This window comes from Streptomyces sp. bgisy100 (assembly GCF_057709105.1).
The window spans coordinates 1-44,465 of the sequence record NZ_JBYITE010000056.1 but is presented as its reverse complement, the minus strand read 5'-3'; the positions used below and the strand labels follow the sequence as shown (position 1 = coordinate 44,465).

42 protein-coding genes, 3 pseudogenes and 1 riboswitch are annotated in these 44,465 nt (G+C 70.5%); of the genes and pseudogenes, 18 read left to right on the top strand and 27 right to left on the bottom strand.

Going from position 1 to position 44,465, the window contains the following annotated elements:
- Positions 1-250: 250 nt before the first annotated feature.
- Both gad and AC3EQ1_RS27430 read right to left on the bottom strand, forming a co-directional pair.
- Positions 251-1,615 (bottom strand): glutamate decarboxylase, encoded by a 1,365-nt coding sequence (gene gad, locus AC3EQ1_RS27435; protein WP_432097020.1) that lies wholly within the window; start codon positions 1,613-1,615, stop codon positions 251-253.
- A 376-nt stretch (positions 1,616-1,991) separates the two neighbouring features.
- The gene (locus tag AC3EQ1_RS27430) at positions 1,992-2,252 is read right to left on the bottom strand and encodes a DUF4235 domain-containing protein (RefSeq protein WP_432097019.1); all 261 of its coding nucleotides are present in this window, start codon (positions 2,250-2,252) and stop codon (positions 1,992-1,994) included.
- A gap of 434 nt (positions 2,253-2,686) precedes the next feature.
- Between AC3EQ1_RS27430 and AC3EQ1_RS27425 the strand changes: the two genes are divergently transcribed.
- The gene (locus AC3EQ1_RS27425) at positions 2,687-3,331 is read left to right on the top strand and encodes a LysE family translocator (RefSeq protein WP_432097018.1); all 645 of its coding nucleotides are present in this window, start codon (positions 2,687-2,689) and stop codon (positions 3,329-3,331) included.
- A gap of 65 nt (positions 3,332-3,396) precedes the next feature.
- On the opposite strand, the gene AC3EQ1_RS27420 is transcribed toward AC3EQ1_RS27425, so the two are convergent.
- Entirely contained in the window at positions 3,397-3,630 is a 234-nt protein-coding gene (locus tag AC3EQ1_RS27420) for a hypothetical protein (protein WP_432097017.1), read from the bottom strand.
- A 169-nt stretch (positions 3,631-3,799) separates the two neighbouring features.
- Between AC3EQ1_RS27420 and AC3EQ1_RS27415 the strand changes: the two genes are divergently transcribed.
- Positions 3,800-4,363, top strand: a complete 564-nt coding sequence (locus AC3EQ1_RS27415) for a hypothetical protein (RefSeq protein ID WP_432097016.1) — start codon at positions 3,800-3,802, stop codon at positions 4,361-4,363.
- Positions 4,364-4,461: 98 nt separating this feature from the next.
- On the opposite strand, the gene AC3EQ1_RS27410 is transcribed toward AC3EQ1_RS27415, so the two are convergent.
- The 6 genes from AC3EQ1_RS27410 to kdpF all read right to left on the bottom strand — a co-directional run bounded on the left by AC3EQ1_RS27410 (position 4,462) and on the right by kdpF (position 12,727).
- Positions 4,462-6,402 carry an APC family permease gene (locus tag AC3EQ1_RS27410; RefSeq protein ID WP_432097015.1) on the bottom strand — a complete coding sequence of 647 codons (1,941 nt, stop codon included), beginning with the start codon at positions 6,400-6,402 and terminating at the stop codon, positions 4,462-4,464.
- A gap of 204 nt (positions 6,403-6,606) precedes the next feature.
- Entirely contained in the window at positions 6,607-7,698 is a 1,092-nt protein-coding gene (locus AC3EQ1_RS27405; RefSeq protein ID WP_432097014.1) for a glutamate--cysteine ligase 2, read from the bottom strand.
- Between the two features lie 455 nt (positions 7,699-8,153).
- Positions 8,154-8,810 carry a potassium-transporting ATPase subunit KdpC gene (kdpC, locus tag AC3EQ1_RS27400; RefSeq protein WP_432097013.1) on the bottom strand — a complete coding sequence of 219 codons (657 nt, stop codon included), beginning with the start codon at positions 8,808-8,810 and terminating at the stop codon, positions 8,154-8,156.
- Between the two features lie 5 nt (positions 8,811-8,815).
- On the bottom strand, positions 8,816-10,945 hold the full coding sequence (kdpB, locus tag AC3EQ1_RS27395) for a potassium-transporting ATPase subunit KdpB (RefSeq protein ID WP_432097012.1): 2,130 nt from the start codon (positions 10,943-10,945) through the stop codon (positions 8,816-8,818).
- Positions 10,942-12,630 carry a potassium-transporting ATPase subunit KdpA gene (kdpA, locus tag AC3EQ1_RS27390; protein WP_432097011.1) on the bottom strand — a complete coding sequence of 563 codons (1,689 nt, stop codon included), beginning with the start codon at positions 12,628-12,630 and terminating at the stop codon, positions 10,942-10,944. The genes kdpB and kdpA overlap by 4 nt, the downstream gene beginning before the upstream one ends.
- A 7-nt stretch (positions 12,631-12,637) precedes the next feature.
- Positions 12,638-12,727: a K(+)-transporting ATPase subunit F gene (gene kdpF, locus AC3EQ1_RS27385; protein WP_037770757.1), complete on the bottom strand. Its 90-nt coding sequence runs from the start codon at positions 12,725-12,727 to the stop codon at positions 12,638-12,640.
- Between the two features lie 732 nt (positions 12,728-13,459).
- Between kdpF and AC3EQ1_RS27380 the strand changes: the two genes are divergently transcribed.
- Positions 13,460-13,978, top strand: coding sequence for a hypothetical protein (locus AC3EQ1_RS27380; protein ID WP_432097010.1), 519 nt, complete (start codon positions 13,460-13,462; stop codon positions 13,976-13,978).
- Positions 13,979-14,338: 360 nt separating this feature from the next.
- Here AC3EQ1_RS27380 and AC3EQ1_RS27375 read toward each other — a convergent pair whose 3' ends face one another.
- Positions 14,339-15,175: a creatininase family protein gene (locus AC3EQ1_RS27375; RefSeq protein ID WP_432097009.1), complete on the bottom strand. Its 837-nt coding sequence runs from the start codon at positions 15,173-15,175 to the stop codon at positions 14,339-14,341.
- 455 nt (positions 15,176-15,630) lie between these two features.
- Here AC3EQ1_RS27375 and AC3EQ1_RS27370 point away from each other — a divergent pair, with 455 nt between their 5' ends.
- Positions 15,631-16,743 (top strand): PP2C family protein-serine/threonine phosphatase, encoded by a 1,113-nt coding sequence (locus tag AC3EQ1_RS27370; protein WP_432097008.1) that lies wholly within the window; start codon positions 15,631-15,633, stop codon positions 16,741-16,743.
- 87 nt (positions 16,744-16,830) lie between these two features.
- Here the strand turns inward: AC3EQ1_RS27370 and AC3EQ1_RS27365 are convergent, their stop codons facing one another.
- Positions 16,831-17,502, bottom strand: a complete 672-nt coding sequence (locus AC3EQ1_RS27365) for a hypothetical protein (protein ID WP_432097007.1) — start codon at positions 17,500-17,502, stop codon at positions 16,831-16,833.
- A gap of 325 nt (positions 17,503-17,827) precedes the next feature.
- Positions 17,828-18,490: a TetR/AcrR family transcriptional regulator gene (locus AC3EQ1_RS27360; RefSeq protein WP_432097006.1), complete on the bottom strand. Its 663-nt coding sequence runs from the start codon at positions 18,488-18,490 to the stop codon at positions 17,828-17,830.
- A 178-nt stretch (positions 18,491-18,668) separates the two neighbouring features.
- On the opposite strand from AC3EQ1_RS27360, the gene AC3EQ1_RS27355 reads away from it, so the two are divergent.
- Genes AC3EQ1_RS27355 through AC3EQ1_RS27345 form a run of 3 tightly spaced genes read left to right on the top strand, consistent with a single transcriptional unit; the run spans position 18,669 to position 21,534 of the window.
- The gene (locus AC3EQ1_RS27355) at positions 18,669-18,923 is read left to right on the top strand and encodes a ferredoxin (RefSeq protein WP_432097005.1); all 255 of its coding nucleotides are present in this window, start codon (positions 18,669-18,671) and stop codon (positions 18,921-18,923) included.
- Positions 18,920-20,293: an NAD(P)/FAD-dependent oxidoreductase gene (locus AC3EQ1_RS27350; protein ID WP_432097004.1), complete on the top strand. Its 1,374-nt coding sequence runs from the start codon at positions 18,920-18,922 to the stop codon at positions 20,291-20,293. Before AC3EQ1_RS27355 ends, AC3EQ1_RS27350 begins: the two co-directional genes overlap by 4 nt.
- Before the next feature lie 14 nt (positions 20,294-20,307).
- Positions 20,308-21,534 carry a cytochrome P450 gene (locus AC3EQ1_RS27345; protein WP_432097003.1) on the top strand — a complete coding sequence of 409 codons (1,227 nt, stop codon included), beginning with the start codon at positions 20,308-20,310 and terminating at the stop codon, positions 21,532-21,534.
- Positions 21,535-21,721: 187 nt separating this feature from the next.
- Here AC3EQ1_RS27345 and AC3EQ1_RS27340 read toward each other — a convergent pair whose 3' ends face one another.
- Both AC3EQ1_RS27340 and AC3EQ1_RS27335 read right to left on the bottom strand, forming a co-directional pair.
- Positions 21,722-23,212 carry a phosphatase PAP2 family protein gene (locus tag AC3EQ1_RS27340; protein WP_432097002.1) on the bottom strand — a complete coding sequence of 497 codons (1,491 nt, stop codon included), beginning with the start codon at positions 23,210-23,212 and terminating at the stop codon, positions 21,722-21,724.
- A 534-nt stretch (positions 23,213-23,746) separates the two neighbouring features.
- Positions 23,747-24,364: a TetR/AcrR family transcriptional regulator gene (locus tag AC3EQ1_RS27335; RefSeq protein WP_432097001.1), complete on the bottom strand. Its 618-nt coding sequence runs from the start codon at positions 24,362-24,364 to the stop codon at positions 23,747-23,749.
- Between the two features lie 170 nt (positions 24,365-24,534).
- On the opposite strand from AC3EQ1_RS27335, the gene AC3EQ1_RS27330 reads away from it, so the two are divergent.
- A complete protein-coding gene (locus AC3EQ1_RS27330; protein WP_432097000.1) occupies positions 24,535-25,683 on the top strand; it encodes an FAD-dependent oxidoreductase in 1,149 nt (382 codons plus the stop codon).
- Positions 25,684-25,745: 62 nt separating this feature from the next.
- Here the strand turns inward: AC3EQ1_RS27330 and AC3EQ1_RS27325 are convergent, their stop codons facing one another.
- A complete protein-coding gene (locus tag AC3EQ1_RS27325; protein ID WP_432096999.1) occupies positions 25,746-26,483 on the bottom strand; it encodes an FG-GAP repeat domain-containing protein in 738 nt (245 codons plus the stop codon).
- A gap of 161 nt (positions 26,484-26,644) precedes the next feature.
- On the opposite strand from AC3EQ1_RS27325, the gene AC3EQ1_RS27320 reads away from it, so the two are divergent.
- On the top strand, positions 26,645-27,193 hold the full coding sequence (locus AC3EQ1_RS27320) for a GNAT family N-acetyltransferase (protein WP_432096998.1): 549 nt from the start codon (positions 26,645-26,647) through the stop codon (positions 27,191-27,193).
- Between the two features lie 146 nt (positions 27,194-27,339).
- On the opposite strand, the gene AC3EQ1_RS27315 is transcribed toward AC3EQ1_RS27320, so the two are convergent.
- Positions 27,340-27,843: a hypothetical protein gene (locus AC3EQ1_RS27315; protein WP_432096997.1), complete on the bottom strand. Its 504-nt coding sequence runs from the start codon at positions 27,841-27,843 to the stop codon at positions 27,340-27,342.
- 96 nt (positions 27,844-27,939) lie between these two features.
- Here AC3EQ1_RS27315 and AC3EQ1_RS27310 point away from each other — a divergent pair.
- From AC3EQ1_RS27310 to AC3EQ1_RS27295, 4 genes and pseudogenes are all read left to right on the top strand, one after another.
- Positions 27,940-28,382, top strand: a pseudogene (locus AC3EQ1_RS27310) (IS5 family transposase); the annotation flags it as partial.
- 108 nt (positions 28,383-28,490) lie between these two features.
- Positions 28,491-29,984 (top strand): APC family permease, encoded by a 1,494-nt coding sequence (locus tag AC3EQ1_RS27305; RefSeq protein ID WP_432096996.1) that lies wholly within the window; start codon positions 28,491-28,493, stop codon positions 29,982-29,984.
- Between the two features lies 1 nt (position 29,985).
- Positions 29,986-30,081 (top strand): annotated as a pseudogene (locus AC3EQ1_RS27300) (universal stress protein); the annotation flags it as partial.
- Positions 30,082-30,124: 43 nt separating this feature from the next.
- Positions 30,125-30,769 carry a dihydrofolate reductase family protein gene (locus AC3EQ1_RS27295; protein ID WP_432096995.1) on the top strand — a complete coding sequence of 215 codons (645 nt, stop codon included), beginning with the start codon at positions 30,125-30,127 and terminating at the stop codon, positions 30,767-30,769.
- Between the two features lie 237 nt (positions 30,770-31,006).
- Here the strand turns inward: AC3EQ1_RS27295 and AC3EQ1_RS27290 are convergent, their stop codons facing one another.
- The 3 genes from AC3EQ1_RS27290 to AC3EQ1_RS27280 form a co-directional block, all read right to left on the bottom strand.
- On the bottom strand, positions 31,007-31,885 hold the full coding sequence (locus AC3EQ1_RS27290) for an NAD-dependent epimerase/dehydratase family protein (protein WP_432096994.1): 879 nt from the start codon (positions 31,883-31,885) through the stop codon (positions 31,007-31,009).
- A gap of 251 nt (positions 31,886-32,136) precedes the next feature.
- Positions 32,137-32,529 (bottom strand): ACT domain-containing protein, encoded by a 393-nt coding sequence (locus AC3EQ1_RS27285; RefSeq protein WP_432096993.1) that lies wholly within the window; start codon positions 32,527-32,529, stop codon positions 32,137-32,139.
- A 10-nt stretch (positions 32,530-32,539) separates the two neighbouring features.
- Positions 32,540-32,806, bottom strand: coding sequence for a CBU_0592 family membrane protein (locus AC3EQ1_RS27280; RefSeq protein WP_432096992.1), 267 nt, complete (start codon positions 32,804-32,806; stop codon positions 32,540-32,542).
- Between the two features lie 8 nt (positions 32,807-32,814).
- Positions 32,815-32,884: riboswitch (guanidine-III (ykkC-III) riboswitch) on the bottom strand.
- Between the two features lie 401 nt (positions 32,885-33,285).
- Here AC3EQ1_RS27280 and AC3EQ1_RS27275 point away from each other — a divergent pair.
- A complete protein-coding gene (locus AC3EQ1_RS27275) occupies positions 33,286-33,624 on the top strand; it encodes an STAS domain-containing protein (RefSeq protein ID WP_432096991.1) in 339 nt (112 codons plus the stop codon).
- Between the two features lie 133 nt (positions 33,625-33,757).
- On the opposite strand, the gene AC3EQ1_RS27270 is transcribed toward AC3EQ1_RS27275, so the two are convergent.
- Positions 33,758-34,693, bottom strand: coding sequence for an MBL fold metallo-hydrolase (locus tag AC3EQ1_RS27270; RefSeq protein WP_432096990.1), 936 nt, complete (start codon positions 34,691-34,693; stop codon positions 33,758-33,760).
- Between the two features lie 172 nt (positions 34,694-34,865).
- Here AC3EQ1_RS27270 and AC3EQ1_RS27265 point away from each other — a divergent pair, with 172 nt between their 5' ends.
- Genes AC3EQ1_RS27265 through AC3EQ1_RS27255 form a run of 3 tightly spaced genes read left to right on the top strand, consistent with a single transcriptional unit; the run spans position 34,866 to position 37,113 of the window.
- A complete protein-coding gene (locus tag AC3EQ1_RS27265; RefSeq protein WP_432096989.1) occupies positions 34,866-35,084 on the top strand; it encodes a hypothetical protein in 219 nt (72 codons plus the stop codon).
- Complete coding sequence (locus AC3EQ1_RS27260) at positions 35,071-36,537, top strand: amidase (RefSeq protein ID WP_432096988.1); 1,467 nt, start codon at positions 35,071-35,073, stop codon at positions 36,535-36,537. The genes AC3EQ1_RS27265 and AC3EQ1_RS27260 overlap by 14 nt, the downstream gene beginning before the upstream one ends.
- Positions 36,538-36,546: 9 nt before the next feature.
- Positions 36,547-37,113, top strand: coding sequence for a TetR/AcrR family transcriptional regulator (locus AC3EQ1_RS27255; protein WP_432096987.1), 567 nt, complete (start codon positions 36,547-36,549; stop codon positions 37,111-37,113).
- Between the two features lie 125 nt (positions 37,114-37,238).
- Here AC3EQ1_RS27255 and AC3EQ1_RS27250 read toward each other — a convergent pair whose 3' ends face one another.
- Genes AC3EQ1_RS27250 through AC3EQ1_RS27240 form a run of 3 tightly spaced genes read right to left on the bottom strand, consistent with a single transcriptional unit; the run spans position 37,239 to position 40,590 of the window.
- Complete coding sequence (locus tag AC3EQ1_RS27250) at positions 37,239-37,553, bottom strand: SCO4225 family membrane protein (RefSeq protein ID WP_432096986.1); 315 nt, start codon at positions 37,551-37,553, stop codon at positions 37,239-37,241.
- Positions 37,554-37,606: 53 nt separating this feature from the next.
- Entirely contained in the window at positions 37,607-38,263 is a 657-nt protein-coding gene (locus tag AC3EQ1_RS27245; protein ID WP_432096985.1) for a response regulator, read from the bottom strand.
- A complete protein-coding gene (locus AC3EQ1_RS27240) occupies positions 38,263-40,590 on the bottom strand; it encodes an ATP-binding protein (RefSeq protein WP_432096984.1) in 2,328 nt (775 codons plus the stop codon). Before AC3EQ1_RS27240 ends, AC3EQ1_RS27245 begins: the two co-directional genes overlap by 1 nt.
- A gap of 320 nt (positions 40,591-40,910) precedes the next feature.
- On the opposite strand from AC3EQ1_RS27240, the gene AC3EQ1_RS27235 reads away from it, so the two are divergent.
- Positions 40,911-41,873 (top strand): AEC family transporter, encoded by a 963-nt coding sequence (locus tag AC3EQ1_RS27235; RefSeq protein ID WP_432096983.1) that lies wholly within the window; start codon positions 40,911-40,913, stop codon positions 41,871-41,873.
- 175 nt (positions 41,874-42,048) lie between these two features.
- Here AC3EQ1_RS27235 and AC3EQ1_RS27230 read toward each other — a convergent pair whose 3' ends face one another.
- From AC3EQ1_RS27230 to AC3EQ1_RS27215, 4 genes and pseudogenes are all read right to left on the bottom strand, one after another.
- Positions 42,049-42,453, bottom strand: a complete 405-nt coding sequence (locus AC3EQ1_RS27230; protein WP_432096982.1) for a hypothetical protein — start codon at positions 42,451-42,453, stop codon at positions 42,049-42,051.
- A 403-nt stretch (positions 42,454-42,856) separates the two neighbouring features.
- A complete protein-coding gene (locus AC3EQ1_RS27225) occupies positions 42,857-43,225 on the bottom strand; it encodes a low affinity iron permease family protein (RefSeq protein WP_388851874.1) in 369 nt (122 codons plus the stop codon).
- Positions 43,226-43,741: 516 nt separating this feature from the next.
- Complete coding sequence (locus AC3EQ1_RS27220) at positions 43,742-44,107, bottom strand: erythromycin esterase family protein (protein ID WP_432096981.1); 366 nt, start codon at positions 44,105-44,107, stop codon at positions 43,742-43,744.
- Positions 44,022-44,328, bottom strand: a pseudogene (locus AC3EQ1_RS27215) (erythromycin esterase family protein); the annotation flags it as partial. The gene AC3EQ1_RS27220 and the pseudogene AC3EQ1_RS27215, both read right to left, overlap by 86 nt.
- Positions 44,329-44,465 lie beyond the last annotated feature (137 nt).

The window sequence follows — 44,465 nt, the reverse complement described above, 5'->3', positions numbered from 1 at the left end:
AGATTGACGGCGTGATCGTTCGGGAGGCCGGTCAGATGGGGAGCCGGCGCGGACTGAAGCGGTGTGTCGTGGGGCGGGTGCGGAGCCGGTCGACGCGGGGGCCACGAGATCACAGCAGAGATACCGGGCGGTGACCCACTGGGCAAGGCCGACAAAATGAGCCGCGAGCTCACCAGGGAATCGGCACCAACCTGGCGAATCGAAACAGGCATCCGGCCCGCAACCGCATGAACATTGATCAGGTTCCCCCTCAGTAGCCGGTGCCGCGCTTGACCTGGGCCCTCTCGACCTGGCTGGTTGCACCCTTCTGATCCAAGGTGTCGCATGCGTCGGCGATGTCCTGAGTCAGACGCTCGATCTGCTCGCGGCTCAGGGTCTCCTTGACCAGGGCACGCAGGATCTTCACCCGCTCCGCGTTGGGCGGAAGGGTGTACGCCGGCACCATCCAGCCGCGCTCGGCCGAGAGTTGCCAGGCGATGTCGGACTCGTCGTAGGCAGGCTTGCCGGCGAGGCGGAAGGCGACCAGCGGCAGCTGCTCGAGGTCGCTGCCGATCACTTCGAAGCGGCCGCTGCTCCGCAGGTTGTCCGCCAACGCGTGGGCGTTCTTCTGCATCGTCTCCATGACGTAGGTGTAGCCCTCACGACCCAGCCGCACGAAGTTGTAGTACTGGGCGAGCACCATCGACGCGCCGGTCGAGAAGTTCAGCGTGAACGTCGCGTCGGTCTTGCCCAGATAGTTCTCGTAGAACACGAGGTCCTTGGCCAGGTCGGACTCCTCGCGGAAGACCAGCCAGCCGATGCCGGGGTAGACGAGGCCGTACTTGTGTCCCGATACGTTGATCGAGCGGACCCGCTCGAGCCGGAAGTCCCATTCCGAGTTCGGGTAGAGGAAGGGCCACACGAAGCCGCCGCTGGCGCCGTCAACGTGGATCGGGATGTCCAGGTCCCGCTCCTTGTGGACGTCCCGCAGGAGTTTGTCGATCCCGACGACGTCGTCCTTGTGGCCGGTGAACGTGGTGCCGACGACGGCGACGACGGCGATCGTGTTCTCGTCGAGGTGGGGCTCCACGTCCTCCGGGCCGATCGTGTACTTGTCCTCGGCAAGCGGCACGATCCGCGGCTCGACGTCGAAGTAGCGGCAGAACTTCTCCCACACGACGTGGACGTCGCCGCCGAAGACCAGGTTGGGCCGGTCGGCCGACAGGTTGGCCGCCTGGCGGCGCTCCCGCCACTTCCACTTCAGCGACAGCCCGCCGAGCATGATCGCCTCGGACGAGCCCTGGGTCCGACATCCCGTGGTCCTGCCCGGAGCGTGGAAGAGGTCGGCGAGCATGCGCACGCAGCGCTGCTCGATCTCGGCGGAGATGGGGTACTCCGCGTGGTCGATGAAGTTGCGGTGGAGGTTCTCGGCGATGATCCGTTGCGCCTCCGGCTCCATCCAGGTGGTGACGAACGTGGCGAGGTTGCGTTGCGGATCCCCCTCCATGACGAGTTCCTCACCCAGCAGCCTCATGGAGTCCGTCGCGGTCATGCCCTCCTCGGGGAAGGCCTCCGAGGGAGCGGGCTCGGTAAGGAATCGGTTTCCGAACAGGGCCGCGACGTCTCTCTTGGTCATGCCGACGATTCAATCCTTTCCGGAGCGGAAGCCGGGCTCGGAACCTCGGGTCAGGCTCGGGTTTCACGAGAACGGCGCACCTTGATGACTTCTTGTTGTGCGGCGGGCCCGCAGGGGAGAACCTCCTGGACTTCGCCGTGGGCCCGCCGACTCCTGCCCCGGGGGCCGACGCAGCTGACCGGACCGTGGAGAGCCGGTGATCCTCAGGTACAGGCGCTCTTGCCCTGCAGTTCTCCGGCCGCCTGACGGAAGGCGTGCGATCGCTGCCGCGGCGCAGGCGTGAAGGGCGGTCCCGGCCCCGGCCCAGGGCGTCTGCGCGACATCCCACGTGCCTCGCCGGCGGGAGCGACCGGACGCCGGGTTCTCCTTGCGGGGCTCAGGCCGGCCAGGTACCGGTCACGCGGCGCATCCCCGCCGCGCCGCTGCGCGTCACCGCGGCCTTCACCGCGGCGGTGACCGCGCCGCGTACGGCGGCCACGGTCAGGACCTCCCGCCATCCGCGCTCTTCATCGGTGGGCTGCGGGGCGGTCTCCTCCCGGCCCGCGATCTTCCAGATCCGCTGGAAGACGGCGCCGGCAAGCACGCCCCCGAGCAGCCCGAGGATCAGCGAGAACGCCTTGTAGGCAAGCTTCCCCACAGGATCTCCCTTCTGCGCGGCGCTGCGATCCAGCAGCCGTTCAGCACCTGCGCAGATGCGGAACGAGGTGAACTACCTCCGCCGCGTCCGGCCGAGGCCGGAGGCAGCCGGCTCTGTACAGCCCGGCGGCCCGATACGGGTCGCCGACGCGGGCGTCCTTCCGCCACCGGCAGCAGCTGCCGCGGGAGGCGGGCCGGACGGTGCTCCGCCTTCCACCCTGACCCGCACGTATCCACCGCGCATCCCAGAACCCGGGTGACGTTGCGATGCCAACCACGCCTCGTCACCACCGGCACCACTCTGCGTGCGCTTCGGCTCGCCGGCTCGCTGCGGGCTTGCGGCCTTCCATATCAGCATGCGGGTGAGCCTGGAGCCGGTATTCCATCCTCTGTTTGAATGAGCCCCCGGCAGCCATTCCAGGAGGTGACGGACACATGGTGTCCACGGAGAGCATCCTCGCGTTCGCGGCGATGTCGCTACTGGTGATCGTGATTCCCGGGCCGAGCGTGCTGTTCGTGATCGGCAGGGCTCTCGCGCACGGCCGCCGCACCGCGCTCGCGACGGTCCTCGGCAACCTCATCGGCTCGTACCTCCTGGTGTGCGCCGTGGCATGGGGCCTCGGGGCGCTGGTGGAGACCTCGGCGGCGGTGTTCATGGGCGTGAAGCTGGCCGGCGCGGCCTATCTCGTCCACCTCGGCGTGCAGGCGTTCCGGCACCGCAAGGAGATGCGCGCGGCGGACATCGAGGCGCCTGCGGGCGAGCAGCGCAGCGATCTGCGCACAGTCCTGGACGGCATTCTCGTGGGCGTCACCAACCCCAAGGGCCTCGTCTTCTTCGCGGCGGTGCTGCCCCAGTTCGTGGACCACGCCGCGGGCCACGTTCCTTCCCAGATGATGGTGTTGGGCCTGGTCCCGGTGGGGATCGGCATGATCACGGACACCCTCTGGGGCCTGGGCGCCTCGGCGGCCCGTTCCTGTTTCGCCCGCTCGGACCGTCGCCTGTCCATGGTCGGCGGGGCGGGCGGCTTCGCGATGATCGGCCTGGGCGTGACCGTGGCAGCGACGGGCAGGGCGGACTGAGGGCTGCCCCGTGAACGATCTCCGACATGTGCTTCAGGCCGCATTCCGCACCCCGTTCCGAACCATCAGGCGGCGTCGCTGCTCAGCGGCTGTGGCTGCGGCTGAGCGGCGCCCGCCGTGCGGGAGTTGCCGGGCAGGGTGACAAGACAGCCGAGCATCGCGGCGAGCAGTGCCGCGGAGGATCCGAGAAGGGTCGGGGTGTAGCCGGCCGTCATGTCGAAGAGCAGGCCGGGCAGATACGAGCCGAGCGCGGAGCCGACCGGCTTCTGTCTCGCCTGGTGGGACAGGGTGTACTGCACTGCCTGGCAGGGGAGTTGGCCACTTCGCCGGCTTCCGGGCTCGTCCGCGAGTACGTCCACCACACGACCGGAGCCGCCACCGTCAGCAGCGCGCCGAGAATGAAGGGCCGTCGAAAACGCCGCGCAGGCACTCCTGTGCCCGGGTGGGCGGAGAGCCTAGTGTCGGCTCATGCAGCCGTCCCGTGACCCGCGTCCCCGGGTGGGCGCACTCCACGACACCCAGCACGACGTGCGGTGGCCCAGCGATGCCCGGTACGCGATCGGGTGCGCCGTCCTCCTGCTCGGAACGGCGCTGCTCATCGACGCGGGCGCGCACGGGCTGACCCTGCTCCGCACATCAGGCTGGATCGCGCTGGCGACGACCCTGTTGGTGATCCTGCTGCCGGCGCGGGTCAGCGCCGGACCGGGCCGCCTGACAGTCCAAGAACCGTGGGGCACCAGGACGGTCCGCACCGACCGGCTCACGGCGGTCGACTGGCCGGTCGGCAGCGCGCAGCGCCTGGTCCTGACCGACACGGACGGCGTACGGGCCGAGGTCGACCTGCGTGTCCTCGTCACCAACCCGGCGCTGTGGCTGCGGCTCGAAGCCGACGTGCTGGTTGCCCGGGAACGTGGCACCTTGGACCGCGGAACGGCCGGCCTCGCCCGGCTCTCCCTGTACCTCGACAGGGAGACGACCCGCTCCGTCGCCAAGGTGTCGGGCCTGGACTGGTACTCCAGCCATGGATCGTGATCGGTGGCCGTCCCGCGGTCCGGCCGACCTGCCTGCATGCGCGGCGCCGAATCTCCGGGACCGTGATCCGCAGTCTTCGGTTCCGACGCCGGGGGAGGTCAGCCGACGTGGACGCGGGGCCGCCGGGCACGGTCCGGTTCGGCCTCGCGCAGCACTTCACGGGTGACCGGCGCGACCTCGCCCTGGCCGAAGAGGAAGAACCGCAGGAAGTTGGTGAACGGGCTGCCCTCGGTCCATTCGAAGTAGATGTGCGGGCGCTGGCCGGTCTCGTCCCGGACGTGCAGCAGCAGCGCGGCGAGCGCGTTGGGGACACTGGAGCTCTCCAGGGTCAGCACGCGGTAGCGGCCGTGCAGGACCTCTCCGCGCACCCGCAGTTTCGACTCGAACTCGGAGGCGTCCAGGACGGTCACCTCCACGAACAGGAGGTCCTCCCCCGACGGGAGGTCGTTGTCCGAGCGGATCTGTTCCACCTTGTCGCGGTACTCGGCCACGTCCCGGCTGTCGGGCTCGTTCGCGATGAACCGGATGGTCCGGCTGGCGGTGTCCCGGACGAACCGGGCCGCCATGTCGTCGATCTCCACGTCGGTCACCCGCAGTTCGAAGACCCGGGCGAGGCGCGACAGCAGCGACAGACCCATGATGCCCGCGATGAAGCAGGCGCCGATCTTCACACCGTCGGGCCGCTCGACGATGTTCACCGCCGTCGTGTAGAGGAAGACGGCTGAGATGACGCCGAATCCGATGGTCCAGCCACGCTGCCGGGCCCGGCGCGCGGCGATGGTCACCGCGACCGCCGCGGAGGTGATGAGGACCAGGACACCCGTGGCGTAGGCGCCGCCCTGCGCGTCGACGTCGGCGTCGAAGATCCAGGTCACCAGGAACGCGACGAGGGTGAAGGTGATGACCATGGGGCGGACGGCCCGGGCCCAGTGGGGGGCCATGCCGTAACGGGGCAGGTAACGCGGCATCAGGTTCAGCAGACCGGCCATCGCGGAGGCTCCGGCGAACCAGAGAATGAGGATGGTCGAGGCATCGTAGACCGAGCCGAACACGGATCCCAGGTACTCGTGGGCCAGGTAGGCCAGGGCCCGTCCGTTGGCCGCCCCGCCGGCTTCGAACTCCTTCTCCGGGATCAGCAGCGTCGTGATGAAACTGCTGGTGATCAGGAAAACGCTCATGATCACGGCGGCCGTGGTCAGCAGCTTCTTCGTTCCGCGGATCCGCCCGGCGGGCTTCTCCTCGGTGTCCCCGGGCGCGCCCTGGACGTGGGGCATGACGGCGACACCCGTCTCGAAACCGGACAGTCCCAGCGCCAGTTTCGGGAACACCACCAGCGCGATGCCCACCATCAGCAGCGGGCTGCCGTGCTGCTCGGTCAGCGCGTGCGACCAGTCGCCGATCACCTGCGGGGCCGTGATCACGTGCCACAGTCCGACCGCCACGACCACGGCGTTCAGCGCCAGGTAGGACGCGACGAGGACCACCGCCAGCCCGATGGCCTCCCCGAAGCCCTTGAGGAACACCGCGCCCAGCAGGGCGACCAGCAGCAGCGTGATGATGACCTCGTGGCCCTCCAGCGTGTGGGTGAAGTTCGGGTTCTCCACCAAGTGCGCCGTGGCGTCGGCCGCCGACAGGGTGATCGTGATGAGGAAGTCCGTCGCCGCGAATCCCAGCAGCGTCAGGACGAACAGCTTGCCCTTCCAGAACGACAGCAGCCTTTCCAGCATGGCGATGGAGCCCTCGCCGTGCGGACTCTCCTCGGCGACCCTGCGGTACACCGGCAGGGCCCCCACCAGGGTCAATACCACCAGCACGATCGTGGCCAGCGGTGACAGCAGTCCCGCCGCCAGGGCCGCGATTCCCGGCTGGTAACCCAGCGTCGAGAAGTAGTCCAGCCCGGTCAGACACATGACCCGCCACCACGGCGCCCCGCTGTGGGCTTCCTGCTCGGCCTCCTGTGCCGGGCGTTTCCGGGTGTCGGCGGTCAGCCCTTCCAGCAGCCACTCCCGCAGGCGACTCGAGCGGGTGGGGGTAGCCATGTGTGCGGCGCTCCTGTCGTACGGCAAAGATCAGCCGTCAAAAGGACGGCTGGGTCAGCGTACGCAGATCCCGGCCGCACGCCCGGGCGGGAGCGGATCTTGACACATCCTTAACGGCGGCCTGCTCATGACCGGAAGCGCAGGCCAAAGGGCCCTTGACCGTTGGCGCCGGACGGACCGCCCGGGTCGCAGGCACGGCGGAGGTCACTCCGGGGCGTCCTCCAGGCACGCGGCGACCACGGCACGCAGGCTGCCGGTCCGGTTCAGCAGATCACGCTGGACGCGTGCCCCGGTGCCGTCCTTCAGGACCTGGTCGAGCCCCTCCCGGGCGAGCGGCAGGTCGTCGCCGTCCAGCGCGTCGCGGACATGGTCGAACAGTGCACGGACCACGGTCCCGGCAGGCTCCGGGGCGAGGGTGGCCGGGTGGATCAGCCGTCCCTCGAGGCCGGAGCGGCCGGCGCGCCAGGAGGCCAGCCGCAGCAGGCCCACCCCGTGCGAGGCGGGGGGCTCGCCCGACTGCCACTGGCGGGCCGCGGTCTCCACCAGGCCGCGGGTCAGCGTGGCCAGCAGGACCGTCGTCGCGGGGTCGAGGCACACGTCCGCCACCCGTACCTCGACGGTCGGATAGGTGTGGGAGAGCCGCGCGTCGAAGTACACCATCCCCTTGTCGCGGAGGGCACCGGTGCCGAGCATCGCCTCCACCTGCTCGTGATAGCGCCGCGCGGAACCGAAGATCTCCACCGGGCCCGCCGACGGCCACCGTCCCCACACCCGGCTGCGGTAGCTGCTGTACTCGCTGTCCGCACCCTGCCAGAAGGGCGAGTTCGCGCTCAGCGCGAGCAGCACCGACAGCCAGGGCCTGATCCGGTCGAGCACCCCCACCCCCTCCTCGTCCGAGTCCACCGACACGTGGACGTGACAGCCGCACGTCAGCTGCTCCTGAGCGGTCAGCCCGAACTCCCGCCGGAGCCACAGGTATCGCTCATCGGAGCTGATGGAGGGGCTCACCGGGAGCGGCGACGTGGCCAGCGCGGCCACCGCGGCACCCATGCGCCCGGCGTGCCGGGCAGCCTCAGCACGCCAGCGGCGAAGCTCGGTCCCGAGCTCCCGCATACAGGTCTGCGGACGGGTGGCGAACTCCAGCTGCTCCCGGTGGAGCTCCGACTCGAACACCGAGCCCCCGTCGCGGTCCGCGCCCCGCGAGGCCGCTGCCAGCACCGCTGTCGACAGCGCCTGCGGCTCCCCGGTGACCGGATCCACCAGCAGGAGCTCTTCCTCGACTCCGACACTGCGCATCTGCTCACCCTCCGAGAGCCCACCGGGCGCACACTCTCTGTGCCCTCCGGGTACCCGGCCGCGGGCGAGAGAAGCGCCGCCGCTCCGGGCATCGTGCAGGCGCCGGAGCCGGCCCGGCTCCCACCCCTCACCGCAGGCGCTGGGCAGCAGCCCGGCCTGCCCGGGGCACGCAGGGACCCGTGCATGGGCACCGACGCAGCACCTCCAGGCGCGCGCGGCGAGCCCCCGCCGGGAGGAACCGGCGGAGGCTCGGCACGCGTGGCTGCTCAGCGCTACAGGCCGATGTCGCGCCGGCTCATGTCGTCCAGCGATTCACGGCGAATGAGGACGCGAGCCCTCCCCCGGGCCACGGCGATCACCGGTGGCCGGCCGACCAGGTTGTACCCGGAGGCCATGGACAGGTGCCGAGGCGTACGGGGAGCTCCTGCGGTTCCCGACTCCCGCTGCCGGGACCGTCAGTGCCGGGTCAGGTCCCTCAGCGCGATATTGAGTCGGAGGACGTTGACATGCGGCTCGCCGAGGAACCCGGCGGTGCGCCCGTCGGTGTGGTCCTTCACCAGTTGTTCGACCCTGCCTTCGTCCAGGTGGTTGGTCCGGGCGACACGTGCGGCCTGCAGCCGGGCGTTCTCCGGTGAGATGTCGGGGTCGATCCCGGAGGCGGAGGCGGTGAGGGCGTCCACGGGGACCCGTGTCTTCTCCACGCCGTTGAACTCGGCGTAGGCGGTGCGGCGTTCGGTGACGGTGTCCTTGAGGACCGTGCTGTCGGCGGCGAGGTTGGAGGCGCCGGAGAGCAGGATGCTGTACTGCGTGTTGACGGTGTTGGGGCCGGCGGCGGAGGGGCGGGGCTGGAACCACTTCGGGTCCGGCCGCGGCGCCTCCTCGGCGTCCTGGGGGTCCTTCTTCGGCAGGTCGAAGGTCTGGCCGTAGAGCGCGGAGCCGACGACCCTGCCGTCCTTCGTCACCTCCGACCCGTCGGCCTTGTCGTGGAACAGGACCTGGGCGACGCCGGTGATCAGCAGCGGGTGGATGACGCCGCAGATCAGGGTCAGTACGAGGAGGGCGCGCAGCCCTGCCCCGGCCAGTCGTGCGGTGTTGCCGACGGTGTTGTTCATGGCGGTCACCCGATGCCCGGTACGAGGGAGATGAGCAGGTCGATGAGTTCGATGCCGATGAAGGGCGCCACCAGGCCGCCCAGGCCGTAGATGCCGAGGTTGCGGCGGAGCATCCGGTCGGCGCTCATCGGCCGGTAGCGCACACCCCGCAGGGCGAGCGGCACCAGCGCGATGATGACCAGGGCGTTGAAGATCACCGCGGAGAGGATCGCGGACTCCGGAGAGGCCAGACCCATGATGTTGAGCTTGTCCAGCCCCGGATGGGCCACGGCGAACATCGCGGGAATGATCGCGAAGTACTTCGCGACATCGTTGGCGATGGAGAAGGTGGTCAGTGCGCCGCGGGTGATGAGCAGCTGCTTGCCGATCTCCACGATCTCGATGAGCTTGGTCGGGTCGGAGTCCAGATCCACCATGTTCCCGGCCTCCTTGGCGGCCGAGGTGCCGGTGTTCATGGCCACCCCGACGTCCGCCCGGGCCAGCGCCGGGGCGTCGTTCGTGCCGTCGCCCGTCATCGCGACCAGCTTGCCGCCGGCCTGCTCCCGCTTGATCAGCGCCATCTTGTCCTCGGGCGTCGCCTCGGCGAGGAAGTCGTCGACGCCCGCCTCGTCCGCGATCGCCTTGGCGGTCAGCGGATTGTCGCCCGTGATCATGACGGTCCTGATGCCCATGCGGCGCAGCTCGTCGAACCGTTCCCGCATGCCGTCCTTGACGACGTCCTTGAGGTGGATGACGCCCAGGACGCGGGGCCCGTCGGCGTCCTCGACGGCGACGAGCAGCGGGGTGCCGCCGGCCTCGGAGATGGTGTTGGCCTTCTCGTCGGCGTCGTCGGCGACCGTTCCGCCGCGTTCCTGGACCCAGGCGATGACGGAGCCGGTGGCGCCCTTGCGGACCTTGTGGCCGTCGACGTCCACGCCGGACATGCGGGTCTGCGCCGTGAAGGGCACCCACTCGGCGTGGGCGAGCTCGCCCCGGTGCCGTTCGCGCAGGCCGTACGTCTCCTTGGCGAGGACCACGATCGAGCGGCCCTCGGGTGTCTCGTCGGCGAGGGAGGAGAGTTGGGCCGCGTCAGCGAGCTCTGCGGCCGTGATGCCTCGGAGCGGCAGGAACTCCGCCGCTCGGCGGTTGCCGAGCGTGATGGTGCCGGTCTTGTCCAGCAACAGTGTGGAGACGTCGCCGGCGGCCTCGACCGCCCGGCCGGACATGGCGAGCACATTGCGCTGAACGAGCCGGTCCATACCGGCGATTCCGATGGCGGAGAGCAGGGCACCGATCGTCGTGGGAATCAGGCACACCAGCAGCGCGGTGAGCACGATCAGGGACTGCTCGGCCCCGGCATGGATCGCGAAGGGCTGGAGGGTGACCACCGCGAGGAGAAAGACGACGGTGAGGGACGCGAGAAGGATGTTCAGCGCGATCTCATTGGGCGTCCTCTGCCGGGCGGCCCCCTCCACCAGAGAGATCATCCGGTCGATGAAGGTCTCTCCGGGCTCGGTCGTGATCCTGATGACGATCCGGTCGGAGAGCACCTTCGTACCGCCGGTGACCGCGCTGCGGTCGCCACCGGACTCCCGGATCACCGGGGCGGACTCACCCGTGATGGCCGACTCGTCGACCGAGGCGACGCCTTCGACGACGTCTCCGTCGCCGGGGATGATGTCGCCGGCCTCGCACACGACGAGATCGCTGACGCGCAGTTCGGTGCCCGGCACCCGCTCCTCGGTGGTGCCGTCGAGGCGACGGGCGACGGTGTCGGTCCTGGCCTTGCGCAGGGTGTCCGCCTGGGCCTTGCCGCGGCCTTCGGCCACCGCCTCCGCCAGGTTTGCGAAGATCACCGTCAGCCACAGCCAGGCGGTGATGACCCAGCCGAACCAGTCGGACGGGTCCGTGATCGCCAGCGCCGTGGTGACCACGGAGCCGATCTCGACCACGAACATCACCGGGGACTTGGCCATCACCCGCGGGTCGAGCTTGCGGAACGCGTCCGGCAGGGAGGCGAGCAACTGCCGGGGGTCGAACAGGCCGCCGCCGACCCGGCCCGGCCCGTGACCGACCGGTATGTCCTGAGGGGGCGCCGGAGTGGGAGGGGCGGTGGACATGGAGCGGTGCTCCTCGTGCGTGGTGTCGTGGGTCATGACGCCAGCCCTTCCGCCAGCGGACCCAGGGCCAGCGCCGGGAAGTAGGTGAGGCCGGTGATGATGACGATCGTGCCGACCAGGAGTCCGGCGAAGAGCGGCTTCTCGGTCCGGAGCGTGCCCGCGGTCCGGGGGACGGGCGTCTGTTCGGCGAGGGATCCCGCGAGCGCCAGGACGAACACCATCGGAAGGAAGCGGCCGAGCAGCATGGCCAGGCCGATCGTGGTGTTGTACCAGGGCGTGTCGGCGCTCAGCCCGGAGAAGGCGGAACCGTTGTTGTTGGCGCCGGAGGTGTAGGCGTAGAGCACCTCGGAGAAGCCGTGTGCTCCACTGTGGCCGGCCGCGTTCGCGGCCGTGTTGTAGATCGACTCCTGGGGCGCGGTCAGTGCCGTCGACAGGGCGGTGAAGCAGAGCACCAGGGCCGGGGTGACGAGGATGAAGCAGGCGGCGAGCTTGATCTCGCGGGTGCCGAGCTTCTTCCCCAGGTACTCCGGGGTGCGGCCGACCATCAGTCCGGCGACGAACACCGCGATGACGGCCATGATCAGCATGCCGTAGAGGCCCGATCCGACACCGCCGGGCGCGATCTCGCCGAGCATCATGCCCAGCAGGGTGATGCCGCCGCCGAATCCGGTGAAGGAGGAGTGGAAGGAATCCACCGCACCGGTCGAGGTCAGCGTGGTACTCACCGCGAAGATCGAGGAGGCTCCGACCCCGAAGCGGGTCTCCTTGCCCTCCATCGCACCGCCCGCGGCCTCCAGAGCCGGTCCGCTGTGGTGGAACTCGGTCCACATCATCAGCCCGGCGAAGGCCAGCCAGATCGTGGCCATGGTGGCGAGGATCGCGTAACCCTGCCGAACGTTGCCGACCATCCTCCCGAAGGTCCGGGTCAGCGCGAACGGGACGAGCAGGATGAGGAAGATCTGAAAGAGATTGGAGAAGCCGGTCGGATTCTCGAAGGGGTGAGCGGAGTTGGCGTTGAAGTAGCCGCCGCCGTTGGTGCCCACCAGCTTGACGACCTCTTGGGAGGCCACCGCACCGCCGTTGATCTGCTGGGTGCCGCCGGTGAGCGTGCCCACTTCGTGGATGCCGGCGAAGTTCTGGATCGCGCCGCACGCGACCAGGACGATCGCGCCGACGACGGCGATCGGTATCAGGATGCGGACGGTCCCGCGCACCAGGTCGGCCCAGAAATTTCCGAGTTCCCCGGTGCGGGAGCGGGCGAAGCCCCGGACGAGAGCCACCGCGACCGCGATCCCCACGGCGGCGGAGACGAAGTTCTGCACCGCGAGGCCGCCGGTCTGCACGACGTGGCCCATGGCCTGCTCGCCGTAGTACGACTGCCAGTTGGTGTTGGAGACGAACGACGCGGCGGTGTTGAACGCCTGGTCCGGATCGATCGACGCAAAGCCGAGCGAGCCGGGCAGGCCGCCCTGGAGGCGCTGCAGCAGGTACAGGAAGAGGACGCCGATGGCGGAGAAGGCGAGTACGCCGCGCAGATACGCGGGCCACCGCATCTCGGTGTCCGGGTCGGCGCCGATGGCGCGGTAGATCCACTTCTCGGCGCGCAGGTGCTTGCGGGAGCTGTACACCGCGGCCATGGAGTCGCCGAGAGGGCGGTATGCCAGAGCGAGCGCTGCGGTCAGCGCGAGCAGCTGGAGCACACCGGCGAGGACAGGGCTCATGTCGTGCTCAGAACCTCTCCGGGAAAATGAGGGCGAGGACGAGATAGCCCAGCAGGGCGACGGCCACGACCAGGCCGACAACGTTCTCGACGGTCACAGCTTCGCCACCCCCTTGGCGATGAGCGCCACCAGCGCGAAACCCGCGATCGTGGTGACGACGAAGGCCATGTCGGCCACCGTGCACTCCTAGAACTCTTTCGGACGGAGACGGGCCCACGGAAAGCGGGCGCCACAAGGAAGGAAACCTCTCCTACCTGCGAGTAATGACGCCCTTGACGGCTCCCTGACGGTGGCAGTCATGCCTTTGACACATCCTTGACGGCGTCCGGCGCCTCGCGTCGCGGAACGGCGTCCGGCGCCTCGTTCGTAGGACGGCGCCTCGTGTCGCAGGACGGTGTCCGGTGCCTCGCGTCGCAGCAGACGGTGCCGGCAGGCGAGGTTCCTTCACCCGAGCTCCCATGACCGAAACCGCCACGGGCAGCGCCCCCGGACAACACGGGGGCGCCTCGCCTCCGGGCAGGATCAGGCCCCCCACAGCCGCCGGGCCGGCCCCTCCGCGGCCACGAGTGAACTCAGTGCCAACACAGTTGTGCACGCTGCGCTCACGACCCACTGGCCGCATTCCTGCATCGTGGAGCGAGGCCGACGAGGGGCGGTCGACCGGTAGGGCGCCGGCAGCCTCGGGCGAACTGGAATTCCGGACAGGCGAGCGACCCAGGTGCTGATAACAGGAGTTCTCCGCCGGGCGACGGACCGGGGCCCGCGGCGACAGCAACTGCCCTGAAGCGGCCAGCCATATGGTGATTCGCAATTTCCATGGGAGGAATCAATGCGTACTCTCACATCAGCGGGAGCCCTCGTCGCTGCCGGCGGCCTCACCCTCGGCCTGATGGCCGCACCGGCATTCGCGACCCCCGCTGCCCCCACCTCTCCGGCCACGGTGCAGGCCGGGGACGCCGACAGTCCCGGGTGGGCCACCCATGTGAAGAACGCCAAGGACGTCGCCGACTCCGGTGTACCGAATCCGAGCAGGACGGTTCGCTGCACTTTCGTGTACTCGGAGGGCGGCAGGAAGACCCACGGCAAGGTGTGTTTCGATCCGAGCGGCGACAAGTTCTACGTCAAGGACATGCGGTCCGACGGAATGAGCATCTACATGCGCGTCATGTATGCGGGCAACCCGCAGACGGTCTTCGACTGCAGGGATTTCAAGGGCAGCGGCGTGGGCTGGACGGCTTGCGAATTCTCCGGGGAGCTGAAGGAGAACCGGCGCATCAACTTCAACGCCTTGGCCTACAAGGGCAACACCCTGGAGCTCGAGGGCCTGACCGGGACCGCGCAGAACTGAACGACCGGACGGGCAGGACCTCTTGACGGGCTTCCCTGGCCACCGGGTCCGATCGTTGCGGTAGGCGATGACGTCCGTCTCTCCTTCGCCTGCCGCACATCACGGCCCCGGCCGGCCAGGGCAGTCGCTCGACGGTCGGCCCGTGCGACGCTCGCGGGACTTGAAGCTGCCGCCGGGGGCCACCCGGTCAGCTGGGGGTGGGGCGCCCGGTCGTAGTCGGGCGCCCGGCTTCACTCCCTGTATGCGCCGGGCAGTCACTCGACGGGCGGGAGCCCATCCGCATGGCTCACCCGGTCTCACCGGCCCGTCGCCCCGAGCCACACCCTCTGCTCAGCCAGGCTCACGTCAACACACATCGGCTCAGCTGCCAGGAGTCCGTGACGTGTCGATCACGACGTCCGCCATGGCGCGAGCCATGCGCTGATGAAATTTCCACAGGAAGGGGTCCTTGGGGCTGGGAGCGCCGAAGAAGCCTTGCGGTGTCACCCGTCGGGCGTGCTCGCCGCCCTTCCGCCATTCCATCAGGTCCTCCCGGCCCAGGCCGGTCGGCTTCAGTCGTTCCATGGCGTCGTAGTCGACGATCTCGGGGAACCAGCGCATCATCAATGCGCTTTCGATCTCCTCCGCGTGCACACCCAATTCGCCGGTCAACTCCAGACCTTCGAACAAGGGCTGCATGGCAAAGACACCCACGGCAGGCGTCTGCGCGGCGTCTCCGAGCCGGTCGGCGATGAAGTCGGGTTCCACCAGCACGACACCGGTATGCCCCATCTCGTGCCGGCTCCGCACAACGTCCAGCAGCATCCGGTTGTGGGCGATGTCCCCCTGGTGGTTGATGACGAAGATGTGTTCGAAGCCGTCCGTGGCCAGGGAATCCAGGATGTCGGTGTGCAGGGCGACTGCTGTCTCGGGACGGGTTCGGAAGGTCCCGGCGAAGCTCGCACAGACCTGATTGATGCCCCAGAAAACCGGCGGAGCGATCAGCGTCTCCACCCCACGCCGCTCCAACTCCGCCTTCACGAGCCGACACAGTTGATAAGCGCCGTAGGCATCGGTCCCCAGCGGCAGGTGGGGACCGTGCTGCTCTATGACACCGGTGGGCAGGAGCACGTATGCTCCCCGGTCGACCGCCGCCTCGACTTCCGGATACGTGAGGTCGGCCATTGTTTCAGCAAATATCGAATACCCGGTGGTCACCTGGGTCTCCTCCCCCTGAACTCGTGTGAGCCCGCCTCCGGGCCCCGCAATGATCTTCACGTCCGGGTGAGGACCGGCGCGATCACCGGTCACGACTGCAGCGCAGTCAGGATCTTGGAGGAAGTACACATATCTACGGCGCTGCCGTTGAACCGAGCCATGATTCGGTGCACCCGCCGGAGGAGTTCGACGGTCGGCAGGACGGCTGTGAACTGTCTCGGACGAGCCGGACAGGGCTCTGGCAGCCAAGGCGTTCACGCCGTTACGGGCCACGACGTCGTGCGCCACGGCGACCATGGTGTCCAGGCCCCGCCGGAACGGGCACCCCGACACGGGCACCTCGTGCATCCGGCGGGCCGCGTCCGCGATCCGTTCCCACATCCCGCGACCGGCCCCAGGGGTGATCGTGGAGCTGCCTGCACGTGCCGGGACCGGTGGGGGTGAGATCATGGAAGGTGTCTTTTCGGCAGCTGATGGACATCCAGCGTTCCTGGAGACCAGGGCGTGCGCTGGTGCTCATCCCGCTCGTGCTGATCATCGCGGTCTGCACGATCGACATCCTCGCTCCCCCCGACATCCACCTGGGCCCCCTTCTGGTGGTGGCCCCCGCGATCACAGCGGCCTTCGCCGGCCCCCGCCTGGCGGCGCTGATCGGGCTGCTGGCCATCACGGCCCAGATCGTGATCGGTGCGGTCGGCGGTGAGCTGACGACCGAGAACCTGCAGGCCCAGATCGCCGCCCTGAGCCTCGTATCGGTCATGGTCGTGGTGTTCTGCCTGATCAGGGACCGGCACGCGGACCAGCTGCATCAGAGCCGCTCCATCGCCCGAACGGCCCAGGATGTGCTGCTCCGCCCGCTCCCCGAGCGCAGCGGGCCGCTGGAGATCGATTCCCTCTACCTCGCCGCCGAGGACCAAGCCGTCATCGGCGGCGACCTCTTCGCGGCTGCCCGCACCACCACCAGCACACGCCTGCTGATCGGGGACGTCCGGGGCAAGGGTCTGCCGGCGATCAGCCACGCGGCTCTGCTGCTCGGTGCCTTCCGCGCCGCGGCCCACCGGCAGGCGACGCTGACGAACCTCGCCATCCACCTCGACGGAGCCATGCGGTGGGACGCCGGCCAATGGCGGACCGATCCGGCACCGGACACCGAGGAGTCCTTCGCCACGGCGATCCTGCTCGACATCCCCGACGACGACCCCGTGGTCCACATCGTCAGCTGCGGCCACCCGGCGCCCATGATCCTCCGCGACGGCCGGGCCGCTCCCCTCCCGGTCGACCGGCCCGCCCCGCCCCTGGGGCTGGGAGGTCTCCCCGGCGCACCCGAGTACAGCATCGAGACCTTCACCTTCCGCCCCGGGGACCTGCTGCTCCTCTACACCGATGGGGTGCTGGAGGCGCGTGACGCGGCAGGCCGCTTCTACCCGCTGGCCGAGCGAGCGGCCGGATGGAGCGCCCAACCGCCCCGGACGCTGGTCCGACAGCTGCGCGAAGACCTCACACGTCACGTCGAGGGGCGTATCGGCGACGACGTCGCGGCGGTCGCGATCCGGCACCGCCGGCCCTGACCCCGCCCACCCGGAACACCGGTGCCGAGGGCGGCGGACCGACCGGCCCGCCTCCCGGGCCGGCGGCGCGAAACGCCCCGCGGACGGTCAGACTCCGTCGGCGACCGGTTCCCTCGCCGCGCTGGGATTCCGGCTGACCAGCAGTCGGTGGTGAACCCTGGGGCCCAGGGCGGCTGTTGTGATCACGATGGCCGCCGCGGCAACGAAGGTGGCGCCGTCCATGTACGCGCCCACGAGCAGTTGGGTCAGGAGCGCGGCGACGACCAAGGCCAGTTTCGCGAGCATCAGGCGTGGTGCGGAGAGGTCGGGCCGCGCCGCGGGGTGGACGGCGCGGGCCCGCATTCGGTGGGCCCGGCGGATCTGTACGGGGATGCTGAGGAGGAGGATCAGGAGTCCGACGGCCGGCATGACCGGGGACCGGGCGGCGTGCGGGTCCAGCAGGTGGCCGAGCAGGCTGCTGGCGCCGAAGGCGGCCGTGATGATGACGAGCCGTGCCGTGATCAGTTGGGCTATGACCGGTGCGGGGCGGGCGGCCTCGTAGAGCTTGTGCAGAAGGCGGCGGTTGGTCCGCAGGAGCACGGGCGGGAGGATCAGCAGGATGGCGAGGGTGCGCAGGGCGTGTTCCCACGCCGGTGCGTCGCCTTCTCCGATCCAGGTGAACGCCATGAATGTGCCGATGCCCGCGTAGGAGACGCGCAGTCTGAGGGCGCTGGGGGCGGCTGTGTCGTGGGGGCGGGCAGTCTTGCGGTGAGCCTTCATGAAGTGGCTCCTTCGCAGGAATCGGGTGAGCACCGGACGGTGCAGGGCACGGACGGTCTGGAGCATCGGGCGGTGCGGGGCGCGGACGTACGGGGCTCGGGCGGTGCGGGGCGCGGCGACGTATGGGGGCGCGGCGACGTATGGGGGCGGGCGGTGCAGGGCATCGGACGGACGGAGCATCGGGCGGTGCGGGGCACCGGCACGCGCACCGCCGCCCCGCCGACGGCCCGGCAGCGGACCCACGGCCGCTGCCGGAGCGGTTGGTCAGCCGGATGGAAGGCCGCCGGGTTCCGGTCAGCCGGATGAACAGCCGCCGGGGTTCCGGTCAGTCGGCGTCGGTGGCCGCGGGCGCCGTCCCGGCGGTGATACCGGCGAACAGCCACTGCAGGGCGTTGGGGAAGAGATCTTCGGGCACGCCGGCCGGGTCGATGCGCCGCTGGCGCACCAGGCCGTCGAACAAGGCCGTCACCACGGTGGCCACGGCCTCGGCGGAGACCTCGGCGGGGGCGCCGTGCTGGGCGAGGGACGTACTGATCACTTGTTGCAGTGCCTGGCGGGGTGCGCTCAGGTTGGCCGCCATGGTGTCCAGGACGTGCGGATTGCGGACTGCGTAGAGCCAGAACTCGGCCTGTAGCGGGGCGAAGTCCATGTCCTTGTCGGCAACGTCGATCAGGAGTCGGCCGACTTCGGCGGCGGCCTCCCCGGTACCCGCCGGATGCCGTTCCAGCGCCTGGGCGGCTTCGGCGATGCGACCGGTCTGGCGGTGGGAGAGCAACTCGAGGAACAGCGCCTCCTTGCCGCCGAAGTTGGAGTACAGCGCACCGATGGAGAAGCCCGCCGCCTCGGCGATCTCCTCCACGGAGGCACCGGTGAAGCCCTTGCGGGCGAAGACCCGCGCCGCCGCCTCCAGCAGGAGCGCACGGGTACGCGCCTTGGCCTCCGCCCGGCTCAGCCGCCGGCGGACAGGTTCATCACTCTCAGTGTTCACATCGAAGAGGCTATTCACATAGTGATCGCTATGTCAACGCTCGGATGGCGTGTACAGTCCTGATAGCGATCACTATTCGAATATGGATCGCTATCCCACGGTGAATGGTCACTGACCAGTCGCGTACGGCGCACACGCCGCCGCGCCGACCCCCCGACCTGCGAGGAAAGGGAAAGAGATGATCACGCAGCCCCCGCCGCAGCCCCTGCGGCTCGTGGTGGACCTGAACCGCTGCCAGAGCTACGGGCAGTGCGTCTACGCCGCCCCGACGGTGTTCCGGTTCCACGGCGAGGAGTCGCTGGAGTACGACTACGCCCCCGGAGCCGGCCTCCGCCGCGAGGTGGAGCGGGCCGCTGCCGCCTGCCCGGTCCAGGCGATCACGCTCGGCGGCGCCACCGAGCCCGCCCCCGGCACGAACGGAGACGGCCGGTGAACGCGTCGGACGCCGCAGGGCTGCGCACCGGTCGGATCGTGGTGGTCGGCGCCTCCCTGGCCGGGCTGCGCGCGGCCGAAGCCCTGCGTGACGCAGGGTTCGCCGGGGAGCTCACCTTGATCGGGGACGAGCCCCACGAGCCGTACGACCGGCCGCCGCTGTCGAAGGCGGTGCTGTCCGGGCGGCTTTGCTGCGACCGCATCACGCTGCCCCGGGTCCGCAACATCGACGCCCGTTGGCTGCTGGGCACCCCCGCGGCCGGACTGGAGGTGCCGGGCCGCCGGGTGGAGCTGGCCGACGGCCGGCGGGTGGAGTACGACCGCCTGCTGATCGCCACCGGCACCCGGGCGCGCCGCTGGCCCGCCGAGGCCGGGGGCGGCCTGGCGGGTGTGCAGGTGCTGCGCACCCGCGAGGACGCCGAGCGGCTGCGCGGCGCGCTGACGGCCGGTCCGTCCCGGGTCCTGGTCATCGGCGCCGGCTTCACCGGTGGCGAAGTCGCCTCCTCCTGCCGCGAGTCGGGGCTAGCCGTGACGGTGACGCAACGCGGCGCGGCGCCGATGGCCGGCGCGCTGGGCGGGGCGATCGGCCGGGCCACGGCCGGCTGGTACCGCGAGGCCGGGGTGGACCTGCGGCTCAACACCACGGTCCACGCCCTGGAAGGCGATCTCTCCGGCCGGTTGCGCCGGGCCGTGCTGTCCGACGGCACGGTGGTGGACGCCGAGGTGGCGGTGGTCGCCACGGGCCCGCTGGCCAACACCGAGTGGCTGGCCGGCTCCGGGCTCGCCGCCGACAGCCGCGGCGTGGTGAGCGACGGTGGCTGCCGGGCCGTGGCCACCGACGGGCGGCCGGTCGAGGAGATCTTCGTCGCCGGTGACGTCGCCCGTTGGCCGCACCCCCTCTACCCAGGGGAGCTGCTGCGCCTGGACCACTGGGACAACGCCGTCGCCCAGGCGCGCACCGTCGCCCACAACATCACCCACGGCCCGGGCGAGAAGCGCGTCCACCAACCGCTGCCCGCCTTCTGGTCACAGCAGTTCGGCCGCTACCTCAAGTCCGTCGGTGTGCCGGCCCTCGCCGACCAGGTCGTCGTCACCCAGGGATCGCTCGACCAGCGGCGGTTCGTCGCCGCCTACGGACTCAAGGGCAGGATGGTGGGCGCCGTGGCGGTCGACTCCCCCCGCGTGCTGGACGGTTACGCCGCGCTCACCGAAGCCGGCGCACCCTTCCCACCCGTGCTGGGCGCCACCGACGGCCCGGACCGCCTCGACCCCGTCGACGCCGGGTTCCCCGGCCGTGACGCCCACCGCACCCGGGACCACGGCGACCGCACACCGCCGGCCACCGCCCCCGCCCCGACCGCACACCGGTGAACGAAAGAGCCCTCATGACCACATCCACGGCACCCTCGGCCGGCGACCTGTTCGCCCAGGTCCTGCGGCAGGATCACCGAGCCGATCCCTACCCCTCCTACGCCCGGATGCGCCGCCGGCCGGTCGACCGGCTGGACGACGGCTCCTGGCTGGTCAGCGGCTACCGGGAGATCCGGCAACTGCTGCACGACCCGCGCAGCAGCGCCGACCGCCTCGACCCGCAGAACAAGATCCCCAAAGCGGCGAGGAGCCTGCTCATGCAGGACCCGCCCCTGCACGACCAGTTGCGCCGTGTGGTCACCGAGGAGTTCATCCCCCGGATCATGGGCATGCGCGACCACCTCGGCGAGCTGGTCGCCCGGCTGCTCGACGCCCACATCGGCGACGGCCCCGGCAGGCTCGACGTCGTCGCCGATCTGGCCTACCCGCTGCCGGTCACGGTGATCTGCGAACTCCTGGGCGTGCCGCCCGAGGACGAGGCCCTCTTCGGCAGCCTCGCCCGGCGCCTCACCCGGGGCCTGGACCCTGTCGACACCCAGACCGAGGAAGAGCTCCGCGCACTCGACGAAGCCCGCGGCGAGTTGGTCGCCTACCTCGAAGGGCTCATCGCCGAGCGCCGCACCGACCCCGGCGACGACCTGCTGTCCGGCCTGATGTTCCACCCGGATCCGGACGAGGTGATGAACCCGGTGCAGCTGCGCGTCACCCTCGGCCTGCTGCTGATCGCCGGACATGAGACCACCGTCAACCTCATCGCCAACGGCACCCTCGCCCTGCTGCGCAACCCCGACGTCCTCGCCCGGCTCCGTGCCGATCCTGACCTGGCCACACCGCTGGTGGAGGAGGTGCTGCGCTACGACCCGCCCGTACAGATGTCCGCCCGCAGCGCCCTGGCCGACATCGACATCGCCGGCACCACCATTCCCCGGGGCTCGCGCATCCGTCTCATGCTCGCGGCGGGGAACCGGGACGCCATGCGGTTCGACGACCCCGACCGGTTCGTCCCCGACCGGGCCGACAACGCCCACCTCGGTTTCGGCGGCGGCCTCCACTACTGCATCGGGGCCACACTCGCCCGCGCGGAAGCGCAGATCGCCTTCACCGCGCTCGCCCGCAGACTTCAGGCACCGCGCCTGGTCACCGACCCGCCGCCGTACCGGGAGAACGCCATCCTGCGCGGTCCGGAACGCCTGCTGGTCGCCTTCGACGGCCTCAGCCCGGACCACGCACCCGCCACCTGACCTCCCGTGTGCCGGACCGGCAGCCTCGGTCGGCCCCTGGTGGGCCGGGGAGGCTGCCGGGGACGCGCCCATGCCGCGGTCACCGTCGGCCTGGCCGCGCTCACCTCCGCCCGCCCCGCCGCGACGGTGGCCACAAGGGCCGAGCGACGGGTGCGTCAAGCAGCTGTGCAAACCGCCGGCCGGGCTCTCAGGGGCGCGGTGGGTGGGTGCGTGCGGCGATCAGAGCGGTCGGGGCCGGGTCCGCAGAGTGGTGGGCGGTCAGCGGTGGCGCCGCTATGAGTTCCCGGTCGTGACTGCCGGCCGTCGAGGAGTGGGGCGGGCTCTCGGGGCACGGCACGCCGAGCTCCTCCTGCTCCGGCCGGAGTTGTCCCGCCGGTGCGGCCGTCCGTTCCCACCGTTCGGTGGTCCGCACGTAGCCGACGATCACTGAGGCCATCGCCAGCAGGAGCAGAGGTCCGAACACCCACGGATGCCGGCTCATCTCCAGCGGCAGATAGCGATACGCCAGCAGGAGCCCGGTGAAGACCGTCGCGCCGTAGGCGGCCAGTTGGATTCCCGACCGGTCCCAGCCACGGGCGTGCGAGCGCAGTGCCGTCTCGATGGTGAGCGTGAACACCACGCCGGCCACGAGGTCCACGCCGTAGTGGTAACCGAATCCCAGGGTCGCGCCCAGGGTCGCGATCAGCCAGAACGTGCCTCCGAGCCGGAGAACCCGTGGGCCCTTGCGGGAATGAATGAAGATCGCGGTGGCCCACGCCGTGTGCAGGCTGGGCATGCAGTTGCGCGGAGTGATCTCGTTGAAGGGCATCGACTGCGGGGTGCCGATCGGCGGCGGCGTGTTCGGCCACAGGTCGGCCACCGCCCACTGCCCGCCGTCGGCGCCGTAAGCGAAGATCGGTCCGACCACCGGGAAGATCATGTAGATGCCCGGTCCGAGAAGGCCGATGACCAGGAACGTGCGCACCAGATGGTGGGCCGGGAAGCGGCGCTCGACCGCCACATGACGCAGCTGGTACGCCGTGACGACGACCGCGGCCACCGCGAGCTGGATGTAGACGTAGTCGAGAACGTGGGCGCCGATCGGGCCGGCGGCCTGGACGATCCTGCCTGCCACCCACGACGGGTCGCCCAGCGCGTGATCGGCGGTGGCCAGGTACTGATCGAGCACCGTCGGGCGGGTCTTCGAGGTGATGAGCAGCCAGGTGTCACCGGTCTTGCGGCCGGCCACCAGCAGCAGGGCCAGCCCGACGCCCTTCAGCAGCAGGGTCCGTTCCCGGCCCGTGCGGCGCGTGACAGCGATGACGGCACAGGCCAGAACCACCCACAACGCGCCGTTGCCGAAGGGGTGGCCGGAGCCCGGTGCCGCCTCGACCGGCCACCGCAGGAACAAGAAGACGGCATCGATGCCGATCGCGGCACCGGCCGCGATGAACCGTTGCCGCCAGGTGAGCACCACCATCATCAACGCCATGCCCGCGTACAGCAGTGGCCCCGACTTGGGGGCGAAGATCACCTCTCGCGCCTGGTTGGTGATCGGCCCCGGCTGACCGAAGCGACGCGCGGCGATCTCCAGCGCGAGGAGGAATCCGAGGGCCACCACCCCCGCCACGGCCCACAGGGCAGCCCGCGGTGGACGCGCCGCAACGAAAGGAACTCTGGAGCTTATTCGCGAGAACATCCGCGATGCTATAGGTATCAATTGTTTGACCGATTTGTCAGTTGTTGGCCGAATAACTCACTTTTCGTGCTGGATTGCATGGCTTTCTAGTCAAGAGTGGACGATCAGGGCGATCGTCCGTAAGTTCGATCATGTTATCGGAGTGAACGGCCGGGGTCTCCTGGTTACGCATGACAGGACAGGCCGACCGACCCCGCGCTCGATGACCCATCCACTTCGACGAGGACCGTGAAGCTCCCGACACCCGGCGGGCAGCGAGGGCGCCATGGGCGCCCCAGCAGCCCCGAAGCGTGCACACAAGGTCGTGGACCGGCAGCCCGGGCAGGGGCATTGACATACGGGCCGGGGTTGATCCCGGACGACCCGGTGCAGGTGCGACCGAAGGAACGAAGTACGCTCGGCCGCCGCGCAGGCGAGGGTGCGGGCGGCCCGGGACGGGGACGGCTCAGCCGTCCCGCCATTCCGCCCTGGCGCCTCATCACCTCACCAGAGACAGCGCCCCTATGAGCCGCGCGGCCGACCCGGCTCGATACCTCAGCCCTTGCCGGAGCCCTTCACGGCACCCTCGGATTCACACTGCGACCGCCAGCCGTGGACCAAGAGGTCGAACGCCGTCTCCACGGCAGCGCTCGGGTCGCGTCGGCCCCTGATCAACGCCGGGACCTCCAGGACGAACCGCGCGAGCGCCGAGCACGCGAGATCGCCCGCCTCCCGGCCGAGTTCCTCCGCGATCGCGGCGCCGAGGGCGCCCGCATGGCGCATCCACATGCGCTCCGCGTACTCGCGGAGCGCAGGTGTCCGGTCCACCAGCGCGGCGAACCGACGCAGGCGAGGGTCCGACGCGATGGGCACCCAGGACTTCAGCGCGTGGGCACGAAGCTCCTCGATCACACTCCGGCCCTCGGGCCGTTCACGCACGGCGGCGATCAGCCCTGCCTCGACTTCTTCCTCGCGGTCGAAGACCAGCGCCTCCTTGCTCGGGAAGTGCGCGAAGAGGGTCGTCGTCGACACGTCGGCCCGTTCGGCGACGTCGCGGACGCTCACTCGCTCGAAACCGTGCTCCAGGAAGAGCTCCAGGGCGGCGTCGGCGATGGTCTGCCTGGTCGCGGCCTTCTTGCGCTCGCGACGACCAACGGTCGGAGAGTCGGGCATGACGTCACCGTACCCCATGACTGGAACGAGACAGAAACTGGAACCGTTGCATTTATGGACTGGTTTCTGTTTTGCTGACTGCCATGGGGCGCCGCCCCGAGGGGGTCGCGGCACCGCTCGTCGCCACGCCACGGCGTGATCGGGAACCCCACCGACGAAAGGAGTCCGCCGTGGACTCTCCGACGCCCGCGGGCGCGCGGATCAGCATCATCGGCGCCGGTCCGGGAGGCCTCACGTGCGCGCGCATCCTGCAGCGGCACGGCATCGCGGTGACCGTGTACGACCGCGATCCGCAAGTGAACTCCCGCAACCAGGGAGGCTCGCTCGACCTGCGCCCGGAGGACGGCCAGTTCGCCCTCCGCGAGGCGGGCCTGCTGGAGGAGTTCTTTTCGCTCGCCCGGCTCGAAGGGCAGGAAATGCGCCGGATGGACCCGGCGGGGCGCGTCCTCGCCCACCATCTGCCGGACGAGGGCGAGACCGGCAGCCCCGAGATCGACCGCGGACAACTGCGCGATCTCCTGTTGCGTTCACTCGCTGCGGGAACGGTTCAGTGGGGGTGCGCTCTCACCTCGGTGAGCGGACCGGCCAGCGGGCCGCGAACCCTGATGTTCACGGACGGGACGGCCGTCGAGACGGATCTGGTGATCGGTGCCGACGGCGCCTTCTCCCGCGTTCGCGCCGCCGTATCGCCCGCGACACCGCGCTACACCGGGGTCGGCTTCCTCGAGGCACGGTTCGACGCCATGGAGCGGGCGCACCCCGAGCTGTCCCGACTGGTCGGGAAAGGCAGTGCTCATGTCGCCGACGGCGAGCGGGGGCTGTTCGCACAGCGCAACAGCGGCGGGCACATGCGCGTGTACCTCATGCAGCGGGTCCCCGCGGACTGGATCGCGGCGAACGGGCTCCGCCCCGAGGACACCCGGGGCATCCGCGCGCATCTGCTCCGCGAGTACGCGGCCTGGTCACCGCGGATACTCCGGATGATCACCGACAACGACGGCGCCTACGTCGACCGTCCGATCTTCGCCCTGCCGGTACCGCACACCTGGGAGCACTCGCCCGGAGTGACGCTCCTGGGAGACGCCGCACACCTCATGCCGCCGCTCGGTGTCGGCGTCAACCTCGCCATGCTCGACGCCTGCGAACTCGCGCTCGCACTCGTCCGCTCCCCCACCGTCGGCCACGCCGTCCGGCGCTACGAGCAGTCGATGCTCCCGCGCTCGGCCGAAGCGGCCCGGGCACTCGACGGTGGCGCCGAGCATCTGCTCTCCGTGCCCGGCCCCGACGAGATCGCGCGGTTCGAGCCGGCCCGGTCCTGACACCCGCCGCCGCGAAGGCGGGCGCCGCCGGTCCGCAGGAGGACCGGCGGCGCCGCGGGTGGTCAGGAGCAGGGCTTGTAGAACTGCTTCCAGCCGTCGGTGGGCATGGACGGCGGCTCACCCGTGGTCGCGAACTCGCCGTACTTCACCTGCTGTTCGTAGACGTAGCTCCCCGGGCCGCTGCCCGGCTTCGTGAGGCGCACGTCCCGGTCCAGCCCTCCGTCGCCGGAGTTGTTGAGGATCGCGAGGTCCGGGTACGCGTCGCCGCCGTAGTTGGCGATCCGGAGTTGCTTGGCCTCGCCGAGCTCGCCGATGTCGGAGTGCCGGGGGTGGGCGGACTTGAGGTTCGACCGCTTGAGCGGGCCGGGGCGGTATTCCGCGAGGCGCGCCGTCGCGGGGTCGTCCCCGCCGGCCGGCTTGACGATGTTGACGACCATGTCCAGGGTGCCGTCCTTCTGGAAGTCGGCGACCGCGGCGGACGCGATCTCCCCGCGCTTCGCGCCGAGAAGCTCGCTGACGGCGTGCTTCGCGCCGAACGTACCGGTCGCGGTCCCCCACTGGACCGTCATCCTGGTGCCGGTGTGCCCAGGGTTCACGATCTTGTCCGGGCGGCGGTCACCGTCGAGATCGCCGACCAGCGTCGTGGCGTCGGCCAGGCACGGGACCGCCGTCGCGGCCGGCTTGCCGGAACGCCCTAAGGCCTGCGCCTCCGCCGCATTGGCCTGGTAACCGGCAGCGGTGAGGATCAGGGCGGCAGCCGCGACCGGGGCGGCGATCAGACGAGAGTGCTTGTGCAGCATCTTCGACTCCTAACGTCGTTGCTGCCGGGTGAGATGCGGGTGACGTTCGGCGCGTTCCTGCCCGAATCGCCGTATTACACAACCGTGACGCGCGAACGGGCCCCCGTATGCCGGCCTTGCGGCCCCGCTCCGGCCTCAGGAGAGAGCCCTAACATTGGCCCATGCCCCTTACGCCGTCACGAGTCGAACTGTGCCCGCTCACCCTCGCCGACCAGGATGAGTTCTGCTCGCTCGTACGGGGCAGCTCCGAGCTCCATGCGCCGTGGATGCAGCTGCCCGCGACCGCCGAGGAGTTCCAGGGGTGGATGCGCCGCTTCGACGACGGTACGAACCGGGGCTTCGTGATCCGCGTTCAGGAGACCGGTGCAGCCGCCGGCATGGTCAACTTCAACTCGATCATCCGGGGCCGCTACCAGGGCGCGTCCCTCGGCTACGCGGCTTTCGCCCCGTCTGCGGGACGGGGTTACATGACCGAAGGGCTCACCCTCGCCCTGCAGCACGCCTTCAACGACCTGCGGCTCCACCGGCTGGAGGCCAGCATTCAGTCGGCGAACGAGGCGTCCTTGGCCTTGGTCCAGCGCCTGGGCTTTCGTTACGAAGGCCTGTCGCCCGCCTATCTCTATATCAACGGGGCCTGGCGCGACCACGAACGTTGGTCCATCACCGCACCGGCTCCCTGGACGCCCGATCCCACCCTTCCCGAGGTCTAGCCGGCCTCGGCTGCGGTTTTGGTGTCCTGGATTACAGAATTGGCGAAAGTGGTTCAAAATGGCTGGGGGTTGGCGTGATGGTCGGTGTCGCGTTGAATCAGGCGGTCGCGGTGACCCAGCGATGGCCGTTTGACGCCGTGAGCCGGTCATAGCTTGCCGAGCGTCACTCCGCGCCAGGTCCACCCCGCCTTGATAACGGTGTCCCGGAGGGGATCCTTCAGTTCGGAGCTGTCGAAGCGGAAGGTCTCCGTCACTTCAAGACCACCCTCCTTTCCCCGCCCAATGGTCCACCTATAGGACTTCTGGTTAACGGGTCCGCGTCCGTATTCATACGAAACCGGGACACCGCCGACCCACTTGATCTTCCACTGCTCGTCGAGTGCACGTACCTCGCGCTTTCCCGGCACAAACCTCATACGGATCCGGATGCGGCGGCTCAACTGGGATCTGGCGAAGTACGTTTGCCAGGCCGACTCCATGAGCCGCCATTCGGCCACCAGGTGTGCGCCTTCTTGGGCGCCGTAGCGTACGACGTAGGGAACGTCAGGTCCGTTGAGGCTGAGCAGCATGGCCTTCAGGTCCTCAGTGGGCTGCGGTGTGACATTGCTGCCGGGTCGTTTCGTACCGCTCAGTTTGTCGAGGAAGCGCATCGGTTCAACCTAAGGAGTGTTCCGCCGTCTGAACAACAACGGCCGCGAGGGCTAGGCAGTGTCTTCAAATGATCTCGCTTGGTGGACCGTGGTGTCGTGATACGTCGCCATGAACTGTCCGATGCCGAGTGGCAGTTTGTCCGGCCGCTGCTGCCCGAGTCGTTGCGTGGGCGGAAGCGGCTGGACGACCGCAGGGTTCTGAACGGGATCGTGTGGAAGTTCCGGACCGGGACGGCTTGGCGGGATGTGCCCGAGCGGTATGGGCCGTGGGCCACGCTCCACACCCGCTTCCGCAAGTGGGCGGCGGACGGAACGTTCGACCGGATGCTCCGCGCTGCCCAGGCGACAGCGGATGCGGCGGGCGACGTCGAGTGGCTGGTGTCCGTCGACTCCACGGTCGTCCGCGCTCACCAGCACGCGGCCGGGGCCCGAAAAGGGGGCTCCGCGACCCGGCTCTCGGCCGGTCCAGGGGCGGCCTGACCAGCAAGATTCACCTGGCCTGTGACGGGCGGGGCCGGACGCTCGCTTTCGTCGTCACGGGCCCCACCCCCGCTCCTACCTGACATGCGTCGGCCGGAGTGATCCAATGACGCTGAATCAGCATATAGCGCGATTCTCTGGATCCACGCACGACGAAGCGAGGGAACATGGCCGACGACGCCGTTGACGCGAGACCTCCCCAAGAGCTGAAAGCCGATGCGATCAGCTTTCTCGACGCGCTCGTCATCGGACTCAACGCCACCTCCCCGGCATACTCACTGGCCGCGGTCATCGGTCCGGTCGCGGCGCTCGTGGCGATCTACACCCCCGGGGTGATGCTCGCTTCGTTCGTTCCCATGCTGCTCATCGCGTCCGCGTTCTACTACCTCAACAGGGTCGACCAGGACTGCGGCACGACGTTCTCGTGGGTCACCCGGGCCATGGGCCCGTGGGCGGGCTGGCTCGGCGGCTGGGCCATCGCGATGACCGGGGTACTCGTCGTCGGATCGCTGGCCGATGTCGCCGTGAGCTTCGCGCTGCTCGCCTTCGGCCTCGACAGCTGGGTCGACAACGAGGTCGTGCGCCAGATCCTCACGGTGGCGCTGATCCTCGTCATGACCGCCATGTGCGTCATCGGCACCGAGCTGTCGGCCAGGGTGCAGAACGTGCTGATCCTGCTTCAGGTCGTCTTCCTGCTGATCTTCGTGGCGGTGGCGCTCTACAAGGTCTACAACGGAACGAGCGCCTTCGATTCCATCGAACCGAAGTTCGGCTGGCTGAATCCCTTCGGGGCCGGAGGCGCCTCGCTGACCAGCGGGCTGCTGCTGGGCGTGTTCATCTACTGGGGCTGGGAATCCGCGGTCAACCTCAACGAGGAGACGGAGAACTCCGCCAGCGCGCCCGGCAAGGCCGCGGTCTGGTCGACGATCGTGCTGCTGGTGACGTATGTGTCGGTCGCCTTCGCCGTCGTGGCGTACGCGGGCACGGACTTCCTGTCCGACAACGCCGAGGAGGAGGAGTTCATCTTCGCGCTGCTCGCCGGCGAGGTGATGGGCGGCTGGGACTGGATCGTGCTGCTGGCGGTGTCCACCTCCGCGCTCGCCTCCACCCAGACCACGATCATCCCGGCCTCGCGCACCGCGCTGTCGATGGCCCGGCGCCATGCGCTGCCCGGCTGGTTCGGCCGTATCCACCCCCGGTTCCGCACCCCGGATGTGAGTACCTGGTGGGTCGCGGGCATCGCCATCGCCTGGTACCTGGTGGTCCGCCAGATCAGCGAGAACGCGCTCTTCGACTCCCTCACCGCGCTGTCCCTGCTCATCGCCTTCTACTACGCGCTCACGGGACTGGCCTGCGCGGTCTACTACCGCCGCCACCTCACCGAGAGCCTCCACAACTTCCTCCTCATCGGGGCCGGTCCGCTCATCGGGGCCGGGCTGCTGGCGTGGCTGCTCGTGGAGTCCGTCGGCGACATGGCCGACCCCGCGAACTCCTACAGCGGAGTCTCCTGGTTCGGCCTCGGCCCGCCGCTGGTCATCGGCATCGCGATCTCCATCGCCGGCGTGGTGATCATGATCGTGTGGCGGCTCCTCTCCCCCGTCTTCTGGTCGGAGCGCCCGGGCGTCGCCGACCCCGACCTCGTGCACGGCAAGGAGTCCTGAGATGCCCGTTGTCCTCGGATACGACCAGTCGCCGGGCGCGGCACGCGCACTGCGCGTCGCGATCGAGGTCGCGGCCGCGTTCGGCGAACCCCTCGTGTCACCCAGTTGCGATTCGCAAGCACTTGCCGAAGGTGGATCACATGACCAAAGTCCGCGTGCACAACTTCTTCGTCTCCCTCGACGGCCACAGCGCAGGCGAGACGATCACACTCGACACGCCCATTGGGGGCGCCGAGAGGCTGTTCGCGCGCTTCGATGGGCGGGTCATCCACGGCGTGGACGCCGTGGATGACCCGATCACCCTCGATCACGCCCTCACGAGCACCTGGGGTCAGGGCATCGGGGCCGAGATCATGGGCCGGGGCAAGTTCGGTCCGCAGACCGGCGAGTGGACCGACGACGACTGGCGAGGCTGGTGGGGCGACGCACCCCCCTTTCGTACGCCCGTGGTAGTGCTCACCCACCACCGGCGTAACCCCATCTCCTTCGACAACGGGACGAGCTTCCACTTTCTCGACGCCACCCCCGAAGGCGCCCTCGCATACGCCCAGGACCTTGCCAACGGCCGGGACGTTCGCATCGGCGGTGGTCCCACGACCGTCCGGCAGTTTCTGACAGCCGACCTCATCGACTTCATGCACCTGGTCACCGTGCCCATCACCCTCGGCACCGGGGTATCGATGTGGGATGGGCTTGCCCAAGTCCAGGACCGCTTCACCGTCGAGTCGGCAACCTCGGCAAGCGGCCTCACACACCACTTCTGGAATCGAACCAGTGCCAGCTGAGGCTTGTCCCGCAATAATCTTCCGAGAGGTGTGAACATCGGCGGCTGGTGTCCCTGTTCGGCTACCCGGCGAGGGCGAGGTTGTGCAGTCGGGCGATTCCAGGAAGGCACCAACGCCGTGATCACACGAGACACACCAAGATCATTTCACCGTGACCAGCAGCTACGGGACGCCCAAGAGTGGTGTCTCACGGCGTTGGTTCCACGGAAGTCGTCGAGGGCGAGCTGAGCCGTCCGATCACTCATGGCCCGGCTCGCCCGCGGTATCGCGCAGTAGTTGCTGGACTCCGCGAACAGGTCGGTAACCGAATGCGTTTGCGGCGGCAGTCGAGGCGTACACCCGGTCCAGGCGATCAGGCACTGGCCACCCCCGGTCGCGGAATGCCTGGACGACGTCGGGAACCCGTGCGGCGAGCACCGCGCCCGCATCGCGGGCAAGGGCAAGGCAGTCCTCTCGGTGAAACGGGTGCGGCCCGGAGATATTGAACCTGCCGGTGACGGTGGGGTGTGCCACGGCCAGGACCCCCGCCGCGGCTACGTCGCCGACGTCGACTGCCCGGTGCAGCAGGTGGCGGGCCCGCACAGGCAGTGGTTCCGGAAAGCACCGTGATATACGCAGCGTGACCGAAGAAACGGCGCAGGCGGCGACCAGCTCCTCTGCCGCCAGTTTGGTCTCGTCGTAGATGTCCCTGGGAACCGGCGTGAGCTGCTCGTCCACCCAGACCGCACGGTCGGTGGGCACCAGGGCGTGTCCGTACACACTCGTACTGCTGATGTAGAGAACCCGCCGGACGCCGAGGCGGGCAGCATCGTCGAGCAGGCCCGCGGTCGCGTCTACGTTCACGGCTCGGAACTCTTCATCGGCCAGGCGCCCGACATGCGGGGCGTGCAGCGCGGCTGTATGGACCAGGACATCGGCCGACTGCAATGCGGCTAGCCGCACCTGCCGGTCTCGCAGGTCTCCGACGACGCTCGTCCAGCGGCCGGGAATCCGGTCCACGCCGTGTACCACCCAGCCGGCTTCGTCGAGTGCCTCGGCCAGGGCCGCTCCGACCCGGCCCGAACTTCCGGTAACCGCAACCAGCCCAGCGGGGGTTCTTTTCGTCGCTGAGTGCACGCGTCCGACTGTACGGCGTGGAACCCATCTCCTGAGATGGAACAGCTGAACAGGGAGGCAGACTCAGCTCGCGGTTGCGGTTCGAATCCCCAGGGCGATCAAGCCGTCACGGCCCGGATGATCGCAGCTATTCGGCACCCACAACAGCAACTTCCGGTACACGCCCTGGGGTGCTCGGGGCCCGGTGGGCCGGCGGTGCCCGTACGGTGAGGGCTCCGGCAGCCGTGCCTCCGGCTGCGGACCCGGCTCCGTCACCGGCCGAGGTGTTCCAGGGCGGCCAGGGCGCGGGCGGCGTCGGCGTGGGGGACGAAGAGGTGGTCGTGGTGGAAGCCGGCGATCACATTGCAGCTCAGGCCGGCCCGGGCCAGGGCCTCGGCGACAGCCGCCGTGAGGCCGACCGCGTCGAGTGCGGAGTGCACGCGCAGGGTGATCCAGCCGGCGACGTACTCGTAGGCCAGGCCCGCCCGGTCGGCGTCCTCCCTGCTCAGGACGAGGGTCAGGCCTTCCTCCTCGGCGACGGTGACCACCGGGCGGACTCCGGCGGGAACGCGGCCGTCGGGGGCGACGGTGAACACGTACTCGCCCGCGTTGAGCTGCGGGCTCATTCCGGCGAGCAGCTTGCGGAGGTCCTTCTCTCCTGCCACGGGGTTCTCCTCACGGATCGGGGTGGTCGGTAGGAGCCGGGGTGCGCAGGCACGCGGCGGCCAGGGAAACGGCGGACACCAGGGCCCAGGAGCCCTCCAGCAACAGGAAGCCCCAGGACTCCTGGGTGAACGCGATCACCGCGAGGGCCGCCGAGCCCAGGAGGTTCAACGCCAGGGCGGTACGGGAGTCCCAGCGCAGGTGGCCGGTCCGACCGGCGACGTAGGCGACCAGGATGAGGAGGGAACCGGTGATTTCGACGAGATCGATGCGATGCATGGGTGCGCTGCGAGCCGTCTTTGCTGGGCCGGGTACGGCAACGCTCTCGTCCGGGGCGATGCCGGAACGGCGTCACCGTCGCCCACTGTAGCCCAGACGGCGCCGGGCCCGGGGGCCGGAGGGCGGCCCCTTCGCGACGTGCGGTTCCGGTCCGTTCGCGCAGGCCCGGCGGCCCTTGGCCGAACGGGGGCAGGGGGCGGCCACGGCCACCCGCGGTGGCCCCCGGCCCGGCCGCGGCCACTCGCCGGCTTCGCGGCCCGGAGCGCAGACGTGTCCTGAACCGGAGGGCTCCGGGCCGCCCCGGGTGTGGGAGGGTAAAAGGCAGGACGAGAGCTCAGTTCTTGAGACTCGGGCTCCGGTACCGCCGAAGGAGCGGTTCGACGAGCGCCCTTGCTCTGGATCCTGCCCGGCGCCCGCCGGGCCTGTGACAGCAGAAGCCACTTGCTGTTTCTGGGCTGCGCCCCCAAGGGGAGAGCAGCATGCAGGACTTCGACATCATCAGCACCTCCCAGGGCTCGCTCTGGCGACTGCGCCCGCAGGGAGAAATCGACATCGACGCCCGGCCCGCAGTGCACCGCGCCTTGGGCGGGCGACCGGCCACCGCCCATGACCTGGACATCGACATGGCCGACGTCTCCTTCATGGACGTCGTGGGCCTGCAGTTGATGGCCCATGTCGACACCGACGCCCGGAGCCACGGACTCGGCGTCACATTCCGCGGCTGGCAGCGCCAGCCCCGCTATCTGCTCGCGGTCGCCGGCGACTTCATCCGAGTCGGCGCCGCCCTCCACTCCCCCTTCACCAGGGACGCCGCGTGACATCGCAGGGCCTCGGCCGGCCCCTTCGCGCCGGCCGTTAAGGACCGACGGACCGTACAGCACGCAGCATCCGTCTGCGGTTGCCACCGCAGTACCTTCCGCCCCGTGACGGGCGGGGCTTCGACGCCTCGGGTCAGCGCAGCGCCGCCCCGGTCCCCTGGAGCGGCGGAACGGGCAGCAGCCGGAAGCCGTCCTCGTGTGCGGTCACGTGGCCGGCGGTGGGCGGCGGGAAGTGGGTGCCCAGCATGAGGGTGCCCGTACCGGCCAGCGAGGCGAGCAGCTCACGGCGCGTCGCCTCGGACCGCCGCGGGTCGGTGTCGACGCAACTGCCGATGGCGGGACGGGCGAGCTGGACGGGGTGATGGATGCAGTCGCCGGTGATCAGCGCTGCCGCGTCACCGCTGGTGAGCTCGACGGCGATGTGTCCCGGTGTATGGCCCGGGGTGGGCAGCAGACGCAGGCCGGGGGCGAGCCGCGCGCCGTCGGCCGGTACGTCGACCGCATCGAGCAGTCCCGCCTTCTCGACCGGGAACACGGAGTCGTGGAACATCTGCCGCCGCGGTTCGTCCATGGCGTACCCGGCCCAGAACTCCCACTCGGTACGGGAGGTGACGTAGCGGGCGTTGGGGAAGGTGGGCACCCACGCGCCGTTCTCCTCGCGGGTGTTCCAGCCGACGTGATCGGTGTGCAGATGGGTCAGGAGGACCAGGTCGACGGAGGCCGGGGGAAAACCGGCGGCGGTGAGACGGTCGAGGTAGCCGGTTTCGAGGTTGTGCCACGCCGGGTTGGCCCGTGTCTTGCCGTTGCCGATGCCGGTGTCGACCAGGACGCGGAGCCCGTCCACCTCGAAGGCGAAGCTGTGACTGTCGATGCGCGGAAGGCCGTCGTCGTCCGCGAAGTCGGGGCGCAGCCAGGCCTGTTGCGCGACCACCTCCTCGGTGGCGTCGGGCAGCAGCCAGCGTCCGGTCGCGGGCGGCAGGGGAACCTCGTCGATGCGGTGGACGGTGATGTCACCCACGGCCCAGGAGGGGGCGGGGGTGCCGGTGGTGTGGGCCGGTGCCGTGTGCATGTGCTGACGGTTCCTTCGTGAGAGCGGCACGTGTGCCTGGCGGCAAGTGGACAACCCTTTAAAGCAATGGCTTTGCGTTTAGAGACCGTAAGGCCTACGGTCTCTAAACGCAAACCCTTAGCTTTACGTGAGGGCCGACCGGCCGTTCACGCCCGCCCGAGGAGACGCCCCCATGCCCACCGATGAACTCACCGCCGCTGAGGCGGCCCGCTGGGCCGCCCGAGCCGGACTGCCGCTGGAGGAGGCGCGCCACGACGGGGTGGCGGCCACGGCCCGTCACATCCATGCCGTCGTGTCGGTCCTGCGAGAGCTCGACTTCGGCGACACCCCGCCCGCGTTCGCCTACCGCGCCGGAGAGGCCGGAGAGGAGGAGCTCGATGCAGCCGTGTGAACTGTCGCTCGCCGACGCCGCGGAGGCGATACGGCAACGGCGGCTGTCCCCCGTCGAACTGGTGGATTCGGTGCTCGACCGCATCGAGCACGTCGAACCCCGGCTGAGCGCCTACAGCGCCCTGACGGCCGAACGGGCCCGTGGCGCGGCGCGCGAAGCGGAGCAGGAAGCCGTGGCCGGCCGCTTCCGTGGCCCGCTGCACGGCATCCCCACGGGGCTGAAGGACCTGATCGATGTCGCGGGCATGGCCACCGCGGCCGGCTCCCGGGTCCGGTCCGGACACCGTGCGGAGACCGACAGTACGGTCACCGCCCGCCTGGCGGCGGCCGGCGCGGTGCTGGTCGGCAAGACCCATACGCACGAGTTCGCGTACGGCCTGATCACGCCCCGGACGCACAACGCCCGGGATCCGGGGCGGGTCGCCGGCGGGTCCAGCGGCGGATCGGCCGTCGCCGTCGCGGCGGGCGCCGCGACGTTCGCCCTGGGCACCGACACCGGCGGCTCGATCCGCGTCCCGTCCGCGCTGAACGGTGTCGTGGGCCTCAAGCCGACCTACGGACTGGTGCCCCGTCACGGTGTGACGAGCCTGTCCTGGTCGCTGGACCACGTCGGCCCCGTCACCCGGACCGTCGAGGACACGGCGCTGGTCCTGACCGCTCTCGTGGGACACGATCCACGTGACCCGGCCTCGCTCGCCGCACCCGTCGCCGACTACCGGCCACGCACCGGAACGGATCTGACGGGGCTGCGCGTCGGGGTGCCGCGCACCTACTACTTCGACCGAGTCCACCCGCAGGTGGAGGCCGCGGTCCGGCGTGCCGTCGACCGGCTGGCGGACCTCGGCGCACGGCTCGTCGAGGTCGACATCCCGATGACGCGCTACATCCAGGCCACCCAGTGGGGGCTGATGGTCCCCGAGGCCACGGCCTACCACGAACGGGCCCTGCGGGCCGTCCCCGACCTGTACGGGGCCGATGTCCGCGCCCTGCTCGAGGCCGGCGAACTGATGACCGCGGGGGACTACCTGCGCGCCCAGCGCTCCCGGACGGTGATGCGCCGGGAGTGGGCCCGCATGCTGGAGGACGTCGACGTGGTCGCCGCCCCGACGGTCCCGATGCCCGCGGTGCCGGCCGGCCAGGAGACGGTCACCTGGCCCGACGGCACGGTCGAGAGCGTCCCGGACGCCTATGTGCGCCTCTGCGCACCCGCCAACATCACCGGGGTCCCCTCGCTGACCCTCCCGGTCGGGCACGACCGGGACGGGATGCCGATCGGGATGCAACTGCTCGGGCGCCCGCTGGCCGAGGCGGTGCTCCTGCGGGTCGGCCGCGCCTACGAGCGGGCCGAACTCCCCCGTGAGCCCGCCCGGCCGGGCGAACGGCGGGCACAGGCTCCGGCTCTTCCCCCGCGGGCAGGCTCCGGGACCGGTCCGGACCCCACCCATGCGTTTTAAGGTGGAGCCATGAGTGGACGGCAGATGGTGCGTCCCGGCGGGCGCAGCGCCCGGGTCCAGGCCGCGGTCCACGCCGCGGTGCGGGACCTGGAGTCGGAAGCCGGCCGGAGCGCTCTGACGATTCCGCTGGTCGCCCAGCGGGCCGGGGTCACCCCGTCGACGATCTACCGTCGCTGGGGTGACCTCCAGGAGCTGTTGTCGGATGTGGCGGTGGAGCGGCTGCGGCCCGAGGCGGCGCCGGCGGACCTCGGCGATCTGGCGTCCGACCTGACGGCCTGGGCGGAACAGTTCCTCGACGAGATGGCCTCGCCCCCGGGCCGGGCCTACGTCCGCGACGCGCTGCTGGGAGACCCGGACGGCGGGAACGCCGGCCAGTGCTCGGGCTACGCCGCGGAGCAGATCGGCATCATGCTCCGCCGCGCGGCCGACCGCGGGGAGCGGGCGCCCGGCACCGAGACCGTCATCGACCGCCTCGTCGCACCGTTGATGTACCGCGTTCTCTTCCGCCCCGACGGCCTCGACGACGCCTACGCGCGCCGCCTCGTCACGGACGCTCTCGGCCCGGCCGGCCGCTGACCGGAGCGGCCGCGACCGGGGCGCCCGGAGCACGCCTGGAGCACGCCCGGGATCGACCGCCACCCGGGGCCGACCGCCCACCGCACCGGACGGCACCGGGCCGGGAGTTGTCGCCGGGCCCGGGGTCAGCGGCGTGCGGCGCCGCGCTGCCGGAGGGTCCGGGTGCACCAGCCGATCAGCGTGGCATTGACCAGCGCGCCGACGATCACGGCCGCGTACAGGAGGGCCGACGGGCCCGGGAGTGCGACGACGACCATGCTGAGGGGGGCGGTGACGAGCAGGGGGACGACAGCGAACAGGCTGGCGTCGGGGTGCTCGACGAAGGTGCTGTCCACCCAGGTCCAGATCAGAAGCGCGCAGCACACCGCGAGATACCCCCTGGCGAACCAGTTGACGAAGGCCAGGGCGAGGATGCGCTGTATCCGGCTGTTGTTGCTCATGGTCCGTTTCTCTCGTTTCCTCTGTGGTGGTTGCCGGTGGTGGGGTGCGGCCGTCATGGCGCCCGGAAGTCGCTCGGCCGTACCAGGCCGACGTCGTAGGCGAGGATGGTCGCCTGGACCCGGTCCCGGAGCTCCAGCTTGGTCAGGATTCTGTTGACGTGGGTCTTCACGGTTCCCACGGCGACGTCGAGGTCGTCGGAGATCTCGGCGTTGGTCATCCCCGATGCCACGAGCCGGAGGATCTGCCGTTCGCGCGGGGTGATCCGGCTCAGCACCCCGGAGGTGTCCGCGGCGGCGGGCGGCCCTTGCGCGAAGGAGTGGATGAGCCTCCCGGTGACGGACGGGGCGAGCATGCCGTCCCCGGCAGCCACCACGCGGATCGCGCCGAGCAGGTCCTCGGCGCGGGCGTCCTTGAGGAGGAAGCCCGAGGCGCCCGAGCGGAGCGCTTCGTAGACATAGGCGTCCAGGTCGAAGGTGGTGAGGATCAGGATGCGCGGAGCGCCGTCGAGGGCCGTGATCAGCCTGGTGGCGGTCAGTCCGTCGACGCCGGGCATCCGTACGTCCATCACGACGATGTCGGGGCGGAGCCGTTCGGCGAGTTCGACGGCCGAAGCACCGTCACCGGCCTCGCCGACGACCTCCATGTCGGGTTCGGCGTCGATGACGGCGACGAACCCGGACCGGACGACCAACTGGTCGTCGACGACCATCACGTCGATGGCGATGGTGACCCCTCCTTCTCCTGAACATGTCCGTGACCGGCGGGCAGCCGCACCCGCAGCGTGCCCGGGGAATCCGCGGTGGCCTCGCCACCGAGCACATCCGCCTGCGCCCTCAGCAGGGTCATGACGGGCTCCGCGGTGGCCCGTGGCACGCCGGAGACGACGAGGTCCAGCCGCTCCGGTGCGTGCACCAGCAGCACGTCCGCCGGGTCCCCGTCGCCCGCGCCCAGGGCCCGCTCCACGATCCGGAAGGCGGCCAGGCCCACGCTCGTGGGCAGCGGCCCCGCCGCGGCCTCCGGTTCGTGCAGCGTCACCTGCCGCCCCAGCGCCCGGTACTGACGACAGAGCAGATCGAGGTCGTCGACGGTGGGCTGCGGGGCGCGCTCCGCGTCCGGCGGGGCGGTGTGGAGGTGACTCAGCAGCTCCCGCATGGCGGTCAACGCCTCCCTGGCGTCCGCTGCCGCCTCCGCCAGCTCGCCGCGCTCCGCCCGGCCGACCATGCGTCCGGTCCGGCTCAGCACGCTCATCCGCAGTCCGCGGACCATGCGCTGCCGCTCCGCGCTCGCTTCGGCGACCGCCGCCGACACGACGGCCGCGAACGCGTCGCCCTCGGACTCCAGCGTGCGGTCCCGCCGGGCGCGCCATGCCCGGCCGGCCCACCGGGCGCCGGTGAACAGCCCGGCGGTCGCCAGGGCCGTTCCCCCCGCCCAGGCCACGGTCGCCCCGTCGGCCGTCGCGCCCGGCCCCGCTGCCAGGACCGTGACGGCCACCAGGTACCCGCAGACGGCGAGCGGCACGGCCGCCCGGGCCGGCGGAGTCCCGCGGCCGTGCGCGGCGACGCCGAACACCGCCGCGGCCGTCACGGCCGCACTCGCCAGGAGGGAAACCGCGTACGGCCCGTCCCGGGCGCCGAGTACCGCTGCCAGCGGCCAGAGGCCGGACAGGGCCGACACCGCGCACAACACCGTCCACGGCGCACGCCGCATTCCGAGCAGGGGCAGGCACTGCGTGCCCGCCAGCAGAGCGGTCAGCGCGCCGGGCCCGAGTCCCGATCCGGCAGCCCCGGAGGCCGCCGGTGTGGCGAGAGCGGGAAGCAGCGGATTCGTCACCAGGCCCACGGCTGCCACCCCTTGAGCGAGCCGGAACCGGTCCACTCCTCGCTCCTGGCCGCCCGCGCCCGAGGCGCCCGGACCGCTGCCGGGCAGCTCGGCCCGTACACACCATCCGCCGCCCCGCTCGGGACCGGCGGTGAGCCGCCCGCCGGCGGCGCGAGCGCGCTCCCGCATGCCCGCCACGCCCCGGCCGCCGCCCAGTTCGGACGAGCCGTCGGCCTCGCGGGCGGACGCGGCGTTGCGGACCACGAGCTCCACGGTGTCGCCCACGACGGTGCAGCGGACCTGTACGTGCGCGCCCGGAGCGTGCCGCAGCGCATTGGTCAGCGCCTCCCGCACAATGCCGTGCACCGCCTCGCCCCGCGTGCCCGGCAGATCGGACGGCAGGTCGAGGAGGATCGGCTGTCCGAGCCGCCGCAGACCGGTCGCGAGCTCCTCGATCTGCCGGACGACGCTCCCGGACTCCTCGACGGGCCCGCCCAGCCCGGAACGGGCCTTCACCAGCGTGCCCAGCACCTCGTAGCCGGTACGGGTGACGAAATCCAGCGCCTGCCGGGTCATCGCGGGCCTGCCGTCCCCCAGCCTGAGGGCGGCCTCGGCCGTGACGACGACCGCGGTCAGGTGATGGGCGCTGACATCGTGCAGCTCCCTCGCCAGCCGGCCGCGTTCCACCGCGGGCAGCCGCCGCCTCTCCTCCTCGGCGCGGGCCAGCCGGCGTGCGGCGGCCGCCCGGTCACGGGACCGGCGCCGGGCCGGCATGCCGGTGCCGAGGGCGAGCGCGTACGTGACGACGGTGAGCAGGACGTCCAGGCCCTGGGCGCGGCCGATCCCGTGCAGGGACATGCCCCACAGCGTCTGCCAGCCCACCAGCGCGGCGGCGACGAGCACCGTGGTCCGGACGTCGCAGCGCGCGGCCACGGCGTGGAGGGCCAGGCCGACACCGGCGGTTCCCAGGACGGCGAAGCCGCCGGGGGGAACGCCGGTGGAGCCGAGCGCGCAGGCCGACACGACCACCAGGAGGGCGAGGACCGGCCGTTGGCCCCGCCACGCCAGCGCCGCACCGGCCGGTGCGATCACCAGGGCGGCGATGAGCAGCGCCGGGCCCGGGACCCGTTCCGCACGCAGCAGCGCGGTTCCGGGCCAGGCGAGCACCTGAGCGCACATCAGGACGATCGGCAACGTCCGATCCGGGAAGTTCTTCATGACATGGCGAGACTATGGGCCACTGACCAGGGTTTACGTCCCCCCTCGGGACGAAGACGCCGTGTATCCCGGGATAGACGCCCTGTCGTCCTCGCCGTCCGGGGCTGCAGGCGGCTCGGGGCCGGGCGAGGGGGCCGGCCGGCCGGCGGCCCGGACCTCCGGCGGGCCCGGGCCTCCGGCGTTGCGACTTATGATCATGAACGCTTCGGAGCCGACGGCGGCGGCACCCGCTGACGGCCGCGCCTGAGGAGAACAGCGCGGCCGGGGCGAACGGCGTGGCTGGGCAGAACGGCGCGGCTCAAGGAGTGGTTCACCAAGGGGTGGTGCACGAAGGGTGGCTCATGGAAGCGCTGGAGAAACTGTTACCGGTCCTCCTGGCCTTCGGATGCGGGATCGTCCTCGCCCGCCGGAAGGTGGTGCCGGCCGAGAGCTCCAAGGCCTTCGCGGACTACGCCTTCCTCTTCGCCGTGCCCTGCTACCTGTTCGGGAACATCTCCACCAGCGACCTCTCCCGGCTCTTCGACTGGCGCGCGCTCACCGGCTACGCCGCCGCGGCGGCCCTCGCCGTCGTCCTGATCGGTGTGTTCGCCCGGATGCTGGGGGTGCGCGGGCCGCGCGAGATGGCGCTGCGCATCATGGCGGGCGTCCAGGTCAACACGGCCATCTTCGCGGTGCCCGTGTTCATCATGATGTTCGGGAACGCCGCCCCGGTCTTCCCGGTGCTCCTCTTCCAGGTCTGCGTGCTGTCCCTGGTCATCGTCTCGATCATGGAACTGGGCCGCCCGGGCGGCTCCGGCAGCCGGGCTCGCAAGCTCCGCACCGCGGTCGTCGCCTCGCTGCTGACCCCCGTGGTGGTCGCCTGCAACGCCGGAATCGTGGTCAATCTGCTGTCCCTGCACCTGCCGCGGACGGTGCTGGACAGCTTGGCCTTCGTCGGCGACAGCGCCTCGCCGGTGGCCCTGTTCGCCCTCGGTCTGCACCTGGGCGGCGCGGGCCTGACGGTACGGGGGACCACGCGCGAGGAGATGTGGCTCATCGCCTTCAAGTGCGTGGCCTTCCCACTGCTGGCCTACGCGGTCTGCCGCTTCGGCTTCGGGGTGGGCGGTGCCTGGCTGCACTACCTCGTGGTGATCGCCGCAATGCCCGCACCGCAGAACCTTTTCGTCTTCGCCCAGCGCTACGAGGTGAGCGTGGACCTGTCCGCCGCCCTCGTCGTCAAGAGCTCGGCCGTCGCCCTGGCGCTGCTCCCGCTGTGGATGCAGTGGGCCGCGCCCGCGGGCTGAGCGCGTACGGCCGACGGGGCCTGCGGTCGGCCGAAGGGGTCCTGCTCCCGGCTCAGGAGGGACCCGTCCCCCGGGTACGTCTCACGTCCGTGCTCCGAGCCCACGGGGCACCAGGGCCGTGCCGCGGAGGCGGCGGCCGGCCCGTACTGCCGGCCGCCCGCCGCCTCGTTGCTGCTCAGCCGTTGTAGACGGCCCAGCGCTTCACCTTTCCGTGGCCGGAGCAGTCGCCGCCGAACTTCCAGTAGCCGACGCCGACCAGCGGACCCCGGATCGACGTTCCGTCCGTGCACAGCGTGTACGCGCCCGAACGTCCGGACGAGACACGGCAGTTGGCCTTCCAGCGCTTGCCGCTGTTGACGAAGTCCCTGCAGTACGACACCCGGGCGGGCGCGAAGGAACCGGCATCGGTGCGGTGCACGGCCGGCTTCCCGGGCTCGGCGTCGGCGTGCGCGGCCGCCCGGGAGGTCTTCGCGTGGACACCCTCCGGGACCGCGGGTCCGGCCAGCGCGGGAGCGGCGGCGCCACCCGCCAGGGCGGCCGCCACGGCCACCAGGGCGAAGGCCTTCTTGGCACGGGTCATGGCAACTCCTCTTGGTATACGGCCATGGGGAGGGCGCACGACCGGACGCGCCGTGTCTTCACCCCCGTCGGCCGGGAACGGCTTCCCGGCCTGTCACCACGGTGCCGGTTCCGGCCGTCCGCCCGTATCGCCCTGGGGTCGGACACCCCGTCGGCCGCCTCCGCCGGATGGGGGAGGCACGACCGGCCGCACCCACGCTGCGTGTTGCGTGATCCGCGTCCGCCCCGGCAGAGCCGGCCGCTCATCCCCCGCGCCTGGTCCAGAATCGACGGATGGACGTCCCCGAGCTGCCGGCATGCCGACGGGCGGGGCTGACGAGCGGATCTGTTCGTCCGCCCCGCCCCCCGGCCGGGCCGAGGACGCCGGAAGGACGACGGGCCGTACAGGAGAGGAGGGGACCGCGTCAGGTCTCGTCCTCCATGCGGATGGCGTCGCGGAGGTCCTGAGCTGACTGCCCCGACCTGCCCTCCTGGGCGTCGAGCAACGCGGTGGCGATGGCATCCAGCTTGCGCTGAATCGCGTGTTCGGCCCGCCGTTCGGAATTCTTCAGCAGCGCCAGCAGCAACAGGGTGACCGCCGTCATCGCGTCGCCGAGCAGCAGCAGCCACTTCAGCGGCACATGCACCAGGTGAGCGCCGACGACGGCCGCCACCAGGGCCAGACACAGTCCGAAGAAGACCGGTGAGCTGGTGAAGTTCGAGGCCTTCTCGGCGAGGCGCGCGAACCGCCCCTGTGTACTGCCGCCGCGATGAGCGGGATGTTGCAGCGTCATGCGGTCTCCTCACCTTGTCCAGGGGTGTTCGCCCGGGCCCGGTCACCTGGTCCCGGGGGGGGTCTGCCCGGGACCGGTCACCTCGCCCCGGGGGGTATCTGCCCGGAGCCGGTCGCCTCGCCCCGGGGTGTCTGCTCGGGTCCGGCTGCTCTCCGGGCCCGGCAGCTTCAGTGACAGTGAAGCGTCACCCGACAACAGCGCGTCACAGCCGGCGAGCGGCGCCCGTGGGCAGCGGCCACGGCTACGGTGATGCGGCGGCCGCGACATGGCACGGCGGACGAAGAGGCGTGGCGACGGCGCCACCAGCGGCGCGGAACCCGTCCGCGGTTGTTGTCGGCACAGCAGTCCTCCGTCCTGGAGCCGGGGTGCGGGCGATGACTGATGAGGATGACGGGCATCCACCCGTGCGACTGCCCGGCGAGCGAAGGGGAAAACTGGCGGACACCCTGTGGTGACGGACGGGAATCCCCTGGTCACGCAAGGCCGCGTGAAGCCGCGTGCGGGGATCCCCGCGGTTCACTCCGGGAGCAGCCCCGCAGCCGTGACCCGGTGCAGGTGGATCAGTACGTCGTGGCTGGGCAGCAGCGGAATGTCGAACTTCGACAGCTCGGGGTAGACGGTGCCGATGCTCAGGGTCGGGCGGGCGGTGGCGAGCCAGTTCCGGGCCGCCGGAGCGGCGGTCCGCTGGTCCAGCAGGTAGTCACGGTGGCGCACCCGGTCCAGGGTGTGTTCGTTGCTGCCCGGGGCGGCGGGGCCCACGGTGAACCGCCGGTACGTCCCGTCGCCGCCGTCCGCGGTATTCGCGGTTGTTCCAGAGGCGGTAGGACTCCTGGAACTCCTCCCGCATGATCTGTCGCGGATCGCCCTCGCCGCGCAGCACATAGGCGTCGAGCCGCTGCCTGGTGCTCCAGGGGGCCTCCAGGGCGAACGTCCGGAAGCCCTTCTCCCGGACCAGGTAGCGGAAGACGCGGTACTTCATGGTGAAGACCGATCATCCGGCCGAGCGGCCGCAGATCGTGCACGGACCCGGATGGCCCGGTGGAGCGGAGCGGGACGGCGGCCCGGTCCAGTGCGCTTGACGTGCTCCCTGGCCTGAAGTCCAGGGATTCCGGTCTGGGTCGGTTGACCCTTCCGGGGGCTTCCTGCTTCACCGCGCTGTGCGGGCAGGTGTGCCCGTCTTACCGGCGCTCCACAGGCGTTTGGCGTCTCCACCCGCCCGGCGGCGACGATACGGCGTCCC

Excerpts from the sequence above, each read along its gene's own strand:
- kdpB (WP_432097012.1), bottom strand. The coding sequence starts at position 10,945 with ATGACCCACGACACCACGCACGAGGAGCACCGCTCCATGTCCACCGCC.
- AC3EQ1_RS27265 (WP_432096989.1), top strand. The coding sequence starts at position 34,866 with ATGCCCACCGATGAACTCACCGCCGCTGAGGCGGCCCGCTGGGCCGCC.
- AC3EQ1_RS27410 (WP_432097015.1), bottom strand. The coding sequence starts at position 6,402 with ATGGCTACCCCCACCCGCTCGAGTCGCCTGCGGGAGTGGCTGCTGGAA.
- AC3EQ1_RS27340 (WP_432097002.1), bottom strand. The coding sequence starts at position 23,212 with ATGTTCTCGCGAATAAGCTCCAGAGTTCCTTTCGTTGCGGCGCGTCCA.
- AC3EQ1_RS27260 (WP_432096988.1), top strand. The coding sequence starts at position 35,071 with ATGCAGCCGTGTGAACTGTCGCTCGCCGACGCCGCGGAGGCGATACGG.
- AC3EQ1_RS27275 (WP_432096991.1), top strand. The coding sequence starts at position 33,286 with ATGCAGGACTTCGACATCATCAGCACCTCCCAGGGCTCGCTCTGGCGA.
- AC3EQ1_RS27335 (WP_432097001.1), bottom strand. The coding sequence starts at position 24,364 with ATGCCCGACTCTCCGACCGTTGGTCGTCGCGAGCGCAAGAAGGCCGCG.
- AC3EQ1_RS27380 (WP_432097010.1), top strand. The coding sequence starts at position 13,460 with ATGCGTACTCTCACATCAGCGGGAGCCCTCGTCGCTGCCGGCGGCCTC.
- AC3EQ1_RS27325 (WP_432096999.1), bottom strand. The coding sequence starts at position 26,483 with ATGCTGCACAAGCACTCTCGTCTGATCGCCGCCCCGGTCGCGGCTGCC.
- AC3EQ1_RS27255 (WP_432096987.1), top strand. The coding sequence starts at position 36,547 with ATGAGTGGACGGCAGATGGTGCGTCCCGGCGGGCGCAGCGCCCGGGTC.
- AC3EQ1_RS27295 (WP_432096995.1), top strand. The coding sequence starts at position 30,125 with ATGACCAAAGTCCGCGTGCACAACTTCTTCGTCTCCCTCGACGGCCAC.
- AC3EQ1_RS27270 (WP_432096990.1), bottom strand. The coding sequence starts at position 34,693 with ATGCACACGGCACCGGCCCACACCACCGGCACCCCCGCCCCCTCCTGG.
- kdpC (WP_432097013.1), bottom strand. The coding sequence starts at position 8,810 with ATGAACAACACCGTCGGCAACACCGCACGACTGGCCGGGGCAGGGCTG.
- AC3EQ1_RS27230 (WP_432096982.1), bottom strand. The coding sequence starts at position 42,453 with ATGACCCGTGCCAAGAAGGCCTTCGCCCTGGTGGCCGTGGCGGCCGCC.
- AC3EQ1_RS27345 (WP_432097003.1), top strand. The coding sequence starts at position 20,308 with ATGACCACATCCACGGCACCCTCGGCCGGCGACCTGTTCGCCCAGGTC.
- AC3EQ1_RS27320 (WP_432096998.1), top strand. The coding sequence starts at position 26,645 with ATGCCCCTTACGCCGTCACGAGTCGAACTGTGCCCGCTCACCCTCGCC.
- AC3EQ1_RS27220 (WP_432096981.1), bottom strand. The coding sequence starts at position 44,107 with ATGTGCTGCGCGGCGAGGGCGATCCGCGACAGATCATGCGGGAGGAGT.
- AC3EQ1_RS27405 (WP_432097014.1), bottom strand. The coding sequence starts at position 7,698 with ATGCGCAGTGTCGGAGTCGAGGAAGAGCTCCTGCTGGTGGATCCGGTC.
- AC3EQ1_RS27365 (WP_432097007.1), bottom strand. The coding sequence starts at position 17,502 with ATGAAGGCTCACCGCAAGACTGCCCGCCCCCACGACACAGCCGCCCCC.
- AC3EQ1_RS27355 (WP_432097005.1), top strand. The coding sequence starts at position 18,669 with ATGATCACGCAGCCCCCGCCGCAGCCCCTGCGGCTCGTGGTGGACCTG.
- kdpA (WP_432097011.1), bottom strand. The coding sequence starts at position 12,630 with ATGAGCCCTGTCCTCGCCGGTGTGCTCCAGCTGCTCGCGCTGACCGCA.
- gad (WP_432097020.1), bottom strand. The coding sequence starts at position 1,615 with ATGACCAAGAGAGACGTCGCGGCCCTGTTCGGAAACCGATTCCTTACC.
- AC3EQ1_RS27425 (WP_432097018.1), top strand. The coding sequence starts at position 2,687 with ATGGTGTCCACGGAGAGCATCCTCGCGTTCGCGGCGATGTCGCTACTG.
- AC3EQ1_RS27225 (WP_388851874.1), bottom strand. The coding sequence starts at position 43,225 with ATGACGCTGCAACATCCCGCTCATCGCGGCGGCAGTACACAGGGGCGG.
- AC3EQ1_RS27305 (WP_432096996.1), top strand. The coding sequence starts at position 28,491 with ATGGCCGACGACGCCGTTGACGCGAGACCTCCCCAAGAGCTGAAAGCC.
- AC3EQ1_RS27250 (WP_432096986.1), bottom strand. The coding sequence starts at position 37,553 with ATGAGCAACAACAGCCGGATACAGCGCATCCTCGCCCTGGCCTTCGTC.
- AC3EQ1_RS27245 (WP_432096985.1), bottom strand. The coding sequence starts at position 38,263 with ATGGTCGTCGACGACCAGTTGGTCGTCCGGTCCGGGTTCGTCGCCGTC.
- AC3EQ1_RS27315 (WP_432096997.1), bottom strand. The coding sequence starts at position 27,843 with ATGCGCTTCCTCGACAAACTGAGCGGTACGAAACGACCCGGCAGCAAT.
- AC3EQ1_RS27280 (WP_432096992.1), bottom strand. The coding sequence starts at position 32,806 with ATGCATCGCATCGATCTCGTCGAAATCACCGGTTCCCTCCTCATCCTG.
- AC3EQ1_RS27415 (WP_432097016.1), top strand. The coding sequence starts at position 3,800 with ATGCAGCCGTCCCGTGACCCGCGTCCCCGGGTGGGCGCACTCCACGAC.
- AC3EQ1_RS27240 (WP_432096984.1), bottom strand. The coding sequence starts at position 40,590 with ATGAAGAACTTCCCGGATCGGACGTTGCCGATCGTCCTGATGTGCGCT.